This is a genomic window from Paraburkholderia nemoris (assembly GCF_905221015.1).
GTDB classification, from domain to species: Bacteria; Pseudomonadota; Gammaproteobacteria; order Burkholderiales; family Burkholderiaceae; genus Paraburkholderia; species Paraburkholderia nemoris.
On the sequence record NZ_CAJNBO010000022.1, the window covers coordinates 55766 to 113436 of the forward strand.

Here is a 57671-nt window from a genome sequence, read left to right on the forward strand (position 1 = left end):
CTCGGATACGGACAGGGATCGACTGATCGGCCATCAACACGTCAAGCGTGTCGCTGGACAGCTTCTTCATGTAGCGATAGGTGGCCCGCTCAACGAGAGCGAACGCCCAAATCGCTTCGCCAAGTTTCTGCGCAAGCTCACGGTTCTGCGCCATCCAACCATCGTAGCGAACGCTCTCGTCATCCATCTCGTCTTTTCCGATTCGTTAGTTGGCAGACGCTGCGCGCCCAGCCAACTCGGCTAGCTTCTCGATGACCTTCGCCCGCGGCTGGCCAAGAACGACCGTTCCAGCGCAATCGGCGCGGCCACCTGAAAGCCTCATGATGTATGAATCACGGCGCGAGAACAGCGCCAAAGGGTCACGCTCGATGGTCGCCGACGAGCCATCAACGAAAGTCACGATAATTCGCTCACCCTCACTGTCAGGCGTCACGTCGCGCACCCCTGGCATAGCAGTCAGGTCGGTGCCAACCTCAATCATGCGCATATCTGCTTTTTCCGTCGTCAGGGGTTACGCCCCACCGCGTAAGCGGCCCGTCCTTCATCGCGACATGCGTTGTAGTAATCCGACAAGTCATCCGGAAGATTCGCCAAGTGTGCCGTCGCGAATATCTCCGCCGGTGAACTCAATCGAACATCCGCATACAGAAAGAATACGCTCTCCAATGCAGTCCCCAGTGACGGAATCCGCATCACATTCTGTTCGTCCAGATGGGCAACGAACTTGTCACGGTACACCCGCATTTCATCCAGATACCGCTTCCATTCGTTAAGACTGAGTCCCGTGGTCCCCAGCAGCTCTCCGAGGAACCGCTTCTGATCGTCCTCGCTACGAATGAAACGCTTCCAGTGGTGCCGCGCCTTGTGATCTGCAAAGAGCTTGCACCATTCGAGCACTGCGATATCGAGCATATTGGAGTTGACCGTAGCACCGAACTGCGTCGGCTCCTTCAGGCCGCCGGCCCCGTTCTCGTTCGCGAACCCAACACGGTAATATGCGATGTTGCGAGCGCAGTGGCAACACAGCAAACACAACTTCCGTACAAACTGAGGATCTAGTGGTGTCGGCGGCATGAGATTCACTCTATTCCCTGTCAAACGATCTTGATCGTACCTCGCTCCACCAGTCTGTCGAAGTCGGCCTCTGTGAAACCAGCGTTCGGTGAAGTCGGAGATATAGAAGCCGTCATCAATTCGCAGGCGGTCGCGGAGCTTCTTCTGTTCATCACGGTCTCCCCTACGTTCCGCAGGAGTTTACGGACGCGCTCTGCTTCGGCTGGCGAAAAAATGCTCTTTCCCTTGCCGGCTCCAGTCGTGCTTTTCCTCGGTATGCTAGGCCGCCGCTGATTACTCTGCGCCTGGCGCTTCCTTGACCAGTTCGTTGTAGCCCTCGGCGGGGTCATCGCCGATCACATCCTCAAATTCGAGCGATTCGGGGAAGACGTCGAGCGCCGCCTCGGTTAATTCCTCGGCCAACGCGCTGATCGAATCGATCCATTCCTTCGTCGCGATTCCCTTGTCGCCGTTCTGCCAGTTCGCCGACCTATCATCGAATTCATCTTCAAGCTCACGATGCACGTCATCGAGCATGCCCCGCGCCGCATCGACCTTTTCGTTATACGCGTCCACGTCTAGTTCCAGCTTCGCACGTGCAGCCGCAACCGCCTCATTGAACACACGCACAGACTCTTCCAACGTGCTCCGCTGCGCCGTCAGTTCGCCGAACGCTGCATCGATGCGCTTCTGATCGGCGGCTTTGATCTTAAATGCCATGCTTGTCCTCTTTCGTGATACCCGAGTCCTGCTGCTGGGCCGCGTCATTTAACTCACGATCGCCAAGGCTTTTCCATGCTCCAGATTCACGCTCTACTGCTTCTGCCAGCCCATGCGCCCATGAACTGCTGCGCAATCGTCAATCTCATGTTGAGCGATGATTGGAAAAATTCCCGGCGTCGTTGCATTGCATTGAGCCACTTTGACCCGTCTTGGGGGCACGAAAAACCGCCGGTGATGCACATCCGGCAAGCATCACCGCGACAACGATGATCGATCGATTCATGTTTTCCCTGTCCATGATAAGTTTTGCGCTGCTACGACGATTCTGCCTGGCGTTTTCTTGCGTTAGGCGCGCGGGGATCGCGTCACTCCTGAGTCGCGGTATAGCAACTCGGTGCCGTTTTTGCTGGAGGGGTGCCTTGCCAACAACGCTTCATTTCGCCTGTGTTCGTATCTAATCTCCACGCATTGCCGCCGCTATCCACAGCCAGCTGGTAGTGGCCTGCTGCCGTGGGCGAAGTATCACGCGATGCTTGGCCGCAGCCAAGGAGGATCAGGGATAGCGCAATCGGGATGAGTTTCATATGGCCTTTCCGTTGTCTGATCAACTGTTAGACCTTCATGCTGCCTTGAGCATGAAATCGACGTGCACGGCGTCATATGGAAACTCAATCGCGCCGTCCGCGTTGCGCTCCAGAACACCAACGCTCAGCAACGCATGCACGTCCCGGTGTACGGCTTTGACATCCCGATCAACGCGTCGCGAGATTTCCCTGATGGAAAGCGGTCCTGCTCCGGTAATCGCTTGAATGATGTTCCAGCGCAATTGCGTGAGTGTTTGAAACAGCAGTTCCGGTGAATCGAAGGTTATGAACGCTCCTTGTGCCTTGCCATTCATGGCGGCAAGGAAACGCTTCGTGACAGCATCGCGAGAAGCAACGCCAAGAGTGACTGTTTTCACTGCGACCTCCAGCTATCTATGTCTGCCCAAAAATCAGCGATTAGCTGCTCGGGCGATGAAAACTCATAGGGCGTTTCAGACTTTCCGACGTGCCGGTGATCACCCTTGCCTTGTTCGTTGTCGTATCGCAAGACACAAAGTCCGCTCACGACAAACGCGAGACTGTACTTGAAAGAATGCGTGCTTCCGCGTACCGGTGCAGGCACCTTCCAAACCAGCAATTCAGCAAACGCTTCCCGGTCTACGGTGTGACGCTCTTTGAGCAAAAGAGTTGCTTTCATGTTGGACAGTATGACAACACTCTTTTGTGTTGTCAATCGATCCAACACAGAGGTGTGCCCCTGCGCATTGGCAACACGCCGGCCTGCGGCGCGATGGATGTGCGGACTGTCAGCCCAGCCTATTAATCAGCCCGCGAGAAGCCCAAGAAAGTTGCGTTAATGCAAATCCATTTCTATCGCCGGATAGGCTTGCGCCGGTTTTGCGACCCCACGCGCCGCTGGCCTCCACGAGTTGGACACTCACAACAGGCCGATCTCCGAGTGCGAAAGCTCTTTGCGTACCGAAGAGGACGGCAGCAATGCCTACCGTCCCCGGGCTGCGGGCGTACCGATCCTTTCAACGATTCGTCCCGGTTCAGGCCGCCATTCGATGCTCGTAGTACGGTCGCTCCCGATCATCGAGAATCGCGTACTGTGCCGCAAGATTGCGTGGATCGGGATTGAGCCACGCGTCGATATGCTCCGGCTTGATGGGAATGATGCAGCGATCGTGGCCGGCGGCGGCAACCTCAGGGGGCGGCTCATCAGTGATGGCCGCGAAGGAGAGTAGATCAGGCTCGCCAGGGCTTTGCCAGTGCGACCACAGGCAGGCGACGAGCATGTCCTGAGCGGGCTGCGGCTTGAACTCCAGGATCACGTTTTCCTCCAGTTCGCCTTCAGCGAGATCGCGCCCTTCAAGGCGATGTCGTTTCACGTTTTCATAGAACGTATTCGCGATGATAAGTCCGTGCGAATACCCAAAAACGCCCTTCCAGAAGCCTTCGAGGTTGTCAAGCCTGGCATTGTAGAGTCCGGGATATTTCTTGTCGTAGAACGCAGGCTTGCCAGCCGGGCGACAGTGATATCGCATCGGCTTGATGACGCGCTTGCCGTCTTCCATGACCATCACCGGAGCATAGTTACCGGGGAAAATTCGCGAATCGCGGTCCTTCAGGTCGGTGCGCCGGAGATCGTCGAGCCCGCGCAGCGCCGACTCGATCTTGCTGGTTGCGATCCGTTTGCTTTCGGAGGCCGCCTTCGTCGTCTTGCTTTGCAGGGCGCGTTCCGCGTCGGCGAGCCGCGCGCGCTGTTTGAACAGTTCCTGCTCCAGCCTGGTTGCCTGCTCGCCGTTGAACCGGTCGATCGCTTCCCTGATCCGGCGTTCGTCGTCCGTCGCGGGAACCGAGAACGCGGCGTCCATCGCCTTCGGAATCTTGATGTTGCTGCCCTCGGCGCGTTCCCAGTACAGCTGTGCGAACTCCCGGATGCTCATGTGCGCGCCAAACATCCTGACGTACTTGCGGTAGTCCGCCTGGATCTGGGCTGAATAGCACATGGTGGCTCTCCTTGAAGGAAGGTGCGCCAATATGGTACGCCGGTTCCTAGTGGAAATTTCGCGTGGACGTGACGAGAGAGCCGAGCAGCGGGGACACGTCGACCAGTCGGTGCGCGACGAGGTGGCGCACTTCACCCTCCCGCTGCCATACACCGTACACGGCAAGTAGTGACGAGCCGAGCGCTTCGCGCCGCTGCTTTTCGAGCAGGGACGGCCAGATGATGACGTTGACCTGCCCGGTCTCATCCTCCAGCGTGACAAACATCACACCCTTGGCCGTGCCCGGCCGCTGCCGGACCGTCACGATGCCGCAGGCACGTGCGAGCTGCCCGTTCCGGAATCCGGCCAGCGTCGACGCCGGCAGCAGGCGCTGGGCAAGCAGGCGAGGGCGCAGCAGTTCCAGCGGGTGCCGGCCGAGTGTCAGACCGAGGGTCCGGTAATCGCTCACGATCTGCTGGCCTTCGGTCATCGGCGCGAGGACCGGCGTCGCGTCGTCATCAGTCGCGCCGCGCAGCAGATCCCGGTCCGGTACCGCAGCCACCGCGTGCCACAGAGCTGCGCGCCGGTCGCCGGCGAGCGAGCGTAACGCGTCGGCCGCAGCGAGCGCCTGCAGGTCCTTGCGATCGAGTTGCGCGCGTCGTGCCAGATCGGAGACATCGTCAAAGGGCCGAACAGCCCGCGCGAGCTCGATGCGCGCGGCGGCTTCTCCTTTCAGGCCGCGTACCAGCGACATGCCAAGGCGGACCGGCGCGCGAGTCGATCTGCCCTCGACTGCCGAGTCCCAGTCGCTGAGCGTCACGTCGACGGGCAGCACCTTTACGCCGTGGCGCCTTGCATCCTGGACGAGCTGCGAGGGCGAATAGAATCCCATCGGCTGGCTGTTGAGCATGGCGACGAGGAACGCGACCGGCTCATGACACTTCAGCCATGCACTCGCATAGACCAGCAGCGCGAAGCTCGCCGCGTGACTCTCCGGAAAGCCATATTCGCCGAAGCCCTGGATCTGCGCAAAGATCGCTTCGGCAAACTCGCGGTCGTAGCCGCGCTCGAGCATCCCGTTCACGATGCGGTCGTAGTAGGCTTCGAGTCCGCCCTTGCGGCGCCATGCGGCCATCGCGCGACGCAGCTGGTCGGCCTCGCCGGCGGTGAAGCCTGCCGCGAGCATCGCGACCTGCATCACCTGCTCCTGGAAGATCGGCACGCCGAGCGTGCGCGAGAGCGCCTGCTCCATCTGCGGGCTCGGATAGGTGACGGGCTCCAGCCCCTGCCGCCGGCGCAGGTAGGGATGCACCATGCCGCCCTGCACCGGGCCCGGGCGTACGATCGCCACCTCGATTACGAGATCGTAAAAGCAGCGCGGCAGCAGGCGCGGCAGCATGCTCATCTGCGCGCGCGATTCGATCTGGAACACGCCGACCGTATCTGCGCGACAGATCATCGTGTAGGTGCCGGGATCTTCGGCCGGAATGTCCTGCAGTTCGAACGGCTCGCCACTCTTGTCCGAAATGATGTCGAGCGCGCGGCGGATCGCTGACAGCATGCCGAGTGCGAGCACGTCGATCTTGAGCAGGCCGAGCGCCTCGATATCGTCCTTGTCCCACTGGATGATCGAGCGGTCGGCCATCGCGGCGTTCTCGATCGGCACCAGCCTCGACAGCTTGCCGCGGCTGATCACGAAGCCACCGCTGTGCTGCGACAGATGTCGTGGAAAGCCCACCAGCAGAGCTGCAAAATTTGCCCACTGCACGATCAGCGGCGACGCGGGATCGAGCCCGGTTTCGGCGAAACGGTTCAGCAGATCGCCGCTCGAATCGAACCACTGATGAGCCTTCGCGACGCGATCAACGATGGCCGGATCCACGCCGAGTGCCTTGCCCGATTCGCGCAGCGCGCTGCGTGGGCGGTATGTTGTCACCGCAGCCGTCAGCGCGGCGCGATCGCGCCCGTACTTGCGATAGATGTACTGCACGACTTCCTCGCGGCGCTGGTGCTCGAAGTCCACATCGATGTCAGGCGGCTCACCGCGCTCCTTGCTGATGAACCGCTCGAACAGCATCGACGAGCGCGCGGGATCCACCTCGGTCACGCCAAGCGCAAAGCAGACGGCCGAGTTGGCCGCCGAGCCGCGGCCCTGACACAGGATGCCTTCGCTGCGCGCGAACCGGACGATGTCGTAGACCGTCAGAAAGTACGGCTCGTAGCGCAGATCCCCGATCAGCGCGAGCTCGTGTTCGATCTGCTGCTGTACCGGATGCGGGATGCCGGCTGGCCAGCGGCGATGTGCGCCGATGTAGGTCTCCTGTCTCAGGTAGCTGGTCGGCGTATGGCCGGCCGGCACCAGCTCGTCGGGATACTCATAGCGCAGCTCGTCGAGTGAAAACGTACACAGGCGCGCGATCCGCAGCGTCTCCTCGAGTGTGCGCTGCGGATAGAGGTTCGCGAGCCGCAGGCGCGATCGCAGATGCTGCTCGGCGTTGGGCGCGAGATCATAACCGCATTCCCCGACGGGCCTTCCGATCCGGATCGCCGTGAGGACATCCTGCAGCGGTTTGCGCGAACGCACGTGCATGACGGGCGCACCCGTGGCGACGACCGGAATGCCGTGGCGTGCCGCGACGTGTTCGATGGTGCCGCAGTGGATGTCGTCCATCGCGCGCGCGTGCAGTGTGAGGGCAACCCATGCGCGATCGCCGAAGGTCCGGACGAACCACTCCACCTGCGTATCCAGTCTGTTTTCATCGGCGGGGTAGTCCGGTGACAGGATCGCGACGCAGTCCGGCAGTCCCCGCAGGTGTCCAAAGGGCTTCTCCGGGTGCGCGAGATCCGGGGGAGCAATCCGATAGCTGCCCTTGTGGGCGCGCATGCGGCCGAGCGATATCAGCTCGGACAGGTTGCCATAGCCTTCGCGCGTCATCGCCAGTGCGGTGAATGACAGCGCTGGCGAGCCGTCGGCGTTGGTCAGGTGGAAGTGCGACCCGACGATGAACGGCAGCCCGGCCTTCTTCGCCTCGACGTGCGCGCGCACGACGCCGGCCAGCGAACATTCGTCCGTGACAGCCAGTGCGGCATAGCCCAGCTGCGCGGCACGGGCAGCGAGATCCTCGGCGTGCGATGCGCCGTGCAGAAAGGAAAAGTTGGACGCGCACTGAAGCTCCGCATAGTCGGGCAGTGCGCCGTAGGTCGGCGCCATGGGCGATCACCCGAACAGGCCGTGCAGGAACCAGCGCGGCTCGCGTTCCTCGACGGCGCTTACGCGCTCCCGGAAGACCCAGTAGTGCAGCGCGTCTTCGGACTCCGCGACAAAATAGTCTCGCGTCACCGGGTGCCCATCCTGCCAGCCGACCTCGATCCGTTCGCCTGGCGAGACCATGCGCAGGGGCGTACCGTAGAACGGGCGGTGGCCGCGCATGATGAGCTGCACCGGGTTGTCCAGAAGCCAGGTGGGTCGCGGAAGATTGGGCGGCGGTAACATGGGCCTGGCGGTCTCGCCGATGGGAAGCCAGCGTGCGGCGACTTCCGGGCGGTGGTCGGCAACCGGAGCCGCCTTGAGCACGTTCTGCGCGCCGAGCCGGGCGACGAGCAGCTCCATCAGGCGCGCGTGATCCTGCGGCGAGCCGCCGGGCTCCGGGAACAGCGATTCGCTCGGCGTGTCCGCTTCGCGGACGTCCTTCGCGTCGAGACGAACGGCGATGACCGGCGCGGCCAGTTCGACGCGGCCCAGCCGTTCTTTCAGAAGACGCACGAGGTGGTCCTCGCGCGACGTCGGTTCCGCGAGGGCAACTTCGATTGCCGTCGGCGGCACCGCCGCGCGGCCGCGCTCATGCTCGAGCTCAAGCACAAACCGCGCGATCGCCAGCTGTCGTGCCGACAGCCAGCCGGTCATCTGAAGGATCAGGCGCCGCGCTGCGAACAGCACGGCCTCTGCGTGCTCGATCCGGTCGGGCAGCTCGAGCCGCGCACTGAAGGCGGGAGGCACCTCGAGCCATTCATACACTTCCGGTGCCGCGCCCGTCGCGCGATCGAGCGCATCCAGCAGCGCCGTGCCGCAGCGTTTCTTGAGGCCTGCGCGGGGCAGGCGCCGGACGTCGTCCACCGTTTCGCATCCCAGCCCGTCGAACCATTCGGCGTAGGGGCGCGCAGGCGGCAGGGCAGGTAACGGCACGCGACGCAGTGCGCGGTCGACGGATTGCAACGTGAGGGCAATACCACCCGAGGACCGGGCGAAAAGCCACGCGGCCTGTCCTGTTGGCGCAACAGCAAGCGTTGCCGTTACGCCGAACGCGATCACCGTTTCGCGCGCGAGTCGACGCAGCGGGCGAATACCGCCAAAGAGCCGCAGGCTCGCCGAGACGTCGGCAAGTACGACGGCTTCTTCGGCCAGCACCACGTGGGGGGTGAAATGCAGCAGGGCGAACGCCACGCCGCGAACCAGCTCCGCTTCACGGGTGAGGTCACGCTCCCGGATGACCGCGTCGGGTGCGAGCGTCAGCACGCCACCGCGACGCATGCCGGCCACGATCCCGGTGGAATGCGCCGCGCGGTCGAGCGCGACAACGCGGTCCTTCTCCAGCACGACAAACCCGGCCTCATGGCGTGGCGTCGACCAGCGCGGGAGAAACGACTCGAGGGCGAGGTGCGGCAGATGTACGCCGATCCAGAGTTGCATATCGGCTCAACAGGGCAGGTGAAGGCGTGAGAGGAACGAAAACGGGTTCGTCGCGCTGCGGTCCGCGGCGCTTGACGAAGGTCACTTCAATACCGCCCCTGGCCGCTCGCAGCGCAAGCCGCAGCGGTGCTGGCGACGTTACGTGGGCGGCCGCGAGTGGGCGAAACAGGAACAGCAGCGTGTCCGAGGCCTGCGCGGCCAGATGCAGGCGCCGGAGCGCCTCCTGCCGCACTTCGGCCTGCCAGAAGAGCAGGGCGCCGCAGGTGCCGGCACGCAGGATCTGCTCGGCGGCCCACAGCGCATCAGCCGTGCGTGGTGCGCGTAGCACGCAGGCCCGTCCTGCGGGAACGCCCAGCCACGCCAGTCCGGCGGGTTGTAGCCGATGCGGCGGCTGCAGCAGGAGCAAGGGGCGGGATCCGACGGTCGCCAGTGCGGGCTGCAGCAGACGCAGTTCACCGCAGCCAGGCTGCGGTGTGAGCAGTTCGGTGAGCGCGCCCGCAGGCCAGCCGCCGCCCGGCAGCTCGGCGGCCAGCGCGGCGTGGCCGCACGACACCACCCGATCGAAGCCAGCGGCCAGTTGCGAAGCTCGCCAGAGGCCAGGGTGGATATCTTCGGGGTGACGCGGCAGGGCGCTCATGGGGCAATGGCACTGTATGGATATACAGTATCTAGTGTAGCGCTTATCCCGGGGAAATGTAAAAGGAGGTCTGGAGACTACGACCGGGCGGTTCCTGGCGAGCCGTTCCAGACGGACGCAAGACCACCTTTCACAACCGGCTCGGCCACTACGGCCGCCAGATACAGAGATGCCAGCCCCCGCCGCTGCAGGCACCGGTTTTCCGCCCGGGACGGGCGGGCACAGTGGTGTTGGGAGAATCAGACGGTTAGTTGCATTCGATAATTTCAGGAATGAGCCGCCGGATTTGGAAGACCAGGCGGCCGGCGCGGTGCTTCCCAGGCGCACGTCAGGGGGAGCAGACAGCGGACGCGTGACTGTTACGGGGAGCTTTCCGCTCGAAGACATTTGGACCGTCAATTTTCGCGAGGCCGGGCCGTTAACTGCCTCAAGTACTCGCGAGGATTTTGTTTGCATGACTATCGTTTTCCGCAGACTCGAAGCCATCTTTCTGGATTCGACAGCTCGATTCATTTCTGTCGATCCACGAATGAGCAATCAGGATCGGCTATTTCTCAGCGGGCACGGCCTGGACACGATCCGCGAGATCGCCCAACAATTCCCGCGCGACGGGCAGCTGGGTGTCCGCATGGCGGAACTGCAACGGAGCAGGGAGTTCGCCCGTGCCCTGATGGACTTTGTCGATCCGGAGATGTCGTTTGGAGACTTCATTCGCGGTGTGAATCAAGCCTTCGCATCGTGGCATTCGGAGCTTGACAGGACGCAGCCGTGCCGCGCTGAGCTCGCTGCTGCGATGCGCCGGGAGCTTTTTGCCGGCAACGATGCGGGATGGAGGGCGTACGCGGCACACATGCGCACGCATCTGTCGTGGTTCGCCGGTGACGAGGCGCTACGCATTCCGGATAAAACACGTAAGACGAGCGGGAAAGTTGTCAGCGATGCTGTTGCCGGGCGCAAACACTGACGATCAGAGCGGGCGAGCACTAGCCAGGATCCGGAAGATCGATGTCGTTTGCCGACGGCAGTTGAAGCTTTCCCATGTATTAATCGCTCAGTTCCAATTTGCACGATGTGCGGGCTTCCAATAGCGGCGGTGTACGAGCAATACCCCACGCCTGAAGCAACACATCGAACGACGGTGCTGCGACAGTCTTTAGGACCGGCAATTCCGGAACGAGCGACTTCGGACTGGCCTAGCCGTCGTCAGGCACAATGGGTTATCTAAGCCGACATTCCGATGCTATGGGCCATTGTGCTATTTGCGACGAAGAGATTACGCCTCTGAATGACTCGAAGGAACACGTCGTTCCCAATGCGGTTGGTGGAAGACTCAAAGTACGAGGTTTTATCTGCCGAAAATGCAACAACGGCAGCGGGTGCGAATGGGATGCCGAACTCGCTGACCAGTTCAACTGGTTTTCCGTCACATTGAACGTAAAACGCGAGGCAGGCGTAGCACCTAGCCATCCGGTAAAGACGGTAGGCGGCCAAGGGCTGCTTCTGCATGCTGACGGCACGATGTCGCCAGACAAACCCGTTATTTCAACAACCGAAATTCCGTCGGGGCGCCAGATCTCCATCAAAGCGCGAACTAGGTTGGAGGCTCGCAAAATCCTTAAAGGCTTGCAGCGAAAGTATCCTGAGAGTGACTTCAGCATGGCGTTTGCCAGTTTGACAGAAGAAACATCAATGCCTGACGGACCAATCATGACGTCCTTCCAGTTCGGCGGCCCTCTCGCTGGGAGATCGATAGTCAAAACAGCGGTGGCGATGGCTTTCAGGATGTCGATTCCCCCCGCCGGGTGCGAACTGGCAATGCGTTACATCAAAGGTGTCGCCGCCACGCCCCCGTTTGCGGAGTTCCTGTCACGCGACCTCGTCCGCATTCGTCCGGACAAACACGTTTTCCATGTTGTTTCCGTTCGCGGCGATCCCGAAACGAAGCGGCTCATGGGTTACGTCGAATACTTCGGCCTTGGGCGCTTCTTGGTGTTGCTGAGTACGGAGTACGACGGCTGTCCCGTTCAACGTACGTACTCGATTAACCCAGCAACGGCAGAAGAAATAAAGATTGCCGTGGACCTGGTGCTTTCCGAGGACGAATTTAATCGCTGGCTCGCCAACGACGCCGTTCCGGATGGATCTCGCGAAGCCGCTTTCAACTATGCGATGCCCGTCATCTTGCGTCAAATGTACGCGCGCGCGGATGCGAACGCGTTTGACCGCGCGTACGAGGAAGCCTGTCGTGACATGGGTATCGAGTCGTCAGAAGCGCTCGACAACGACCAAATCATGGAGTTTTCACGTCGTATGGCTCACAAGCTAATGCCCCATCTCTTGCGCATCCTCCGACACCGGCCGCGCGTATAGTGCCAAAGTCAACGGACCAAGCCTAGTCTCCTATGACAATGCTTCTGACCTGCAGGGCATTGTGTTATGACTTGCGCAGAATGAACGACCTCGGCCTAACCTGAACTTCCGAGATGGCTCGACTGCGGCCCGACGTGGACGCATGAACGACGGAACGTTACGTCGGCGCATCGTTGGACCGAGTTCGGCCCAGACCGTGTCAAAACGCGTACCCGACCTTAATGGCACGCTCGCTGAGCGCACCTGTAACTGGCGTCGTTCTCCCCAAGCTAGTCGCAATCCTCACGATGACCCGCTTGCGAGCCGGCGCCACAGGCCGGGTCCGACCTGCTGGGCCATTCAAAGTTGAACTGCGAACGTCGGGAGCTCGGCCTACCTCTGACTTTCGAACGGCCAATTGGCGCCCGCTAATTTCCATATCAGCTACATACTGGCTGTTGAGTCGGCGTGCGTCCGCTTCCGAACATCTACGAGTTTCTACGATTGCCGAAGAATTTCCCTGAAAACCAGTACTGGCGCTCTCCTTAGCACCCCACCAGCATGGTTTTCTGTCCAGCGCACGGGGTTCGCTTCAGCGAAGAGCCGCAGATTCAGGAACGGCACGTTGGGTCCCACGAGCGCCAACCGCACGATGAACCAACCTGCTGCCGACATCAGAGAGGCAGTGTGTGCGAGATAGCCTGCAGGCAGACCGTCATCAGCGGACCGGGAACGATGCCGAGCACAAGCACTGCCACGCCGTTCAGCGCAAGCAGCGTTCGGTTGGAGGTGTCGGCCACGATCGGCGTGGCGTCCTGAGGATCGTCGAAGTACATCAGCTTGACGATGCGCAGGTAGTAGAACGCCCCGACCAGCGACGTGATCACGGCCAGCACGGCGAGCCATGTGAGGCCGGCATTTATCGTCGCTTCGAGCACGGCGAGCTTCGCGTAGAAGCCGACCGTCGGCGGAATGCCTGCGAGCGAGAACATCATCACCATCATCACGAACGCGAAGATCGGGCTGCGCTGGTTGAGACCTTTGAAGTCGTCGAGCGCTTCGGCTTCGAAATCGCGGCGTGCGAGCAGCATGATCACGCCGAAAGTGCCTGTCGTCGTAACCAGATACACGATGCTGTAGAACATCGCCGAACCGTACGCGCTGGCTGCGCCACTGGCCTTGCCGTCGACAACTCCAGCCAGCAGACCGAGCAGCACGAAGCCCATGTTCGAAATTGCCGAGTACGCGAGCATCCGCTTGATATTGCGCTGGACGATACCCGTGACGTTGCCGACGATCATCGACAGCGCCGCCAGAATCACGAGCATTTCCTGCCAGTTAACGGCGAGCGGCAGCAGACCCATCACGAGGAAGCGCAAGCCCCACGCGAACGCCGCGACCTTCGGACCGCCGCCGACGAAGAGCGTCATCGCGGTCGGCGCGCCCTGATAGACGTCCGGCACCCACATATGGAACGGCGCCGCGCCCATCTTGAATGCAACGCCTGCGACGATGAAAACCACGCCAAACAGCAGCACGGCATCGTTGATGCGACCCGAAGCAACCGCCTTCAGTACCTCGTTCAGTTCGAGCGAGCCCGTCGCGCCGTAGATCATCGAGATGCCGTACAGCAGGAAACCCGTAGCCAGTGCTCCAAGCACGTAGTACTTCATCGCCGCCTCGCTCGATTGTGCGACGTCGCGGCGCAACGCGACCATTGCGTAAAGCGACAGCGACATCAGTTCGAGACCGAGGTACAGCATCAGGAAGTGATTGCCCGAAATCATGATTAGCTGGCCGAGCAGAGAGAACATGCCGAGCAGGAACACGTGGTCGCGAAACATGTCTCGATCTTCGAGATATCTGCGCGAATAGACGAGCGCGATAGCGAAACCAAGCGACACGGTCGCCTTCATCACGCTGGCGAATGAATCGATCACGATCATCCAAGAGAAGAAATAGTACTGGTGCGAATCGAACGATTGGATCGCGAACCACACGCCCGCGGCGGTCGACGACAGGAGCGCGACGAGGTAAGTAAGACGCCGGTTCATTGCTTCGGAGCAGAAGTCTCCCAACCGGGAGGCGATCACGATCGCGAGTACTACCAGCGCGTCGGGCAACAGCACATGTGCGTCTTGCATGATCTTTACGGCCCCTATGAAATCAGGTGAGTTAAGCCGCATGCGAATTGATCGAGGAGAAGCCGAGATACTGTTGATCCAGGCATTCTCCCTCCATGTGCCCCGGCTTTGGCCTGAAATCTCCAGCTGTGGCCTTGGCTTGCAGCCACTCCAGGCCATCCCATCCCTCCGGGCCGATCGAGATTGACACATAACGGCGCGCACAACTTCAATCTAGAACGATCCCGCGACCGACCCGATTGCGATCACTATAACGAGCGCCAGGAGCGCGCCAACTATACCCACCATCACAATGTCGCGATAGCTTTCGCGATGTGTCGAGCCACACACCGCAAGCAGCGTGACGACCGCGCCGTTGTGCGGCAGGCTGTCCAGCGTACCGGAAGAAATCACCGCCACACGGTGCAGTAACGCCGGATCGATGTGATGCTGTGCAGCCAGTTGCAGGTACGTGCTGCCGAGCGCATCGAGTGCAATCGTCATACCGCCGGACGCCGAACCTGTCAGTGCAGCCAGCAGGTTAGTCGCTACCGCTAGCGACACCAGCGGGCCGCCGCCGATGCCAAGTACCCATTCGCGGACGAGCGCGAACGCAGGCAGCGCTGCGATCACCGCGCCATAACCGACCAGGCTGCTCACGCTGAGCACCGGCAACACCGCTGCGTTCGCTCCCGCGTCGATACTTTCACGCAACGCAGTGAGCCTCGCCCGATTAAGCAGTACAAGCGTGACGGTTGCCACCCCGAGTGCAACGCAAACACCCCACACCCCGCCGACAGCTCCGAGCGACGTCGCTCCCCAGCGGACTTCAGCCAGATATGACGCGTCGAGCCGCGGTAATACGACGACGTTCATGATGAAGTTCACGCCCACGACAATCACCAGCGGAGCGATGGCGATGCCGAACGACGGCATGATCGAGGAGACGTGGCCGTGGCCGATCTCGATGGGATCAAAGGTCTGCGAGACGGTCGCACGCTCACGCACGAGGCTAGTGTCGCGTGCAGCCCCAATTTCCGGCATGGGGTGTTTAGCCGCCTGGGTTGTGAAGCCTTCGCCGAGAGCGTGTGCCTGAGCTTCCTGTCTGCCCAGCCACCATAGTCCGAATCCGGCCATCACGAGGCTCGCGATCACCCCGAGGCCGGGCGCGGCGAACGGCGTCGTACCGAAAAACGGCATCGGAATCGCATTCTGGATCGCCGGCGTGCCCGGCAACGCGGACATCGTGAAGGTCGAAGTACCGAGCGCTATGGCTGGAGGCATCAACCGGCGCGGAATGTTTGCTTCCTGAAAGAGCGCCTGCGCCATCGGTGCCAGTACAAAAAAGGCAACAAATAGACTGACGCCACCGTAGGTAACGAGCGCACCGCCGATCACTACCGCTAGCATCGCGCGGCGTGCGCCTAGCCGGCGCGTCATAAAGCTCGCGATGGCCTGCACTGAACCGCTATCCTCCATCAGCTTGCCGAACAGTGCACCAAGCAGGAACAGTGGAAAGAACTGCCCGACAAAACGCGCCGCGCTACCCATGAAGGTCTGCGTCCAATGCGCGAGGACCGGTTCGCCGGAGATGCCTGCTGCCAGCATCGCAGCAAGCGGCGCGAGCAGCAGCACGCTCCAGCCACGATAAGCAAGCCAGATCAGCAGGCCGAGACTGACGAGCATGCCGGTCAGTCCGAGGCCGAGCGCGAGAGGAGTAAGTGCAACTGCGTCCATAGTCGTACTCCAGCGAGGGGCTCTCGCGTTGAATGGTGGTAGGCATGCAAGCACAGCGAGCGAACCCGTTACCATCCAGATCAACCTCCCTCTACGTGCCGAATGACGGCCAGTCGACCGGCAGCCGCCACGTTTCGCAGCACGGCGTCACAAACAGTTCATCGAGATTCAAAGCGATGCCACGCTCGCGACGGGGACTGACCGAGAAGCCAGACATTTCATACCTGCTCAAGAACCGTATCGAGTAGGGAGTCAAGATCGAAAGTCGATCGATTGCCAAGATCCGCCGCATGATCCTTCAGGAAGAGATCCATACACTTGCGCCCTTCTTCTCGCAACATGCAGAGAAACTCCCACTCTGCGTTGAGCTTGGATGACACGCCAAGTTCAACCATGCGTGGGCTTGCGATTCGGTGAACGCGCGCGTCGGCCCATTGTTCCGCCCATGCCGCGTGCCCGGGACCTTCGTCGACAAACAAGCGCTGGAACATGGCAATACCACGCAATTCCTTCTTGAGGCTTGAATTGAATGAAATCTCGTTCAGCCGATTAAGAATCTCCGACGCCGTTCTGGGCACGCCGGGCCGCTCAATCGGATTGATCTGGACAAGCAGAATATCGCGCGCCTTGCTTTCGCGAATAACCGGCGTTAGCAACGGATTGCCGGAAAAACCGCCATCCCAATAAGGGTCGCCGTCTATCTCGATGGCCTGATGTACCAATGGCAGGCATGCCGAAGCAAGAACTGCCTCGACACTTATATTCGCATTTCGGAAAACGCGCGGCAGACCCGTGCGGACATTGGTGGCGGTGACGAACAGCTTGATCGGCGATTGCTTCAACCCTTCGAAATCAATGCTTTCCTCCAGAATGGTCCGTAGTGGATCGAAGTTCGTCGGGTTGGTTTGATAGGGGGAAAACAGGCGACTGAAGAGATCGTAGAAGACATAGGCAGGAGAATTATCGAGCGACCAGTTACCCATCATCACGTCAACGGGCGTCCGCTGGAATGGGCTGTACCGCGCCGCATCGCTGACCCGTCGCCAGAACTTCTCAAGGGCCGCTTTTGCACCTTCTGGCCCTTCCAGCGTATATCCATGCAGCAGCACAACAGCGTTCATCGCTCCGGCAGAGGTACCTGTGATGCTTTCGATCTGCAGCCAGGGTATTTCGAGCACCCGCTCAAGCACGCCCCACGTAAAGGCACCGTGAGCACCGCCGCCCTGCAAGGCAAGATCGATCGACAGAGGATCGTGGTTCTCGACAGAGGCCTTAGGGTCGTCGTGATGTTGCGTGACCATTGTCTTCCCCTTATCGGTCTTGATCCGAACATTGCCGAAGATGCGCCGCCGGTTGCCTGTCTACTACAAGACCAGCGCCATCGCCATTAGACGTGCCGTGTGTTTCAACCGTCCCGGCCAGATGCGCGATCGCACCCTCGAGCTGCAGCGTCATCGCGCCTGCGGCATGAAGCTCGTCGTCACGGCCATCCTGTTGCTGGCGGCGCACCGTGTCGAGCGCCTTGGACGCGTGCGCGACGACGTGAAACTTCTCGGACGTTAGCCGTGTGTCGGGCAGATGTTCGCCCACGTCCTTGACGAAGGCGGGCGACATGTCGATGCTGACCGAGGCAATCTGATCGGGTGTGCCGTGGTGTTGGCTCAGATGGGCCGCGAACCCCTTAGTCGTCTTCGCATCGCGCCCGGCCTTGACGCCTCACGTCATCCAATCGGAATTCAAAAAGGGAAGAAAATGACATGACGGTATGAAGCGCATTCCCGCCTGGAATTCTTCCCGGGTTCACGTCAATTGTGGTGTTGGCGTCCCGTTAAAACAATTGGACTTTGGTCCAATAGTCGCCTCGCAGCCGCTTGACGCCGCGGCCGCTCCATGTGCTGGGCGCCGGACAGCGCGCCGTACGCATCTGTTTAAAAATTTCGACTCCGACCATGTGCTGGTGAGCGAGGGCGCCAGGCGTTTCGGAGCCCGACGTCAGCGAGAACGTGATGCTCAAGGAGACCGTCGATGATGAGTTCACGACAGTACAGGATCGGGCACTGCGCTCTTGCCGGGTTCGACCGGCATTGAAGATAGGTGTCAATAATCGCGCTCGTGCACTATCATCATTTGCAAAAGGACCAATGTGCCCGACTCAATACGGCCGCTGGCGCCGGCTGAGCCCTTCCAGGGTGGATGCGCAGACAACGGAGCGGACGTCGTGATCGGCAACACGATTCGCAAGTCAACCGACGGTATCTCCGACTTCCTCAAACTGGAATCGGCGGGCGGGTTGCTGCTCATGGCCGCAGCAGTACTCGCGCTGATCTTCAGCAATTCACCGCTTCGACACGCGTACGAGGATCTGCTGAAGATCCCTGTGGAGGTGCGCTTTGGATCGCTAATCGTCGCGAAGCCGCTTCTACTGTGGATCAACGACGGTTTGATGGCTATTTTTTTCCTCCTCGTCGGACTGGAGGTCAAGCGTGAGGTTCTTGAAGGTGAACTATCCACTCCCGCACAGATCGTGCTGCCTGTCGTCGCCGGCGTGGGCGGAATGGTGGTGCCCGCACTCATCTACCTCATTATCAACCGTGGAAATGGCGCGGCCTTGAATGGCTGGGCCATTCCCACGGCCACTGACATTGCATTTGCGCTCGGCATTCTTTCCCTGCTCGGCGACCGCGTGCCGGTGTCGCTGAAAATATTTCTGACTGCAGTGGCGATTGCCGATGACCTGGGCGCAATCGTCATCATCGCGCTGTTTTATACCGCCGATCTTTCGATCACAATGCTTCTTTTCGCGGTGGGGGCGATTGCGGTGCTGATTGCCTTGAACCTCCTGAAAATCACGCGCATCGCACCTTACGTTATTGTCGGCGTGATCTTGTGGGTATTCGTTCTGAAGTCCGGCGTTCACGCAACGCTCGCAGGCGTTGCGATCGCTTTCGCCGTGCCGTTGAGGACGAAGGACGCTCATGGCCATGCTCCCCTGCATCAGCTTGAGCACAGCCTCCATCCCTGGGTGGCCTTCGGCGTTTTACCGATCTTCGCTTTCGCCAATGCCGGGGTATCGTTCGCTGGCGTTACGCTTGCAGCGCTAGCTGCGCCGCTGCCGCTCGGCATTGCTGCAGGTCTTTTCGTCGGGAAGCTCGTCGGCGTTTGCGGGGCGAGTGCCGCGCTGGTTCGACTCGGACTGGCGAGGCTTCCCGAGGGCGTCAGTTGGCCCCAGCTGGTTGGCGTCGCCGCACTGTGTGGCGTCGGCTTCACCATGAGTCTGTTCATCGGCTCCCTCGCTTTCGAAGGCCCCGAATATTTCACACCGCTCCGGTTGGGCGTAATCGCGGGTTCAACGCTATCGGGCGTTACTGGTTATCTGTTTCTCAGGTTCGCGTCGGGTCATTCCAGCACAACCCCATCGCACGGGGCTAACTGATCGATCTCTCAACTGGAGAAGAACATGGTGCGCCTCGACACGCTCGAAACGCTGATGGCCGCATCCCTGGTTCTTCTGCTCGGGCGGCAGATTCTTGCCCGGACACCCATTCTGCGAACTTACACCATCCCCGAACCGGTAGTGGGCGGCCTGCTTGTCGCGCTGCTGGTTTTTGCGTTACGCAGTACCTTGCAGATCGACGTGCGTTTCGATACAGCGCTTCAAGCGCCACTGATGCTCTCTTTCTTTGCCACCATCGGTCTTAACGCAGATATGGCAAGCCTGAAAGCTGGGGGGCGTTCGTTGATTGTCTTTCTCGGTGCGGTGGTCGGCCTGCTCGTGATGCAGGATGCGCTCGGCATCGGCCTCGCCTGGGCGTTGGGACAGGAGCGCATTCTCGGCCTGCTCGGGGCGTCGGTGACCCTTTCAGGCGGCCACGGCACCGGTGCAGCGTGGGCCAAGGTGTTCGCAGAGCATCACGGGCTTCAGGCGGCGACGGAGATTGCAATTGCCTGCGCAACGTTCGGCTTGATACTCGGCGGATTGATCGGCGGCCCGGTCGCGCGTTTCCTCATCACACACTACGGCCTTGTTCCCAACCCGGAACCCGATGTCGCAGGAACCACCGGTTTCGAGCAACCCAAAGCGGTTCGGCCGATCACGGCCGACGCCGTGATCGAAACGGTGGCGCTGATTGCGGTTTGTCTCGCTGTCGGCTCGGCGCTCGCATCCTTGCTGACCGGCACGGCGTTCGAGCTACCCGCATTCGTGTGTGTACTGTTCGTCGGCGTCGTTCTGCGCAATGGGCTTGCCGTGACCGGCTGGTATCAGATCTCCGAACTCGCAGTGTCGTTGCTCGGCAATGTGAGCCTCGGGCTCTTTCTCGCGATTGCGCTGATGAGCCTGCGCTTGGGGGACCTGGCCTCGCTTGCGTTGCCGCTTCTCGCAATCCTGGTCGTGCAGGCGATCGCTATGGCGGGCTACGCCATTTTCGTCACCTTCCGGGTCATGGGTCGCAACTATGATGCGGCGGTGCTAGCCGCTGGCCACTGCGGTTTCGGCCTCGGGGCCACGCCGACCGCAATCGCCAACATGCAAGCCATCACGGAGCGGTTCGGCCCCTCCCATCTGGCCTTTCTGGTGGTGCCGATGGTGGGCGCATTTTTCATCGACATCGCGAACGCGATCGTCATCAAGTTGTTCCTGTTGCTGCCAATATATGGGTAAATAAGACCTCGGGCCTTATCGGGGGCGGCACATCACAGCAGACCCGGGCACGACTATTTCTGTCCGGGCCATCCAAAGCGCTCGCCACGGCCGAGATGTATCCTGCAGATAGGGCGCTGCGGCCGCACTGTTCGACCACAACCCCTATCGCGTTGTTCAAGCGAGAAAGCGCGTTCGGCGATTTCGGTCGCAGTCCGTGAAGTAGTGGAAATGCCATGAAGCGTATTTATGGAGTGATTGCGCTGTGCAGTGCGTTGGCCGCCTGCATATCGGCGGGCGTCGACGTCAGACCAGAGCAACTTTCGGGCTTCAGGCGAGGTGTGACCAGCCTTGAAGAGGTTGTCGCCGTGCTCGGGTCTCCGACGGCACAGACCACGCTAAGCGATGGATCGACCGTGCTGATCTACTCATTCGTCACATCCAGGCCTCGTCCCGAAAGCTTTATCCCGCTCATCGGTCCGCTCTTCGGTGGGGCAGACACGCAATCTTCGACAGTTGTGTTCGAGTTCGACGAATACGGCGTTCTCACGAGTCAACGCAGGACGACATCGAGCGGCGCGTCGGGATTGAGTGCGAAGACTCCCGGCACGCTGCCGCAGACGGATGAGCCTGGTCAAACGAAGTAGCTCGAGCCGGCCCGCCCTCGATCGCGGGCGGTCAGGCGTGCGACTGGACTCGTACTGAACGACGCCATCGATGTGCCTTTTGCTGCATGCAGTCAAATTTATTGACGCAGCAAGATCAGAAGGCTCGCTATGGTTTGTGATCTATTGACTTGCGAGCGGCTGTAGCACCCGCGGCAGCTCCGTCCTCCGTGCGCTGTACCGCGTCGTGCGCCGGCAGCGCCGGGTGTCCGGACTTGAGATGAACATCGTGCTGCGGGAACGGGATTTCAACTCCCGCCTGCCGCAACCCACGTTCGATCGCCGTAAGCACATCGTGGGTGGCGGGAATTCGTTGATTCACGCCCTCGACAAAGAACCGCGCCTCAAAATTGAGTGAACTGTCACCGAAAGCGAGGAAGAATACGCTGGGGGCGGGATTCGTGAGGACATTTGGTACTGAGCGCACTGCTTTCAGGATCGATTCGCACGTAGCCTCAGTGTCGGATCCGTAGGCGACGCCGACCTTCAGCACCACCCGCGTGATGTGATCACTCAGCGTCCAGTTGATGACCCGCTCCGTGATGACGGTCTTGTTCGGTATCACCACTTCCTTGCGATCGAAGTCGGTCACTGTCGTGGCGCGCGCCTGCACACGGGTCACGACGCCGGTCACGTCTGCGACGGTCACGGTATCGCCGATGCGGATGGGCCGCTCGAACAATATGATCAAACCGGAGACGAAATTTGCGAAGATCTCCTGCAGGCCGAAGCCGAGGCCCACGCCCATGGCCGCGACCAGCCATTGAATCCGGGACCAGTTGCCGCCCAGCACACTAAACACCGTCATCACCGCCCCACCGACAATGACGTAGCGGGCCACGGTTCTGATGGCATAGCGGCTGCCGCCTGAGAGCCGTGCCCGATCTGGGAGCGCGATATCAAGGAAGCCTCCGATGTTTTTGACCGCAACGATTGCGACAAATCCTGTCGTCAGGGCGAGCATCACGCCCCCGAGGGTGACGGCGCGCTCAACCGTTTGACCCTCCTCGACATCGGTATAGGTCCAGAGAGAAATCTCGTTGAGCCGGCTCAGACCCGGCAATGCTCCGTGCCAGACCACCAGCACGGCAGCCACGAGCAGTATCGCGGATAACGCGCGCAACAATCGCGTCGCCTGGGCTCCGATCGATGCCAGGTCGGGGCGATCCAGGTTCTTGCGCGCCCCGTCGATGAGGACTTCTACCTCCCGATCCATGCCCTGCGTCCGCGCGCGCTCAAGCTCGTCGCGCTGGTCGCCCAACCAGCGCGCGGTCAGCGTATGGAACAGCGCGATCGCTGCAGCAGCGAGGCAACTGATCAGCGTGAGCCGACCGAAGACCTGCGCAGCGTTGTAAAAGCCAACCGCTGACAGTACCGCAAGGGATAGCGGCACCACACAGGCGAACACGTAGACAGCATATTTCATGACCACATTCCGGTCCTCCGCGCCTGGACCGAAATACCGCGAGAGAACCCGGCCACCCGGCCGGAAGGTCACGCCGATTACTCCGGCGAACACGATGAGCGCCAGCATATGGGTTAGGCGCCCCAGTGAGGCCCGCACGATGAGATCGTCATACTGGGATGCGGCCCGGTTGACGAAGCCTAGCGGCACCACGAGGAACGTGAACACGCGTGACGCGCGGCGCAACGCGCGCACTGACTGGGCCTCGAGTCCGAAATGCAGTTGGGCAATGCCATCAGGACGAAACAGCCTTGAGAAGAACAGTCCTATGAATACCCCCCACGCCGTTGGGTCGAGCCCCTCGCCGATAGCATTGGCAAATTCTGAAGCCGTCGGGGAGGCAACGATCAGGTTGCCGACCGTCCAGATCGCCAGCGGCAGCGGCGCGACGACGAGCAGGGTTGTGCCAAGGGCCTGCACGGTGGCGGCAACGTTGCGATCGCCCGCCGCATCCTTGCACTCGTCCAGGCGCTGCAGCCGCGCAAGCAGCCGTTTTCGCGCGGCAAGGATGGCGAGCACGGCGCCAGCCAGAACCAGCACTTGCAGCGAGCGTTGCTGCGCCTGGGCCTCGATGGTTTCGCCCACCTCGCGCCAGCCCTCTGGCGAGGCCAGCAGCAGCAGCGCCTGCGGCAGATCACTGAAGGACCGTTCGGACAGGGGGGTCACAGGCACCCAGAACAACGCCTTGTCGATCAGGCGGCGATAGTCTTGCGCGGTGCCCAGGAGCTGGTCCTCGGCGGCGACGAGTTCGTCCAGCGTGTTCAGGTAGGTTCGCTGCGAAGTCGATAGCCGATCGAGCAGTTCCTTGCGGTCAGCAATCAGGACACCAGCCTCGTCGCGCAGGGCCGCCACTTCGGCCGGCTGTGTGCGCGCAGCCGCGTTGCGCATGATGGTGTCGAGCTCCTGGTCCGGGTTTGCGAGGTGACGTTGCTCACGCTCGACCTGGAAGGCAGCCGCAGCGATTGACTCAGCGGCGCGCGCCCGTTCGCCGCGCGCGCGACGGAACTGCTCCGCTTCAGGCAGCGCGGCAGCACGCTCCGCGAGCACCCGGGCCAGTGATTCCGTGAGCTTGCTGCGCTCCAGACGCAGGCGCGCGCGCTGAAAATCGACCGCCAGGTGCTCCGCCTCTGCAGCGCGCTGATCGCGAGCTTGCCGTAATGACTCGATTTCCTTGGCCGTCCCGGCAAGCTGTGCAGAGCTTTGCACATTGGCTGCCGCCAATCGACTCAAGGAGGGACTGCGGCTCACCAACTGCCGTTGGCGCTCGGCCGCGTCCTCCTCGGCCCGCCGTGCGTCATCTACTCGACGTTGATCGACCAGCGCCACCAACTGCTTCAGGTCAGTGTCGCCGCGCTGCAATTGCGCCCGGACCACTTCCCGCCGCAGCTGCGTCAAACGGGCCAATAGGGGTTGCGCATCGATGCGGTCGCGCAAGACTTCAGACTCAGCCTGGCGAACCAGCAGCGCGGCCCGCTTCGCCTGCAACTCAGTCTGTGCGAGCAAGGTCTGACGTGATGCACCTGAGGCCGTCTGGATCTCTTCGCGCAACCGCTCCAGACCGGCTTGCGCCTCGCGCTGCGTGTTGCGCAGCTCCGCGGGCTCCGTGTCGACACGTTCGGTTTCGAGGTCGAGCATCGCGAGTTCGGCGCGCGCGGCGGCCTGACGAGCCCCGGCCTGGGCTAGCGCCTGCTCCATTTCATTGAGTGTGCTGCCGGCACTCGAAGGGCCGGCAACCGCCTGGTCTGATTCAGCGCGCAGTTGTTCCAGTGTCCGCTCCAGGTCACGAATCTGGTCCGGCGCATCGTGCATTAACTGACGATAGTTCTGCGCCTGGGCACGGAGCTCGGGAACACGCTCCAGATCCGCGAGCGTTGCGCGGGACAGTTCCGCTATGCGTGCCTTGGTGGGCACGTCGATGTCCCTGCGGGCCTCCGCTTCCCGGGCCGTCCGCCGCACCTGTTCGACGCTCAGGTCAGCGTTCGAGCGAACCTCGGGAGGTTCCGCCTGCGCGACTACAGCCGTCATGGTTGCGCCGACCAGCAACAGTCGCGCTATGGTCAGGGGACCAACCAGACGGGCTTTGTCGGGGACGGACTGCCCGCAGCACGCCATCGCTTTGTCCAGCAGGGCGTCGAAGGCCAAGGCTAGCCGGCGCGTCGGGCTACTCATCGATGTTCGCCTCCTGGGTCAGAAAGCGCCGCTGCCCCACGGCCATTGACGCCCGACGACATCTGCGCAGCGTCGCATCTCTGTCTTTCGAAAAGCCGGGGCGACGACCGGCAAGCGTACCCCCAGACAATAGCCAAAGAGGCAGTGGGAATGCCGATATCAGTTGAGACGCACTGCAGTGAACCAGGCCAGGGTTTAAATGGCGCCGTGCTACTGCCGACGGAAACCACCGCCACCCCTTGCGCCGCCGGCGCCGTTGGCTCTCCGCTCGATACCTCCTCCCGGTTGCGCGTAGCGTTGACTCTGGGTCGCACCTCTCTGACGATTCTGCATGTCGTTGTTCAGGTCTCCAAAGGAGGGCTGTGCGCTGGTCCGGTTGATTCCACCCGCAGCATTCTGGGGCTGGGCTGCGGCCCTGCTCGGCGGTGCTGGCGTGGTGCGCTGCTGCTGATAGGTCTGGGCTCCTTGCGGAGCGGGCCGCGGATTTGCCGGCTGGGCTCCCGCCGGGCGTTGCTGCTGATAGCTCTGCGCGCTTTGCTGAGTGGTTCCGGCGTTACCGGGCCGGGCCGCTGCGAGGCGTTGCTGCTGAGAGTTCTGCGCGTTTTGCCGGGTCGCGCCGGTGTTCGTCGTAGTGGGCGTTCGCTGGGGCTGCCCGGTTTGCGTTCTTTGCGGCGACGACTGCGGTGTCGGTTTGTTCACATTGGACCAGGAACCGTTATCGTACTTCTGCCAGCTCCCCCCCGTGTTCTTGTACACATTGCCATCACGCCCGGCGTAAAGGTCGCCGTTTGCGGTCTTACCAGCTACGGCACGGCCGTTGGCCGTGCTTCCAGCAACCGCCTTGCCGCCTGCCGAATTCTGATAAGTCCCGACCGTGCCCTTCGCTGTGGTCTGGTGCTGCGTCGCCGCCCACTGGTTTCCCTTTGTCACGACAGAGCTTCCCCACTGGCCGTACGCGTTCGATCCCTGACGGGTAGCGCCATAAGCGCCGGTGTAGGGGTTATAGGCCTGCGCGACAGTCGCGCTGCCATACTTCCCGGAAACCGTGGCGCCGCGCGCGTACGTACCGGTATTAGGATTGTACGAAGCGCCCCACTGCGCGCTACCCGCCGGGCCATAGGCGCTGCCGCGCACGCCGCGCGCGCCTGTATAGGGGTTATAGGTCGGGTATCCGTACGGCGCCGGACGCGGATAGTAGACTGGGTACGGCCCGGAGCCCACGCGGACATAGGGCGGATAGTAGTAGCCGTTGCCTTGGGCAACGATCGCGCCGACGGCGGCACCTGCGATAAACATGCCGAGATATCCGGCGGTATAGCTGGCCTGGACGGACCCGCCTGGCACGACCTGTTGCGTCACGTAAGTGACGTTATAAACGGGCGAGGCCGGCGGGATCGTGTAGATCACCTGAGGTACTGAACTGCTGGTTTGCCAGGGTCCGGCCGGCGACGGCGAATCGAACCATACGCCCCGCGAACAGAGGTAATAGTGATTCTGTACCTTGATGATCTTGTCGGGGGTGTTGGTTGCGTAGGCGAGTGGGGTGCCTTCGATCGGGGCGAAATTCGGCTCGCCGCTGTATGCGACCTTGATCTCGGCCGCGGCTGCGGCAGGGTTCACCTCAACGGTCGTCGGAATCTGCGCGAGCAGCACCGCATCCTCGGCTTCCGGCGTGCCCGGCACGGAAGCGAGGACTCGCGAGGCCGGGCTGTCGCGAGGGATTCTGGCGAAATCGGCCGGTAGCTGGTTCGTTGCGAACGTCCATGGCCCACTGGGGCTGGGCGACGAAAACCAGCGCCCTGCGGTCAGATAGTAGTAGGTCTTGGTCGGCCCGTAGACGAACACGTCGCTATCGGTATTCTTCGCGAATACCAGTCCTGTGCCGGGGATCGCGGTGTAAACCGGTTGGCCGTCGAACATGATCAGCTCGGCCGGCGTACTGCTGAAGAAGACCGCCGGCGGCTTTGCAGCCTGCTTCGCAGACGGCGGAATGAAGGGCTTCAGGTCCGTCCAGGTGGGGTCGGCCGGAACTTTCGTCATCTTGGCAGGGAGCGTCTTCGTTTCCGTCCAGCCGGTTTTCAGGTCGGTCGACGTCATCCATGACTGGCCGGTGAACAGGTAGTACTGGTGGGCCGCGTTGTCGACGAACAGCGGCCAGCTGGCGTTGACGACGAATGAGACATCTGAATTCTGGATCGGCGCCGGTACCGGGTCGCCATCCACAAACAGCAGGACCGCCGGCCCGAAACTGACAAAGATGGTCGGTGGATCGCTCTTGATGGCTACGACCGGTGCTGCCTTCTTTTTGTCGACGCTCGCTGCCAGCCGATCCATCGACAAGGTCAGCGACGCCTGCGGATTGAGAAATTTCCGCACCAGCTGATCCAGCTTCTGGCTCGTTGCCTGGTCCGCACCGGGGAAAGCGGTACCGGTAATTTGCGGACTACTCAGAAGTACGTTGCGACTGTCGATATCCACGTCAGTGTGCATTTGCAACGTGATCACGCCCACCTGTGGCTTGCCACCGCGCGGGATGATGCTAACCGCTATTCGGCCGGTCAGTTCCTTGAAGTCTTTCCAGTCGTCGATCTGGGGCTGGTAATAGGTGAGGGTCGCGTCCTCCTGGACCATTTCACGCGGCCAGCCAGGGTCTTGAGTCGCGGCGCGGATCGGCTGGATGGCCGACAACGCCAGTGCCAGCGCCAACATTCGCAAGGGCAGTCGGGAAGTCACGATGCTTTGCTCCTGTCCGCCTCACGGCACTTCCGCGGCGCGACCCGTGCCAGGGACGGAAGGCGAATGAGCAGACACGGGTACAGAGGTTGGCGGCCGGGTCGCTGTTGCCGTCAGTGGTGCAGCTAAAAAGATAGGTTCACTACAGCGCACATGCAATTGGACCTTGGTCCAATTGCATGCAGCCGCGCGGCGAGCAAGATGCGGAACAGTAAGAGGGAATCACCAGATTTCGTCAATCGTGCGATTGGGGGAAACAGGGGCAACGTCGGCGCCGCGAAGACGCGCGCGGGCAAGCGCCCGGGCGCTATGCGCAATACCAGAACCAGAGACGGAGGATTGCAGGGTGAACCACCTCGTCGTTGCGTTGATTGTGTTCGTATGCATTGTCGGCAGCGCGCTGCTTGGCTCGTATCTGCGCGTCGTGCTGCCGCAACACCACCTTAGCGATGAGTCGACCAATGTCGTCAAACTGGCGACCGGCCTGATCGCTACCATGGCCGCCCTCGTGCTTGGCCTGCTGATCTCGTCGGCGAAAGGCTCGTTCGACACGACCAATAGCGAGATTCTGCATAGTGCCGCCGACATTGTGCGCCTTGATCGCGTGCTGGCCAGATATGGACCGGAAACGCAGGAGATACGCGGCTTGCTTAAACGTAACACCGCCGCGTCGATCCAGGTGCTCGCTTCCGGCGATCGGTCGCAGTTGGCGGGAATGAGCGGGCCCGAGGCAGTGGGAAGGGGAGAGGACTTCCAGCGCAAGGTGGAGGAACTCTCGCCGCACAACGCGGTGCAAAGTCAATTGCAGGCACACGCCCTCCAGATCGTCGATGAAGTGTCTGCCGCGCGCTGGCTGGCGCTACTCCAGCAGAAGGGCTCGATCCCCGTGCCGCTGCTGGTGGTTCTGGTGTCCTGGCTAGCCATTCTCTTCGGCACGTTTGGTTTGTTCGCGCCTCGCAACGGTACGACCATGACAGTGTTAGCCATGGGGGCACTGTCGACTGCCGGCGCGATTTTTCTGATCATGGAAATGAATTCACCGCTCGATGGGGTGGTCAGAATCTCGCTTGAGCCCATGCGCGCAGCGCTCGCCATTCTTGGCGAGTAGCCGCTCGATTGCGCGGGCGTTGGCTCTGCTGGCCACGCGCTCAGGCCGGTTCAGTGATTGAACCAGTGGTATTGGAGAGCGACCGAGACGGTTTGGAAATTGCCGCCGACGCGAGTTATCAGCCCACGCGACCACGCGAGCTTTGCGGACCACTTCTCGGTAAGCGGCACCGAGAGCGTGACGCCGTAGCGGACACTGCGCTGGAGGTCCTGATCCTGGACGCTGTTCACGCTTGTCCGGCCGCCTGTGAAATACGTCGCGTCCGCGGCGAGCCAAAGCCCGGGGCGCCAGGTGTAGCCGCCGTGCAACTGGAACTCGGGGATCGGATCCTGGCTGCGCTTGCGTCCGCCAAAAAAATCGTTGTTGTCCGTGAAGAACCACACGCCCGCTGCGCCGTCCACGAACCAGTTGCCAATCGGCTGGGACAGTCCGATTTCTGGTTTGAACGACCATCGGTTCGATCCCACGTTGATCAGTCGGGACGGCACGTACTGACCCGTTGGCGCAACCATGCTCAGACTGACACCAAGAACCGTGGAGGGTCTGCGCCGCGCGAACTCCTCCGGTGTCAGCGCCGGGTCGCCCAGCAGATTCACGGCGACCCTGAACAGCACGTCGCCCATTCCTGATCGGTATGCATGCTGCGGGACACCCTCGACGTCGCCAGTGACATTCGCGCTCGCGTACGGGACAGACACCGCAACGCTCGTGGTATGGCCAGCGACGCCGAAGCTGTGGGAATAGCCGAACGCATACGTGTTGATTCTGGCCTGCACATTGGCAATCGGCAACGAAGGATCGACTGAGAACCCGCCGCTCGATCGTCCATAGCCGACCACCACGAAATTCGTGCCGACCGGCGTAGCCGAATAGGCGTGGGGTTCCATGTCCTGGGCACTCGCCAACGCGGACCAGAGCAAGGCAACACCGACACGTGCCGGCCGAAAGCGCCGGACAGAGCGCGTCGCCGACTGGATCCCAGCCTTGCAACCCGACTTGACTGTGTGATTCGAGTCGACCGATGGTTTCGGCATTGTCGTGACGTTCGTCTCTGATTGAGGTATGAGACGGCTGGATGATCCGTGTTCGCAATAGGACCAAAGTCCAATGTGCGTATGACTGCATCCGGCTAATCTGGAAGATGCGAGAGTCCGCTCGCGTCGTTCCTTGGAGAGAGTCATGACGAGTTCTGTACGCACATTCACGGTTCTGCTGGTGTTGCTGAAAATCAGTTCCGTGAGCGCGCAAGGACAGTATCCGATGCTCGATAAGTTGGCCGGAAAGGTCGTCGAAAGGTATCAAAACTCGTCCTGTCAGTAACTCGCAGAGGAAAAGAGCCGTCCAGCGATAGCGCAAAAAGCGCAGATGGAGCAAGGAGCGGTTGAGATGCTTCGTAATGACGCTGGCACGCGTGCGGGATTTCTCAACCGTGTCGCGGCGCCTGTCGCCAACAAACTGTTCGAGTGCGGAATGATTCCTTGACCGTCTTGTACCGGCCACATCAGGAGTTGACTATGAAATTTCTGCTTATGTTGGCATGCGTCGTGTTGTCTTCGAACGCATTCGCGAACTGCGCTACTAACGCGCGCGGCGAGACCGTTTGCGGCAACGGACAGACGGCCGGCGGCTATAACCCGAATACGGGTAACGCGTGGAAGGCCCAAAAGAATCAGAACGGCGTCACGACGACCCAGACAAGCAGGGGCGGAGAGGCCAAGACAAAGAACGGTAAGGGTGTGTATAAAAGCCCCAGTGGGAAGACATGCTATCGGAGCGCCAACAGTCAGGGATGCAATTGAATATATGAGGCTGCGCTTTGGATGTTCAGGCTGCCAGGCTCGACGAGCGGGCGTTGTGCCGGTTGGTGAAATCGGCAAGGGGGACGGCGCCTCGAGTGCTGCTGGCGCCAAACTTCTGGACGTCGGGGTCCGTTGGGACCGCGAGTGGCAATGACGTCGCTAATGCCGAATACAATGGAGCCCAAGATGGCGGAGGGCGAGGCCAGCTTCCTCTGCGCCTCGCCCGGTCGTGTGCTACTCGCCGCAAGCGGCTCTCAACTTTGACAGACGTGTCGCCAGCGTCGCATCTTCGCCGTCCCGAAGCCGAGTCGAAGCGGTCTATATTTGCAGCCTCGTATTATTTATGCGTTGATTGAGGATTGCTTAAGAAATGCTTAAGAATTATTTGAAACTGGTCGATCCTGTAACGAGCTGGTATTGGCACGGCAAGGGTTCGTCAGAGCTCACCCATGCATTATTCAACTACATGCACTTCAGAGCAGTGGACAATCCGACTTCGGTTCAAAGCAATGGTGGTTCAGTGCAGAGGCATCGGATTGGGATGTAGAAGAATATATGTGCATGTCATTGCTATTTTCTCACTTCGTACTAGGATTAATTTGCTGTTCGGTCTGATCCGGTCGCGGAAGTTTTTACTGGGATTTTAATCCGGCTGGCGGTGTGCAAGTCCAGCCCTGCCATCTGCCACGCCGGCAAATCGACGGACGAGCCACGATTCTGAGCTTCCGGCCGGCTTCGGAACATCGAGCAGCGGAAACCAGCCTCCGGGTCAAGGGGCCTTGCCTCTTATGGAATTCCAGAGCGAGTTCTTGTTAGCCCATCTCGCGGTGCCGACCTTTGAGAGGCAGTTCGGCCATGAGCATCGTCATGCCAGTCACCGTCGTGCTGGAAACGGCAGCCATCCTGTGGTTGCTGACGGTGCTGGTGCGACGCCAGCGGTCGACGACATCGATCGCTAGTCATAATTCGCCACATCTGTCAGCGTTTTACGCCGCGCGCGCCATGCTCGGCCTGCGTGTGATGCGGGCACGCTTGTCGAAGATAGCCAGGAGAGCCGGTCCTTTCGACTCGTTGGCTAAAGCCGGTTCGTCAGGAGAGGCATGCGAGACACGCGCGGAGAACCTTCACGTCGCGGAGGCTGCCAACGCGCGGGACGCGGGTCAACGTGGGACTCGCGCCGAGCATCCATTTGCGGAGCGACTCCGTGTCATGGCTTCCGCGCGAGTCGTTCACCAGGAGCCTGCTGAGAGTGGCGCTCGGTCGGTGGGCCTGGCGGGTTCACGCGCCGGCGCGATCGAGCGAGGGAGCGGTGAGCGCTACTTTCGCGAGGCATTGGCGCAATTGCCGTTTGCGATTCTGATGCTGGGCGAGCATGGCCTCATGGTGATGGTCAACCCGCAAACTGCGAACCTGTTCGGATACGAATGCGATGAAATCATCGGGAAACCTGTCGGACTACTGGTGCCTGACCTGCATTTCGACAGCAATACCCGCTTCTGGGCCGGTCTGCGCGCGTTACGGCAATCCCGTGGCATCGCGCCTTCGCACGAACTGTCTGCACGGCGCAAGGACGGCACGGAATTTCCCGTAGAAATCGGGCTTGGTGCATTTCGCTTCGACGACGACAACGTAACGCTCGGATTCATCATTGATCGGACGGATCGCTACGAGTTACATCGCAACCGCCAGGAACTCGCGCATCTGACGCGGGTGTCCACCATGGGCCAGTTGGCCTCATCGCTAGCCCATGAGCTGAACCAGCCGCTTACCGCGATCCTGAGCAACGTGCAGGCGGCGCAGCGGTTTATGGCTGCCGATCCGATCGATCTGGGTGAGGTTCGGGAGATCCTGAATGACATCGTTCAGGATGACTACCGCGCAAGCGAAGTGATTCGACGCATTCGTGCAGTCGTCAAGAAAGGCGATCTGGAGGTCGCGCCACTCCACCTCGCAGGCGTGATCCGTGACGTGATCCTTCTGGTGCACAGCGATGCGATTGTGCGCGGAACGCGCGTGACGCTCGACATCGACGGCGATCTGCCGCTGGTGCGAGGCGACAAGGTGCAGCTGCAGCAGGTCATCCTCAATCTCCTGCTTAATGCATTCGACGCGATGAACAATGTGCCGCCGCTCGATCGCGTGGTCTCCGTGACGCTCCGGCCCGAGAAAGACGGCATGGTCTGCATCGCCGTTCGTGATCGGGGCCATGGACTGACTTCCGACAAGCTTGACAAGATCTTCAAGCCATTTTTTACATCAAAACCCCAAGGGCTCGGTTTGGGATTGTCGATTAGCCGTTCCATCATCGACATGCACCGCGGGCGACTCTGGGCCGAAAACAACACCGATCGAGGCGCGACGTTCTATGTCACTCTGCCCGCAGAGGATATGACTACGACGAGGCAGGACGAGTCGCGACACAGGCCATGACATATTCAGATTTGCTCGTGTTCGTCGTCGACGACGACGATTCTGTGCGCCGTGCGCTGGCGCGTCTGCTCCAGTCCGCCGGCTATCGGGTAGAGACATTCGGTTCGGCACACGCATTTCTCGACAGGATGCGAGCCAATACCTGTCCTGCGTGCCTTGTACTGGATATCCAGTTGCCGGATCTCAGCGGTCTGGAACTGCAGCGCGAGCTCAATGCGGCCCTGCCGATCATTTTCATTACCGGGTACGGGGACATCCCCACGACAGTAGGAGCAATAAAGGCGGGGGCAATCGATTTCCTGCCGAAGCCGGTGCGTGATACCGATCTGCTTCGCGCGATCGGACAGGCGTTCGAGCTTCTTGCGCAAACGCACGCAGTCCACCGCGAACTGGATGCGATCCGTGTGCGTCTCGGACGGCTGACACCTCGCGAGCGGGAGGTGATGGCGCTCGTCGTGACCGGCCGAATGAACAAGCAGGTCGCCGGCGAACTGGGTACGGTCGAAAAAACGATCAAGGCCCATCGCGCGCGTGTGATGGCGAAGATGGAAGTCACGTCGCTGGCCGAGCTTGTCCGGGTCGCAGACAAGGCCGGTATGGGCGGTGCTGCTGAACCGCACGCATCGCACTAAACGGCAACAATCTGGCGCGAACGGCAGTCTGTGCTGGCGCGCTTTTCGATCTCGGGTGTCCACCCTGGACCAAGGTCCAATATCGGCAAACCTGTCTGACTCGTAAGCTGTCATATGGGAGAGTGCACTTGCGCGTGCATGCGCGGACACCGGACTACTCACAATGGGAAAACTCAAACCATTCGTTGTCGTCGTCGATGACGATGAATCGGTGAGCCGGGCGATCAGGAGACTGTTGCGCTCAATCGGAATCGCCGCCGAAACCTTCGCAAGCGGCGACGCGTTTCTCGACGTCCTGTCGTCCATGCCATCGTATCGCCCTGACTGCGTGATTCTCGATGTGCAGATGCCGGGGCTGAACGGGCTGGAAGTCCAGCGACGTCTATCCGGCAGCGGCATACCTGTCGTTTTTATCACCGCCCACGACGACATTGGCGTGCGCGAGCGAGCACTCGCGGCCGGCGCGGTCGCTTATTTGCGCAAGCCGTTCAACGATGAACTGTTCGTCAGGACGGTACGCGCTGCCCTTGAAGACGATCAGCCGCCGTAGCGCAGGCCCGTGCGCTTGTGTATTCAGGCGATATAGGACCAAAGGCCAATTGTTTTAACGGATCGAAAATACCACTATTCACGTTGCCAGCGAAGCATTTGAGGCGGAAACGCTTTTCATACCGTGGTGTCAATTTCTGAATGGAGCACGCATCATGATCAAGTACCTTCGGCTGATTCTCGCGGTTCCCCTCTTTCTGTTTGCCGTGGCGTGCTCGACGAACCCGACTGTTGCCAACGGTGGGGACCCCGAGTTAGACGCGCAGGCACGTGAGGCACTGCAGCAACTCTTTAACAGCACCCCGAAGGCGAAGGATCTCCAATACCAGGCGAAAGCCGTCGTCGTGTTTCCGAGCATCGTCAAGGCTGGGTTGCTGGTCGGTGCGCAAGGGGGAAAGGGCGTGGCGTTCAGTCCGGATGGCAGGATCATCGGATACTACAGAGCACGCGGACTTTCGTACGGGATGCAGGCAGGCGCACAAACCTTTTCGGAGGCGATGTTCTTTATGACCGACTCGGCACTCACCGAGCTCACGAGCGGCACTGGAATGTCCGTCGGCGTGGGACCGAGCGTCGTAGTGGTGGATGCAGGAATGGCCAAATCGATGACAACGACGACATTGAAATCAGATGTCTACGCGTTCATTTTTGGCCAGCAGGGCCTGATGGCCGGTCTGGGCGTGCAGGGACAGAGAATTGTCAAGTTTGACCAGTGAAGTGCGCAATCTCCTCGCGCAGTCATAGCGGCCGATGCTCTTACGCGAATCGCCCTGGTCATGCACGCCGCGCCGGGGGCGCGATCGGGAAACCTGCCCGGGGGAGCCGGGAAATCGTTCGCGCGTTGCGCGGACATTGCCCGCCAGTAGCCATTCGATAGGTCAACCCTAGAACATGGAGGACCCCAAGCCATGCAACGAATGCAGCGAGTCGCAATGGGTTTGGTGGTATGGATGCTGAGCTTCGCAACCGCCGCGCAGCAGCCCATCATCTATCCAGCCAACGGGCAGAGTCTCCAGAAGCAGAACACGGACACCTCCGAATGTCAGCTATGGGCGAAGCAGACGACGGGCGTGGATCCGGTCGCGATTGCACAGCAATCCGGGCAATCGGGTGCTCCGCAGCAACAAGGTGGAGCGCTCAAGGGTGCAGCCGGCGGCGCCGCGTTAGGCGCGGCAGTCGGTGCGATCGCAGGCAATGCCGGGAAGGGCGCGGCGATCGGCGCGGTCACGGGGACAGCGGGCGGCGGCCTGCGGCAGCACCGCATGAACCAGGCCGCGGCCGGACAGCAGCAAAGCGGCCAGCAACAGGTCGCCCAGCAGATGGCAACGTTCAACCGCGCAGTCGCCGCATGCATGACCGGCCGTGGATACACGGTTGAGTAGACGTGATAGAGACGGGAGAGACAGCCGTGAAAAAGAAATGCCTGAGTCTCGGGTTCACCGCGCTCTGCTGGCTCGGATCGGCCTCGGTGTGGGCGGCCGACTTCGACGGCAGTAAGCCCCTGCTGTGCGCGACAGTAGATGCACACGGGTGTGATGCCGGGGAGACTTGTCTGCGAGGCCTGCCTGCCGAACTCGGCGTGCCGCAATTCCTGCACATCGATTTCACAAGGAAGACGATAGTCGGGCCGCAGCGCGCAACCTCCATCCGCTTTATCGAAACAAGCGAGAGCCAGATTTTCCTGCAAGGCACGGAGCGTGGCTTTGCGTGGACGATTGCGCTCGACAGGACGGACGGGACGATGACCGGCTCGCTCGTCAACAGTGAAGATGCCTATGTGCTGTTCGGCGCCTGCACGCCTGATAAGCCATGACGGGTGATGTCATGGAATGCACGCCGCTGATCATCTGTCCTCGACCACGGTCGTCGGGCGATTTGAGACTCCTGCTCGCCGGTACGTTGCTCGCGCTTTGCGCTGGCTGCAACAAGCCGGCGACTCTGCCGCCTGCCGCAGCCACCGAGGTGACCCTGATGCAGGTCGAGCCACACGACACGCCGGTCGACTTCGAATTCACTGCGCAGACGCAGAGTTCACGCGAAGTCGAGATCCGGGCACGCGTCGACGGCTTTCTCGAGAAGCGGGTCTACACCGAGGGACAACTGGTCCATGCGGGGCAAACGCTTTTCCTGATGGACCCCAAGCCGTTCGAAGCAACGCTCAAGACTGCAAAGGGCGAACTCGCGCAACAACAGGCGAGGCTCTACGTAACGAAAGCCAATCTTACCCGCGTGATACCCCTTGCCAAACAGAACGCCTTGAGTCAGAAGGATCTTGACGATGCGACCGGCAACGAAAAGCAGGCGGAGGCCGCGGTCATCGCAGCACAGGGTCAGGTGCAGACCGCGCAGCTTAACCTCGGTTATACGACGATCAAATCTCCGCTTGCCGGGTTGTCCAGCTTCGCCAGGCAGCAGGACGGCAGTTACGTGACCGCCGCCGCATCGGGTTTGCTCACCTATGTCTACCAGCTCGATCCGATGTGGGTTAACTTCAGCATCTCCGAAAACGAGTTGCTCCGCTATCGTGACCAGATCGAGAAAAAGCAGTTGGTGTTTCCTGCAAGCAACGATTTCGAGGTCACAGTCGTGCTGGCCGATGGCACGGTGTTTCCCGCCCGCGGGCACATCAACTTCACGAATCCGGCTTTCAGCACGGAAACCGGCACGTTCCTCGTTCGTGCGTCGTTCGCGAATCCTGACGGCAGTCTACGCCCGGGGCAATTCGTCCGTGCGCGGGTCTCGGGCGCCGTGCGTCCGAATGCGATCCTTGTGCCGCAGCGCGCGGTGTTGCAGGGCGCGAAGAGCCACTTCGTATGGGTGGTCGACAACGACTCGAAAGCGCATCAACGCGTGGTCGAAGTCGGCGAATGGCACGGTGATGACTGGTTCATCACCGAAGGGCTGCAAGCAGGGGAGCGCATCGTGGTCGATGGCGCCATCCGGGTCATCGCGGACGCGCCGCTGAAGATCACCGGGACGCCCAGTCCGCATGCCGGCGCCGGTGCGTCGCAGAGCGAAGCGCAGCATCTCGCCACGCGCCAGTCCGAACGTACCATGACGAAGTAACCGGGCGCGCGAAATGAACATCTCTCATTTCTGCATCGACCGGCCGATCTTCGCGTCCGTCATCTCGATCGTCATCACGCTCGGGGGCGCGCTGGCGATGCTGGCGCTGCCGATTGCGCAGTACCCCGACATCACGCCACCGCAGATCACGATTTCCGCCGCCTACCCGGGTGCGAGCGCGGACGTGGTCGCCAACAATGTGGCCGCGCCGATCGAGCAACAGGTCAACGGCGCGGACAACATGATCTATATGAGCTCGTCGAGTTCATCGACCGGCAGTCTGACGATCAACGCCTTCTTCCAGATCGGCACCAACCCCGAACTTGCGCAGGTCGATGTGCAGAACCGCGTGAATCTGGCCTTGCCGCAATTGCCTTCTTCGGTGCAGTCGCAGGGCATCCAGGTGCAGAAGAAGTCGTCGGCGTTCATGATGGTCATCGCCATCTATTCCCCGGGCAACCGCTACGACGCCACCTACATCGCCAACTACGCGAACATCTATGTGCTCGACGCGCTCAAGCGCATACCCGGTGCCAACCAGTCGAGCATCTTCGGTACGCCCGACTACGCGATGCGGATCTGGCTGAAACCGGATCGCATGGCGCAACTGGGCATCACCGCGAGCGACGTGCAGAAGGCGGTGGCCAACCAGAATCAGCAGTTCGCGGTCGGCCGCCTCGGTCAGTCGCCGACCGGTACGCCGGTCGAGCAGTCGTTTGCGGTCACCACCACCGGCCGGCTCAGCGATCCGGCGGAGTTTGAAAACATCATTATCCGCGCGGCCAGCGGTGCCGCGGCGATCGTGCGGCTCAAGGACATCGGCCGCGCAGAACTCGGCCAGAAGGACTATTCGATTCGCAGCAAGTTTCAGGGCAAGCCGGCCACGGTCATTGCGGTTTACCAGCAGCCGGGCGCTAACGCCCTTGACGTATCGAAGCAGGTGCGCGCGACGCTTGCCACGATGAAGAAGTCGTTCCCCGAAGGCATCGACTACAGCATCGCGATGGATACGACTGACTTCACCCGTGCGTCGATCACGGATGTCGTCCACACGTTCTTCGAGGCACTCGTGCTGGTGGTGATCGTTGTGTTCGTGTTTCTGCAGAGCTGGCGCGCCACCGTGATTCCGGTGCTCGCGGTGCCGGTGTCGATTGTCGGCACCTTCATGGGAATGCTGGCAATGGGTTTCTCGATCAACATGCTGACGCTGTTCGGCATGGTGCTGGCGATCGGCATCGTGGTGGACGACGCCATTGTGGTGATTGAAATCGTCGAACGGAACATGAACGTGCAGAAGCTGAGTCCGAGGGACGCCGCGAAACGGGCGATGGAGGAAATCTCTGGTCCGATCGTGGCGATTACGCTCGTGCTATGCGCGGTGTTCGTGCCGGTGGCGTTTCTCGGCGGGATTACCGGGCAGCTATACAAGCAGTTCGCGATCACCATTGCGATTTCGGTTGTGTTCTCCACCGTCGTCGCACTCACGCTGTCGCCTGCGCTTGCCGCATTGCTGCTCAAACCCGGGCACCACGAAAAGCGCGGTTTCTTCAGGTGGTTCGACAATGCGTTCGCGAGGATCACGACCGGCTACTCGAATCTGGTGAAGCTGGTCATCAAGCGGTTCGTGGTCGCGCTATTACTGTTTGCCGGGATGATCGCGCTTGCGGTCGTCATGTTGAAGACGATTCCCACGTCGTTCCTGCCGCCCGAGGATCAGGGCTACCTGCTCGGCGCGGTCATCATGCCGGATGCAGCGAGCCTCGATCGCACCGAGGAGGTGTCGCAGCACGTCACCGACTACTTCATGAAGCAGGACGCGGTGAGCAGCGTGACGATTGTCGACGGTTTCAGCCTGCTCGACAGCCAGAACAAGAACAATGCAGGCGCGTTTTTTATCGGCTTCAAGAGCTTCGATGAACGCTACAAATTCGCCAACATCAAGACGCAGAATGCGCGGGCCGTGCTGATCAATGCTTACGAAAATCTCTCGAAAGTGAAGGAGGGGATCATCCTGCCGGTCAACCCGCCGTCCATTCCGGGACTTGGAACCACCGGCGGTACCGAGATTTGGATTCAGGCGCAGGGCGACGCCACCACCGCGCAACTGGCCCAGGTGGTGGACGATTTTGTCGCCAAAGCCAAAGCGCGGCCCGAACTGGCACGCTTGACGTCGACCTTCAACGCGTCGTCCCAGCAGTTGCTGGTCGATGTGGATCGGGACAAGTCGGAAACGCTCGGTGTGCCCGTCGAGGAGGTGTACAGCGCGATGCAGACGATGTTCGGCTCGCTGTACGTGTCGCAGTTCAACCGTTCGAGCCGGCTGTGGCAGGTGATCCTGCAGGCCGAGCCGTCGTATCGGCTCACGCCGCGGGATCTCGACCAGATCTTCGTGCGCAGCAAGACCGGCAGCATGGTGCCGCTTAAGGCGGTGGTGACGTCCCGTTTTGTCACCGGCCCCGATCTGGTGACGCGGTTCAACAATTTCCCGGCGGTGAAGGTCACCGCCAATGCTGCGCCCGGTTACAGCTCGGGGCAGGTGATCGCCACGCTCGATGAAGTCGCCAAACAGGTGCTGCCCGACGGCTATGGGGTGGGGTGGAGCGGCGAGGCCTACGAAGCAAGACAGGCCGGCGGTACCTCCGGGCTGGTGTTCGTGTTCGGTCTGGTGATGGTGTTCCTGATCCTTGCCGCGCAATACGAGAAGTGGAGTTTGCCGCTTGGCGTGCTGATGGCGGTGCCTTTCGCGCTGACCGGTGCGCTGCTCGCCATCCTGCTGCGCGGCCTCCAGAACGATGTCTACTTCCAGATCGGGTTGACGATGCTGGTCGCGCTAGCGGCGAAGAATGCGATCCTTATTTTTGAGTTCGCGGTGCTCAATCGCGAAGCGGGGTCGTCGGTGTACGACGCCGCGGTCACGGCGGCGACCGAACGGCTGCGCCCGATCGTGATGACGTCGTTCTCGTTCATTCTTGGATGCGTCCCGCTCGCCATCGCGCTCGGCGCGTCGGCGAACAGCCGGCATTCGATTGGCACGGGTGTGATCGGCGGGATGCTCGGCGCGACGGTGATCGCGGTGTTCTTCATCCCGATGTTCTTCTACGTGCTCGAGTCGATGTCGGAAAGAGGCGGCAAGAAGACCCCGGGGATGAGCGGCGGAGCAGAGGGACAGGGGCCCGGTACTCCACCTGGTTCCGGCGGCCCGGCGATAACGCCGTCCGCACGGCGTGAGGACGATTGACATGCGCAGCCGAGCGTTCCTGCTGCGTCTGATGCCTGCATTGCCCGTGGTGCTGGCACTGGGCGGCTGTCTGCTCGGCCCCGATTACGTGCGGCCCAACGTGGCGACGCCCGCAACCTACCGCTTCGAAACCGGCGAAGCAGTCGACGTCGCCAATACGCGCTGGTGGGAGCAGTTCCAGGATCCGGTGTTGAACGATCTGATATTGGCCGCGCTGACGGACAACAAGGATGTGAAGATCGCCGCCGCTCGCGTCGACCAGTTCCTCGGGCAGTTCGTCACGACCCGCTCGGCACTCTTTCCCCAGCTCAGCGCCGGCTTCGACGCCTCTCGCCAGCGTGCTTCGCAGGCTGGGCCCACACCGCTGCCGGCCGGCGTCGGGCCGGTGTTCAACGAATTTCAGGCGCCGTTGATGGTCGCGTGGGAAATCGACCTGTTCGGCCGGGTGCGGCGGGAGACCGAATCGGCGCGCGCGAGTCTGCTGGCGAGCGAGGAGGGCCGCCGCGCGACGATCCTGTCGCTGGTCGCCTCGGTTGCGACCGCCTACATCAATCTGCGCGATCTCGATGCGCAACTGGCGATCGCCAGGGCGACGACAGACAGCCGCGCCGGCTCGGTGAAAGTGTTCGAGGCAAGGTTTTCAGGCGGCGACGTCTCGCAGATGGAGCTCGCGCAAAGCCAGTCGGAATACGAGGCGTCGCTCGCGACGATTCCGCAGATCGAGACGCAGATTGCCCAGCAGGAGGACGCCCTCTCGGTCCTGCTCGGCCGCAATCCCGGCCCGATCCTGCGTGGGCGCGAACTGACCGAACTGGCCGTGCCCGCTGTACCCGCGGGTTTGCCGTCCGATCTGCTCGAGCGCCGCCCCGATCTGCTGCAGGCGGAGCAGAACCTGATTGCCGCCAATGCATTGATCGGCGCCGCGCGCGCGCTGTACTTTCCGTCAATTTCGCTGACCGGACTGTTTGGATCGGTCAGCGGGCAGTTCTCGAAACTGTTCACCAGTCCCGCTCGCGTCTGGTCGTATGCCGGTTCGCTGACGGTGCCGATCTTTACCGCGGGCAATATTAGCGGTCAGGTCAAGCAGGCGGAAGCGCAGCAGCAACAGGCGCTGTTCCAGTATCAGCAGTCGATCCAGGTAGCGTTCCAGGAAGTCGATGATGCGCTGATCGCCCTGCAAAAGTCACGCGAGCAGCTCGTCGTGCAAGGACGTCAGGTGAATGCATTGCGCACCTATTCGCGGCTCGCGCGGCTGCGCTACGAAGGCGGCTACACGAGTTATATCGAGGTGCTGGACGCCGAGCGCAGTCTGTTCAACGCGCAACTCAGCTATACGCAAACCAATGGCGTGGTGTTCAGCTCGCTGATTGGTCTCTACAAGGCAATGGGCGGCGGCTGGGTCGTACAGGCCGAGGGCATGACGGGCCGGGCAATGCAGCAGGGCGCTGCGGCTGAGATGCGTGAAAAGAACGAAGCCGCGACGGAGCAACTGCAATGACAACCCAAGCGACAATCCCACCGACCACGCCAGCGACAGGCACACGTCTCATTGCCTGCCACGAATGCGATCTGCTGCAACGCGAAACGCCATTGACAGGCGAGAGCGTGCTGCGCTGCTGCCGCTGTGGCGCGGAGCTGTACCGCAACCATCCAGACAGTCTCGATCGGGCGCTGGCCTTTACGCTCACGTCGGTCGTGCTGTTCGTGATCAGCAACGTGTATCCGATCGTCGGCCTGGCGGTCAACGGCCAACTCGTGGAGACGACTTTGCTGGGTGCCGTTCGGATCCTGTACGACGACGGCATGTGGCCGATCGCGGCACTGGTGTTCGCGACGACCTTCCTGATGCCGCTGCTGCAAATCGCGACGATGACGTATTTACTGACGCCGCTACGGCTGCATCGCCGGCCGTATCATGCGGACGTCGTGTTTCGCCTCATGCAGCTGGCGCGGCCGTGGGGCATGACGGAGGTCCTGATCCTCGGCATGCTGGTGGCGCTGGTCAAGCTGGCGCATATCGCCAGTGTCGTGCCGGGTGTGGCGCTCTGGTCGTTTGGCACGCTCATGCTGCTGCTCGCGGCCGCCAGCTCCGCGTTCGATCCCCACCAGCTCTGGCAGCGCATGGGCGACCGTTATAGCGGCGCGCCGGATCCGGACCAGACCGCGGTCCCGTCCGCGCGCACGGCACTGGCCAACGGTCTGATGACTTGCCACACTTGCGGGTTGTTGACGAAATCGGACGCGCATCCGCACGACGCCGGTTGTCCGCGCTGCGGCGCGCATCTTCACCCGCGCAAACCGGCGAGCTACTCGCGCACGTGGGCGTTCCTGATCGCAGCGATGGTGCTGTACATCCCGGCAAACGTGTTACCCGTCATGAACACCAGTTCGCTGTTCGGCTCGCAGAAAGATACGATTCTGAGCGGTGTGGCCTACCTCTGGACCTCCGGTTCGTGGCCGCTCGCCCTCGTGGTGTTTATCGCGAGCATCGCCGTGCCGATGCTCAAGATCATCGCGATCATGTACCTCGTGATTTCCGCGCAATGGCGCTCGACCACGCTGTTGCAGCAGCGAACCCGCATCTACCGGCTGGTGGAACTCGTCGGCCGCTGGTCGATGCTCGATATCTACGTCATCACCATTCTCGTTGCGCTGGTGCAGTTCAGCGCGCTCGCGACGATCCAGGCCGGGCCGGCCGCCGTTGCGTTCGGCGCGGTGGTCGTGCTGACGATGTTCGCGGCCATGTCGTTCGACCCGCGTCTGACCTGGGACGCGACGGAGGCTCATCATGGCTAATCCTCCCGAGCGGCCGGAGTCGCCCGATCTCCCCGAAGCGGTGGCCACGCCCCGCTCGCGCTGGCGCATGCAGATCGTCTGGCTGGTGCCAATCGTCGCGGTGCTGATCGGCGGCTGGCTGGCCGTGAAGGCCGTGCTCGAGCAAGGGCCGACGATCACCATCAGCTTCGCGACCGGCGAAGGTCTCGAAGCCGGCAAGACCAAGATCAAGTTCAAGAACGTGGACGTCGGCGTGGTCAAGAGCGTGACCTTGTCGAGGGACCACCGCAGCGTCGTCGCGACCGCCGAGCTTGTCAAGGATGCTTCAGGCATGCTGGTCGACGATACGCGCTTCTGGGTCGTGCGCCCGCGCATTTCCGGCGGCACGGTATCGGGCATCAGCACGCTGCTGTCCGGTTCCTTCATCGGCATGGATCTGGGCGCCTCGACGAAGTCGCGGCGCGACTATGTTGGACTCGAGTCGCCGCCGGTTTTTGCCAGCGGCGTACCGGGGCGGGAATTCGTGCTGAAGAGCGAGGATATGGGCTCGCTCGACATCGGCTCTCCAATCTTCTACAGACGGCTGCAGGTCGGACAGGTCACGTCGTATCAGCTCGACGCGGACGGCAAGGGCGTTACGCTGCGGGTCTTCATCAACGCACCCTACGACAAGTACGTGCAGGGCGATACGCGCTTCTGGCATGCAAGCGGTGTCGATGTGTCGCTGGGTACCGAAGGCGTCAAGATCAACACGCAATCGGTGGTTGCGATCCTGATCGGCGGCCTTGCGTTCCAGACGCCGGATGAGACCGCCGATCAGCCCGAGGCCGTCGTTCGTACGGAATTCACGCTGTTCCACGATCGTGCGGAGGCGATGAAGCGCCATGATCGGATTGTCGATACCTATGTTTTCAATTTTAGCGACTCGGTGCGGGGGCTGACGGTCGGCGCGCCGGTCGATTTCCGCGGCATCGTGGTGGGCGAGGTGACGGCAATCTATACGCGCTTCGATCCAGCCACGAAGCAGTTCAGCATCCCGGTCGAGGTGCATTACTATCCGGAGCGTTTCACGTCACGCTACAAATCGGACGGAGCCGGAGGCCGACTTGCTCAGAATCCCCGGCAAATGGCGGATTGGATGGTTGCCCATGGCATGCGTGCGCAACTGCGAACCGGCAACCTGTTGACCGGACAGCTGTATATCGCGCTCGATTTCTTCCCCGCTGCGCCCAAAGCCGAGGTGAACTGGAACGCGAACCCGCCGGAAATACCGACCGTGCCTGGCGGACTGCAATCGCTGCAGGATTCGGTGACCAGTCTGGTGGCCAAGCTGAACAAGATCCCGTTTGAAGGGCTCGGCAAGGACGCGCAAAAGACCCTGGCGGATGCGGACTCGCTTCTCAAACAGCTGCGCACCGAGGTGATGCCGCAGGCCCGGGACACGCTCGCCGCCGCGCAGACGGCGCTGGACTCGGCGAACGGGGCGTTGCAGCCGAACTCGCAGTTGCAGCAGGGCACCACCGATGCGATGCGTGAACTCGCGCGCACTGCGGCGGCGTTCCGCACGCTGGCGGACTACCTCGAACGTCATCCTGAGGCACTGATTCGCGGCAAACAGGGGGATAACAAGTGATGCGCCTATCCTTACCCTTCGCCATTGCGCTGACTGTCGCCGCGCTGGCCGGTTGTGCCTCTCCGAAGGCCACCTTCTACACACTGAGCCCGCAAGCGCCAGGCGAAAGTACTGCGCCTGCTATGCCGGTCACCGTCCTGATCGGTTCGGTCACCGTGCCCGACCTCGTCGACCGGCCGCAGATCGTGGTTCGCGCCAGCGCCAATCAGGTGACGATCGACGAATTCGCCCGCTGGGCGGACTCATTGAAGAGCCAGATCCCGCGTGTGATTGCCGCTGATCTCTCACAGGAACTGAACAGCCCGCACGTGTCGGCCTACCCGATGGCTGGCGATCCGACTGCGGTTTATCGCGTGCAGATCGACGTCCAGCGCCTTGACGCCACGCTCGGCGACGCGGTCATGGTCGATGCGTTGTGGTCGGTGTCGCCGCCCGGTAAACATGCGCCGCTCAGCGGTCGCAGCACCGTGCGCGAGCCCTGTGGCGGCGCCGGCTACGATGCGATGGTGGCTGCCTACAGCCGGGCCTTCGCCACAATCAGCCGCGATATCTCCGCTTCGATCCGTGCGGCGGCATCGTCCTGAAACGTGGCGCTGTTGCCGACGAAATGCGAATTGCGCCCCATGGATACCGGGGAAATGCAGTGTTCATTGATGGGATTAATCTGTTTTCAGAGCGGCTGAACGAGCTGCGGCGAGGTTTCCGAAGTCAACCGATATGGGGGCGATATGGAATCGACGAAGGAGTGCTGTACGCTAGATCATGCAAAGGACAACAGACGGCGCGCGTGGCTGAAAGGAGGGACGGGCGTCTGCGCCATGGCGTGGTTGGCCGGACTCGGATTTGGGCCGGATCCTGTCGAAGCTGCCTCACTGACCAGGTCTCAACGGGACGCGCTGACGCCTGATCAGGTTATCGAAATGATGAAAAAAGGGAATGAGCGGTTTCGGTCCGGCAAGATGAAGGCGCAGAATTTTCTTGCGCAGAAGCGCTCCAGTGCATCAGGCCAGTATCCCGCTGCCATTATCCTGGGCTGCATTGACTCGCGGGCACCCGCTGAGATCATTCTGGACATGGGCATTGGCGATACTTTCAACGCACGGGTAGCGGGAAATATCGCCAACCAGGACATGCTTGGAAGTATGGAGTTCGCCTGCGCGGTCGCGGGGGCGAAGGTCATCCTGGTGATGGGACATACTGCCTGCGGGGCGATCAAGGGCGCCATTGACAACGTGCAGCTGGGAAATCTCACGGGGCTGCTCGAAACCATCAAGCCATCTATCGAGACAACGCAATTTCAGGGTGAACGTACCGGCAAGAGCGCCGAATTTGTCGATGCCGTGGCACAGTCGAACGTACGGCACACAATCGATGCGATACGTGGCAATAGTACGATCCTCGCGGACCTGGAGAAGAAACAGCAAATCAGGATCGTCGGATCCATGTATGACTTGCGCAACGGGATGGTGACTTTCATGAGCTAATTGGCTTAGGTGAATGTGCGCCGCTTATATTGAAATTATGTTGAATTGCTAGTCGTCGATCTGTTGAGATGCCATCCGCGGGTTGAAGGTGGGAGCGTTGAATTGAACGGCCCCGGTTTTTCCTTTCCCAATGCTGCATTCTGTCGAAAGATGGAGTCTCCAGGAGAGCCGAGTGGTTCACTATTGAGACGTCTGGAGACCGTTGGCGGTCCACTGGCAAAGCGCCCATTGATTTCACAGAGCCACGGATCTCCAGCGCTAACAGTCGTCGGGGCCGACAACCCACAGACAAGGAGTCTGCGATGACGCCACTCCAGGGATTTTGCGTCGCAATCTTCGCGTTGATTCTTTTCTTATACAGGCTTCAAAGGTACAGCCGGGAGCTGACCTTCACCACAGGAAGGCGGAGGCGGAGATTGATGCTGCTTCGCGCATTACTAACTGCCGTACCCGTTCTGAGTTCGAACCTTTCGTCCGCCGCAGCACCGGTGGACGCAATGTTCGCCACAGAGGAAATCTGCATGCCTGAGGGGACGTATCCAATGATCGGCGGTGGGACGACTGTCTTCTCTCTCAAAACCTGCTTTAGCCGCCCCGTAACCGACACCGATCCGCGGGAGAAAAGAGTCCCGCGCGCGAAGAAGAGCTCCCGAGATACTTTCAATGGAGCCCGGGTGGTCCGGTACGACTACCACGACGCGCTGTACCACTGCGCGAACCGGCATAGGCGGCTACCGACAGTCGACGAACTGAAGGCGCTGTTCGTCTACGCGAACGCTGGTAGCAGTAGCGCTACGGAGCGCAAATACGCGATCGTCGCGCCAAAGAACGATTCGCGTTATCCCGGTGGTCTTCATGGCTGGGGCGGCAGCAGCCTATATTGGTCACACACCTTCGCGGGGAGGCGTGTCCACAAGGTTGTCAATCTTAGTGACGGCCGAGTGAGTATTTATCACGACCCGCAACGGGGCTACGTGTCGTGTGTACGCTGAAGGGTCTTGCCACGCTGGCGGTTCACCTGCGCATCCGGGACAAGATCGAGGGAAGCCCTGGTTAGGATGGGCCCAGGCGATCTCTGGTAGAGACCGACGAGGCGGAGCTCGAATCAGCAATTCGCGCTCATGTCGCGCACAGAGACCGTCGCTGCCCTCAGGGAGGCACTTTGTGTACCTGACCTACCCGTTCGTCTTGTCGTGGTCGATGCTCGAGGCGATGGCGTCGGGTGCGATAGTGGTTGGCTCAAAAACTGAGCCTGCGCAGGTTGTCATTGAGGATGGTCGGAATGGATTCCTGGTTGATTTCTTTTCGCAGGCGGAACTCGTTGAGTCGACAGCGAACGTCTGTGACAGCGGCGCCAGGATGGAAGCAATACGTCACGCTTCGATGGGAACGATTCGGGATCGCTTCAGCCTTCATGGTGATTCTCTTTTCGCGTCGTCTGGATACCCTCGGAGCCTCAACCGTTCCCTTCCGGGAGGCGGCTATCGCAGCACCGGTTGCTTCGATTTTGCCGTAACTGGTTGCTCAGGCGACTACCTGTCCGATCAAGTCCAGGCTAATACATTTAATGCGGTCTACGATAAGGCACACCAGCATCAGGCCAGTAGTCGCGTGCGAACAGGGCGCGTCCGCTCCGGGATATGACCGCGTCACGCAATGCGTGCCCGTACGCACGCGACCGAGTGAAGACGTTCGCCGCGGACGCGACTCTGGAGTAGCCCGATCGAATGGCAGAAACATGTCCGTTGACATCTTCGTTTTCCACTGAGTGGGCGAGACGTTACCCACAAGGCGTTTAACGCATCCCTGATGCCGGTGACAGATTTAATTCGCATCGTCCTAAAGCTTGTCCAGCAACGCTGGTCCGCTACACGAACGCCGCGTCGCCGCGAGTTGACAGAATTACTGTCGCAACGGTGACAAATTTAATGCGGTCTACGGCAACTGTCCGGCCTTCCCCCGTTGCCGGGCCCTTATGAGCATGCGGCGCTGATTCTCGGGATCAAGGGCGGCTCGCTGCGCAATTCGGGGCTGTACGACAAAGTGAAAGCGATCTTCGCGGCGGCGGCCGATCATCTCGCGAAGACCAGTCATGCAGATGCATCCTCACGTGCCAGCGTCCATCGCATTCCGCCCAACATCGCCGAACGGACGTGCGTTACGGCTACTGCTTGCCGGAAGATGGTCCGTGCCGTCGAACGTGTCGTGGACTCTCACCAAACCAACGTCTGCAGGCGCGGATAAAGGCCGCCTGATCGCTGTAGCCCAGCAGGGCGGCGACGTTCATCAGCGGAATGGAGGACTGCGAGAGATATTCGATGGCGCGTTCGCGTCGCAGCCCATCAACGATATCTTCAAACTGCAGGTCCTGTTCACCCAGCCTGCGCTGAAGCGTGCGCTTGTGCAGCCCGAGTTGTCTCGCGATCAGCTCCAGGCTGCATTGCCCTCCTGCCAGCTGGCGCCCAACGAGGGCGGCTGTCTGCCTTCCGATGTCCAGCGGGTGGCGGCGCATCACATTGGCGATATAGCGCTCGGCGCTCCGGCGCAACTCGTCATCGGCCTGGTCTATCACCACGTCAAGCAGCCGCGAAGGAAACATGAGCGCGTCGACCGGCTGATCGAACCGGACGGTGCATCCAAAAGCCTTGCGATAACGTGCCAGACTGGTTCCGCGGCCATGCGGAAAGCTGACTATCCAGTCAGCGCCCGCATCACGTGTGACCATGCGCAGAAACTTGCATGCAAGCACATACGCCAGCTCAACGACCTGTCTGGCGGGCAAACCCTCGGACCCCGGCAACGCGCAACGCAGACAGGTCGTGCCGGACGCCGTGCTATCCAGGCTCAGTTCGGTGCCGGGCGTATGGTAGGGCATCAGGCGGCCGACAACCTGGAGCGCGTCGCGCACGTTGGCGGCGTACCGGGCGGCAAGCGCGATTGGACCCAGGATGGAAACATCCTGATATTCGGACAGACGAAGACCAAAATCCGGCAGTCCGAGCATCTCCGCAGCGAGGTCGACGAGGGCTGCAGCGCGGACAAAGGGAATCATCGCATCCGGCGTACCCAATACCTGGGGATGCAGTCCAACCGAAACCATCATTGCTTCCGGGTCGCCGCCATGGCGGTTCACCAGTTCCGCAAATCCGGTCAGGGTGCGCGCGCGGACATGGACGGGCAGGGAAATGTGCATGTCGTCGAATATAAACTTCTTGTCGTCAAATGCAAATACCTGGAGCTAGCGGCGGCGTTACCCTTTGCTGGTCATGTGCAAGACCATCAAGGGAGGTAAACCATGAACCACAGCGTCATCACGCCGACCGGAACCACGCCGCTCAAGCGTGCCATCACCGACGACGAACTCAGGCAATACCGGCGCGACGGCGTCGTCTGCCTGCGGGGCATTCTCACCCCTGAGTGGATCGAAACGATACGCTTGGGTGTCGAGGAACAACGTGAGCAACCCGGCCCGTATGCCACCATCTTCAAAGGCGAGAACAGCTTCAGCATTGCCGAGCAGATTCCGTCCCATGTCAACGAGAGGCTACACCGCGCCGCGCTTCAATGCGGCGCCGGCCAGATTGCGCAAAGGATGCTTGAGGTGCCGCAAGCGCGTTTCCTTCACGACAATATCTTTTATAAGGACTCTGGCGACATCATCGAGACGCCGTGGCACCAGGATACGGCCAATGGCTGCTTCGATGGCATGAACATGATCCGCGTCTGGATTCCGGTCGATCCGGTAGCCCGCCAGACCACGCTCGAAGTCGTACGGGCTTCGCATCTCTGGAATGCCTTCTATGTGTCGGGTGATCTCGATGTCTATAAGGCCGACGCGGTCAACGCCGCGGCCAATGCGTACTATTTTGATCACAAGCCAGAACCCTACGCAAAGACGCCGGACATCGAGGCACACCGGGATTCGTTCGACATCATCGGCTACCAGATGGAGCCCGGCGATGTGGTCGTGTTCAATTTCCATCTCCTGCATCACGCTGGCGCGGGCCAGAACAGCAAGACCAAGCGGCGCGTCCTGTCGCTGATCTATGGCGACGACAGCCTGAGCTTGCGCCATCGGCCCAACATGGTGCCGACCCTGCTGGATGTCGCGGGGCGCTCGTTCACCGACGGGCAATCCGTCACGGAATTCGGGGACCTGTTCCCCGCAATCTGAGCATCGCCCGGTTCCCCGACTTTGAGGGAAAAATGCGCCGCACAACACAAGGAGCAACAGAATGATACTTGGAGCCAATCACGTCGCCGTTTCCGTTCCGGATATGGAAAAGGCGCTCGATTTTTACTGCAATGTCCTCGGTTTCGAGAAAGTCTCGGAATATAGCTGGCCAGTCGGTCTGGAGATAGCGGACCGGATTCTGGCCGTGAAGGGCACGTCCGCGCGTTGCTGTCACGTACGAACGGCCAATCTGATGATTGAGCTGTTCCAGTTCGCCGGCGTGACCCCTGCGACGCAGGATCCCGATCGCCCGGTGGTCGATCACGGGTACACCCATCTCTCCCTGGCCGTGACGGATCTGGAGGCTGAATACACGAGGCTGTCCGCTGCCGGAATGCGCTTTCACAGTGCGCCGGTCGACGTGGGTCCGGGGCTGCGCACCGTCTATGGTCGCGACCCCTTCGGCAACGTTATTGAACTGGAAGAGAGCGAGGGGCGGGTCGTGCCGAACGATCCGGTGCCGGCCACCCAGGCACCGGACGGTAGCGTGATTTCCTGAGCAGGGTTCGCGAGGGGTGGACTATCCGTACCTCGATCAAGGCAGATAAAGCCGCCACCCCCGGCACCAACCGGGATCAGAGTCGGCGCTCAAGGAGACGAAGTATGAAGATGTTCACACCTCGCAGCATGTTTGCCTCGCTCGGCGTGGCGCTCTGTGCGGCCTCCGGCCCATCACCGGCAGCCGCGCCCGCACAGGTAACGCTGCCGGATCCCGGTCAGATGCCGGCCGGGCAGAAACAGGCCAGCCGCGCAAATCATCCCAATATCCTGATCATCCTTCTTGACGATGCCGGCTATGCCCAGGCGGACACCGTCGGCGGCGAGATACACACGCCGACACTGAGCCGGATCGCCAACAGCGGCATCATGTATAACGCGTTTCACGCGACCGCCATCAGCTCGGCCACTCGCGCGTCATTGCTGACCGGTCGCAACAATCACCGGGTCGGCAACGGTACCATCGTCGAGATGTCCTCAAAAAATGATGGGTACACCGGCGTCATTCCGACATCGGCGGCGACCGTGGCGGACATCCTTCGGGCTAATGGCTATAGCACGGTGGCCTTTGGCAAATGGCACAATACGCCCCCTGACGAAAACACCCCGGTCGGTCCCTTCAAGCACTGGCCGACCGCTTACGGATTCGATCATTTTTATGGCTTTATAGGGGGCGACACTGACGAATACAGCCCCAGCCTGGTCAATGACACGACGGTGATGGACCCGCCCCATCGGCCGGGTTACCACCTGACAGAAGACCTGACCCGGCACGCCGTCGACTGGCTGGACCAGCATCAGGCAAGCTCGCCGGACAAGCCGTTCTTCATGTACTGGGCACCCGGCGCCGTTCATGCGCCGCATCAGGTCTTCCAGCAATGGACCGACAAATATAAGGGCAAGTTCGACAGCGGTTGGGATGCCTACCGGCAGCGTGTGTTCGAGCGGCAAAAGAAAATCGGGTGGATTCCCCAGAATACCGAAAACAATCCGCGCCCGGCCGAAATGGCCGCCTGGGATAGCCTGAGCCCGCAACAGAAGCAGTTCCAGGCCCGCCTGATGGAGGTCTACGCGGGCTATCTGGAGCATACCGATACGCAGGCCGGCAAGATCGTCGACGAACTGGACCGGCTTGGACTGCGCGATAACACGTTGATATTCTATGTCTTCTCCGATAACGGAGCGTCCGCGGAAGGAACGCAGGGCACCATTACCGACGCGATGGGCGTGAACGGCGTGACGGTCAGCCCGGAGAAGCAGCTCGACGTGCTGAACAGGACCTATGGCGGCCTGTCTGCCCTGGGCGGGCCGCGGGTGCATGAGCACTACAACGCGGCGTGGGCCTGGGCAGGCGAAAGCCCCTTTATTGGTACCAAACTGGTGGCCGGCTATCTCGGCGGGACGCGCGTGGTGCTGGGGGTATCCTGGCCCAGGGGCATCGTCCATGACAACAAGGTCCGCCCCCAGTTCCACCATGTCAACGATATTGCGCCGACGATCTACGATGTGGTGGGGGTCCAGCCGCCCGCGGTGTTCAACGGCGTGAAGCAACTGCCGCTGGACGGCGTCAGCATGGTTTATTCCTTTAACGACGCGAGCGCCCCGCCCCGGAAGACGCGGCAATATTTCGAGACCCTGGGCAGCCGGGCGGAATACGCCGACGGCTGGATGGCTTCCGTTTTTGGCCCGCGCAAGCCATGGGTGGCCGATCAGTCGGGGTTGATCAGCTGGGCCGGGAAGCTGGCTTTCCTGACCCATCAGCCGTGGATCGGCGATACGTTCGGCTGGATGAAGTGGAAACCCAAAAATGACGTCTGGTCCCTGTATGACCTGAAAACCGATTTCAGCCAGGCCCACGATCTGGCTGGTCAGTTTCCCGCCAAGGTCGCCGAACTGAAAAAAATGTTCGAAGAGGACGCCGTTGAGAACCATGTCAATCCGGTCGGAGCCAGTTTCAACGTTCTGTTCAAGGGCGTGATGCAACAGGGTCCCGCTACCGGCAACTGGCATTTTCCGGGCAATGCCGTGCCGATGTCCGAGTTCGCCGCGCCCAACATCAAGTCCCGCGATAACCGCGTTACGGTCGAGGCCGAGTTTCCGGCCAATCCACACGGTGTGCTGTTCGCCATTGGCGGTATTTCAGGCGGAATCTCGCTTTATGTGGACAAGGGCGTGCTGACGTATGAATACAATTCGTTCGGCCTGACGAGGACCCACATCAGCGCGCCATGGACGCTGGGCCCGGGTCACGCGACAGTGGAAGCCCAACTGGACATGCAATCGTCGCGGCGAGGTGGTCCGGCTAAAGTTATTTTACGTGTCAACGGCGCCCAGGTCGCCGAAGGCATCGTGCCCGTGACGATTGCCCTGGCGGGATCGGCAGGCGACCTGTTCGGTGTCGGCAAGGATACCGGCACCGGGGTCTCACTCGACTATGTAGACCGTGTGCCCTTCGCCTTTAACGGCAAGATCCGCGATGTTCACGTTGTCTATCAATAGCCGTGCATGGCGCAGGACGAGGGAAGGTCGGCCGTCCCTTGTCCGGTCGATGCGAGCGAGTACACGGGATGCCGCCCTGGCGACATCCTGTCGACGGGTGGCTATGCAAGGCTCGCATGGCCTGACGGTCATAGCGATGCCAGAATTCGCCACCCCTTACCCATACACAGGATTCCTATGAAAAATTCCGTTGCCATTACCGGTGTGTCGAGCGGCATCGGCTTCGACGCCGCCCGCACCCTGATCAGTCGCGGCTACCATGTATTCGGCAGCGTGCGCAAGGCAGCCGATGCCGAGCGTGTCCGCACGGCTTTGGGCAGCGACTTTACGCCGTTGCTGTTCGATGTGACTGACCAGAGCGCGATCGATGCGGCGGTAGATCAGGTGCGTGCGCAACTGGACGGTCGTGGCCTGACGGCCCTGGTGAACAATTCCGGGATCGCGCCGTCAGGCCCGCTGATGCACGCGCCACTCGATGAGGTGCGCAACGTATTCGAAGTAAACGTGTTTGGCGTCGTCGCGGTGACGCAGGGGTTCCTGCCCCTGCTCGGAGCAAGCAGGGAGGCTCCGTTCGCTCCCGGTCGCATCATCAACGTGAGTTCAATCAGTGGCCGTCTGACTTTCCCGTTCACGGGCGCGTACTCCGCCTCCAAGCATGCGCTGGAGTCGGTCACTGATGCGTTCCGGCGTGAACTGTCGATTTACGGAATCGAGGTGATCGCCATCGAGCCGGGTCCGATCCGGACCAGCATCTGGGACAAATTCGATGATTCCAGGATCGACATGCGCTACGCAGACACCGATTACGCCGCCGTCCTTGCGACGCTGCCCGCCCTGATGGCCGAAGAGGCGCGCAAGGCGGACCCGGTGGAAAGGGTCAGCCGGACAATATGCGAGGCGATCGAGACGCCGCGTCCGAAGACCCGTTATCCCCTGGAGCAGCCACTATGGCTGCTGAAGACCTGGCTGTCAGACCGTGTGATGGATCGCGTCATCAGCAGGAAAATGGGCTTGCAGGCAGCGTTTCGCCGTCCGTAATGCCGCCGCGGACCGCTACGTATCGTAGTCAGCGCTCTGCCGTGGCAGGCGGGCTAGGTAATGGGCGAGACGCCTGGACGATACGCTTTTTATTGACCGAACCGCGCAACAATATTGCATATGAAAACCAGGATCACCGAACTCCTCGGCATTGAACACCCGATCATCCAGGGTGGCATGCACTTCGTCGGTTTTGCCGAGCTCGCGGCCGCCGTATCCAATGCTGGCGGACTGGGCATCATCACGGGCCTGTCGCAACGCAGTCCGGCAGACCTCGCGAGAGAAATAGCCCGTTGCCGCGCGATGACGGACAAGCCGTTTGGCGTGAACCTGACCTTCCTGCCGGTGGTCGATGCGCCCGACTACCCAGGATACATTCGCTCCATCGTTGAAGGCGGCGTCAAGGTAGTGGAAACCGCCGGCAATAACCCGCAGGCCTACCTGCCGGCGCTTCGTGAAGCGGGAGTCAGGGTGATCCATAAATGCACTTCAGTGCGTCATGCCCTGAAGGCCCAGAGCATTGGCTGCGACGCCGTCAGCGTTGACGGGTTCGAGTGTGGTGGTCACCCCGGCGAGGACGATGTGCCCAACTTCATTCTCCTGCCCCGTGCGGCCAATGAACTCACGATTCCCTTTGTGGCGTCCGGCGGCATGGCCGACGGCCGGTCTCTCGCCGCGGCCCTGTGCCTTGGCGCCGATGGCATCAATATGGGTACACGATTTGTCGCAACCCGGGAAGCACCGGTGCACGACAATGTGAAACAGGCCATTGTGGCAGCTGGGGAACGCGATACCCGGCTCGTCATGCGCCCGTTGCGCAACACCGAGCGCGTGCTGCGCAATGCAGCCGTCGATCGCCTGCTGGAAAAGGAGCGCAGCCTGGGTGACAGGTTGACGTTTGATGACATCCGGGATGAGGTCGCGGGCGTCTATCCGCGCATCATGAGAGACGGCGCCATGGACGCTGGTGTCTGGTCCTGCGGCATGGTGGCCGGACTGATTCACGATGTACCTTCAGTGCGCGAATTGATTGACCGCATCATGACTGAAGCGACCGCGATCATCACCCGACGTCTGGGTGGCATGTTGAGCGCATAATTGAACCTTGATGCTCGCCGCGAATGGAACCCGGCGCTCACGCGCACCGATAGACCGCTGTCGATGCAACTCCCGGTTCTCTTTTATCGGTGCGTCGATGACGAAATCGGGCCACGCGATTCTCGACCTGCACAGTGAACCATGGTGGTGTTTCAGGGCTATCACCTCGGGCAATGAGGACGCCTTGGCCCGTATGCTGCTTCGGTCGCCTGCGTCACCCTGCATTCCTGTTGGTGCGGTGACGCAGTAAGGTCCAGATTCAGGCATGCCCGTTGTTTCCGGACGGGCGCAACGCTTGGCATAAAGTTGTGGAGGCAAGTGGTGGGCAGTCCTGTACACCGTGTTCCCAGCCGCTACTACGCGGTACTCGGGGAGATCCTGCGTGCGCAAACCCCAGACTATGAACGTCTACTTGCGAGCTTCAATATCGACATCCAGTCTCTTCAGGATCCCAACGGAACCCTGACGATTGCAGAGCTGGAAGCGCTCATCGATGTTTCATCGCGCATGACCGGGCGTGGCGACCTCGGCTTCGAACTCGGGCAGCAGGTCCGGCTCAATTCCCACGGCCCGCTAGGCTACGCGTTTCTCAGCAGCAGCAGTCTCGACAAGGCGTTACGCCTCTGTGTGCGTTACTTTCACCTGATCGCGCCCATCTTCAGGGTGCACTACGAACGGCACAGCCAGTATGGCGAGATCACAGTCACGCCGTGTGCGGTGATGCAGCAGCGAACGCTACAGTTTTTTCTCGAAGCGCACGCCATATCGTTTCATGCGCAGGCACAGATGCTCCTGGGTCCGGACAACGAGGGGTACGATATCTATCTTTCGATGGAAGCCCCCCCGCATGTGCAACGCTATCACAGCAACGCGCCGGCGCGCTTTCACTTCAGCAACAGCCAGAAGCCTGGCGTCACGATCCGGATCGCGACCAGCCTGCTCGACAGGCCTCTGCCGATGGCCGATGAGTCGGTAGTTCGACAGGCCGAAGCGCAGTGCCAGGCGTTATCCCGTAACCCCCCGCCCACAGGGGGATGGGGTGACTTCATCGCCATGATGCTGCGGGAAAGCAAGGGCTTTCAACTCACACTTGAGGATGTGGCGCGCTCGTTGAACATTACCCGGCGTACGATTCACCGGTATCTGGCCAGCGAGAACCTGAATTTTCGTGACATCTCCCAGCGTGTACGGTTCGAGCGCGCGTGCGAGCTGCTGGACGCACGCGAGCTGAATGTTTCACAGATTGCTTTACTCCTGGGGTTTACGGATGTCGCCAGCTTCAGCCGCGGGTTCCGCCGTTACACGGGTGTCAGTCCGAGCGACTACGCGATTCGCCGTCTCAGGACGGAAGCCTGATCATCAACGGCCCCTTGTATGCGTCCATGATGGTTTCGGCGGGAAGGTCGTGGCTGAGCAGTTGGGCCATGGCGTTCATCGCGGGCGTGATATGGGAGAAAAAGCGTTTGTAGCCGGGGCACAGGTAGTTCAGGCCAGGCTCGCCGTCCGGTGAGGTGGCGAACCGATTCTTCGGGCATTCGCCGTGACACGCGAAACGGTAGGAGCAGCGCACGCAATAGTCGGGCAGCGCTGTCTCCTTGGCCGCACCAAATGCGAGCTGCGCATCGGATGCGAGTAGCGCGGCCGGATCATCCTCGAGTACGTTTCCGAGGCGGTATTCCGGGTACATGAAGTGGTCGCATGAATAGACATTGCCATCATGCTCGACAATCGCCGCCTTGCCGCATCGCGCCGAAAACAGGCACACCGTCGCGGGCAACTGGCACCACGCGGCAAGCGCCCATTCGAAGTTCATCACGTGGATGCGACCGACATCGTGCCGTACCCATTCATCGAAGATCGCATTCAGGAAATCACCGTAGGCGTCTGGCTCAACGGTATGTGGAGTAACCATGCCGGCCTCACTGGTCCTGCGAATGCCGGATGACAATCTGGGCGGCCGCGCGAAATGCAGGCCAATGCGACTCTCGCCTGGCTGCGTGACCCGTTCGACGACCGGGTTAAACTGGATGAATTGCACACCCTCGGCACGCAGGAAGCGGTATATCTCGAGAGG

General features: G+C 61.1%; 46 protein-coding genes and 1 pseudogene (2 of these 47 running past the window's edge). 26 read left to right on the forward strand and 21 right to left on the reverse strand.

Annotated features, from left to right (window positions below; translation table 11 throughout):
* The 10 genes from KHO33_RS29270 to imuA form a co-directional block, all read right to left on the reverse strand.
* A protein-coding gene (locus tag KHO33_RS29270; RefSeq protein ID WP_200567554.1) for a hypothetical protein crosses the window boundary here: on the reverse strand, positions 1–187 show its start. Its footprint begins 296 nt before the window's first position; 187 of the gene's 483 nt are visible here — the first part of the coding sequence; it begins with the start codon at positions 185–187; the stop codon falls past the left edge of the window.
* Between the two features lie 18 nt (positions 188–205).
* On the reverse strand, positions 206–487 hold the full coding sequence (locus KHO33_RS29275) for a hypothetical protein (protein WP_200567555.1): 282 nt from the start codon (positions 485–487) through the stop codon (positions 206–208).
* 17 nt (positions 488–504) lie between these two features.
* Positions 505–1083, reverse strand: a complete 579-nt coding sequence (locus KHO33_RS29280) for a hypothetical protein (protein ID WP_200567556.1) — start codon at positions 1081–1083, stop codon at positions 505–507.
* Between the two features lie 264 nt (positions 1084–1347).
* Positions 1348–1773, reverse strand: coding sequence for a hypothetical protein (locus KHO33_RS29285; protein WP_200567557.1), 426 nt, complete (start codon positions 1771–1773; stop codon positions 1348–1350).
* Positions 1774–2395: 622 nt separating this feature from the next.
* The gene (locus tag KHO33_RS29290) at positions 2396–2737 is read right to left on the reverse strand and encodes an HVO_A0114 family putative DNA-binding protein (RefSeq protein ID WP_171928089.1); all 342 of its coding nucleotides are present in this window, start codon (positions 2735–2737) and stop codon (positions 2396–2398) included.
* Entirely contained in the window at positions 2734–3018 is a 285-nt protein-coding gene (locus tag KHO33_RS42235) for a toxin-antitoxin system TumE family protein (RefSeq protein ID WP_172178779.1), read from the reverse strand. Before KHO33_RS42235 ends, KHO33_RS29290 begins: the two co-directional genes overlap by 4 nt.
* Positions 3019–3373: 355 nt before the next feature.
* Positions 3374–4333, reverse strand: coding sequence for an SOS response-associated peptidase family protein (locus KHO33_RS29295; protein WP_200567558.1), 960 nt, complete (start codon positions 4331–4333; stop codon positions 3374–3376).
* A gap of 46 nt (positions 4334–4379) precedes the next feature.
* The gene (locus tag KHO33_RS29300) at positions 4380–7523 is read right to left on the reverse strand and encodes an error-prone DNA polymerase (RefSeq protein ID WP_200567559.1); all 3144 of its coding nucleotides are present in this window, start codon (positions 7521–7523) and stop codon (positions 4380–4382) included.
* A gap of 6 nt (positions 7524–7529) precedes the next feature.
* A complete protein-coding gene (locus KHO33_RS29305) occupies positions 7530–8999 on the reverse strand; it encodes a Y-family DNA polymerase (RefSeq protein ID WP_211629241.1) in 1470 nt (489 codons plus the stop codon).
* Positions 8920–9636, reverse strand: a complete 717-nt coding sequence (imuA, locus tag KHO33_RS29310; RefSeq protein WP_211629242.1) for a translesion DNA synthesis-associated protein ImuA — start codon at positions 9634–9636, stop codon at positions 8920–8922. Before imuA ends, KHO33_RS29305 begins: the two co-directional genes overlap by 80 nt.
* Positions 9637–10090: 454 nt before the next feature.
* Between imuA and KHO33_RS29315 the strand changes: the two genes are divergently transcribed.
* The gene (locus KHO33_RS29315; protein WP_211629243.1) at positions 10091–10600 is read left to right on the forward strand and encodes a hypothetical protein; all 510 of its coding nucleotides are present in this window, start codon (positions 10091–10093) and stop codon (positions 10598–10600) included.
* Between the two features lie 248 nt (positions 10601–10848).
* A complete protein-coding gene (locus KHO33_RS29320) occupies positions 10849–12006 on the forward strand; it encodes an HNH endonuclease (protein WP_200567179.1) in 1158 nt (385 codons plus the stop codon).
* A gap of 573 nt (positions 12007–12579) precedes the next feature.
* On the opposite strand, the pseudogene KHO33_RS29325 reads toward KHO33_RS29320, so the two are convergent.
* The 6 genes and pseudogenes from KHO33_RS29325 to KHO33_RS43015 form a co-directional block, all read right to left on the reverse strand.
* Positions 12580–12660, reverse strand: a pseudogene (locus tag KHO33_RS29325) (DUF2818 family protein); the annotation flags it as partial.
* Positions 12660–14129, reverse strand: a complete 1470-nt coding sequence (nuoN, locus tag KHO33_RS29330; RefSeq protein ID WP_200567180.1) for an NADH-quinone oxidoreductase subunit NuoN — start codon at positions 14127–14129, stop codon at positions 12660–12662. The pseudogene KHO33_RS29325 and the gene nuoN, both read right to left, overlap by 1 nt.
* A gap of 213 nt (positions 14130–14342) precedes the next feature.
* Positions 14343–15845 carry a GntP family permease gene (locus KHO33_RS29335; protein WP_200567181.1) on the reverse strand — a complete coding sequence of 501 codons (1503 nt, stop codon included), beginning with the start codon at positions 15843–15845 and terminating at the stop codon, positions 14343–14345.
* A gap of 91 nt (positions 15846–15936) precedes the next feature.
* Positions 15937–16062, reverse strand: a complete 126-nt coding sequence (locus KHO33_RS42655) for a hypothetical protein (RefSeq protein WP_267915679.1) — start codon at positions 16060–16062, stop codon at positions 15937–15939.
* A 1-nt stretch (position 16063) separates the two neighbouring features.
* Complete coding sequence (locus tag KHO33_RS29340) at positions 16064–17146, reverse strand: patatin-like phospholipase family protein (protein WP_200567182.1); 1083 nt, start codon at positions 17144–17146, stop codon at positions 16064–16066.
* Positions 17147–17156: 10 nt separating this feature from the next.
* Positions 17157–17510 carry a transposase gene (locus KHO33_RS43015; protein WP_200567236.1) on the reverse strand — a complete coding sequence of 118 codons (354 nt, stop codon included), beginning with the start codon at positions 17508–17510 and terminating at the stop codon, positions 17157–17159.
* Positions 17511–18066: 556 nt separating this feature from the next.
* Here KHO33_RS43015 and nhaA point away from each other — a divergent pair.
* From nhaA to KHO33_RS29360, 3 genes are all read left to right on the forward strand, one after another.
* The gene (nhaA, locus tag KHO33_RS29350) at positions 18067–19278 is read left to right on the forward strand and encodes a Na+/H+ antiporter NhaA (RefSeq protein ID WP_200567237.1); all 1212 of its coding nucleotides are present in this window, start codon (positions 18067–18069) and stop codon (positions 19276–19278) included.
* A gap of 24 nt (positions 19279–19302) precedes the next feature.
* Positions 19303–20505 carry a sodium/glutamate symporter gene (gene gltS, locus KHO33_RS29355; RefSeq protein ID WP_200567183.1) on the forward strand — a complete coding sequence of 401 codons (1203 nt, stop codon included), beginning with the start codon at positions 19303–19305 and terminating at the stop codon, positions 20503–20505.
* Between the two features lie 215 nt (positions 20506–20720).
* Entirely contained in the window at positions 20721–21131 is a 411-nt protein-coding gene (locus KHO33_RS29360) for a hypothetical protein (RefSeq protein ID WP_200567184.1), read from the forward strand.
* A 127-nt stretch (positions 21132–21258) separates the two neighbouring features.
* On the opposite strand, the gene KHO33_RS29365 is transcribed toward KHO33_RS29360, so the two are convergent.
* Both KHO33_RS29365 and KHO33_RS29370 read right to left on the reverse strand, forming a co-directional pair.
* Positions 21259–24783 carry a mechanosensitive ion channel domain-containing protein gene (locus KHO33_RS29365; RefSeq protein WP_200567185.1) on the reverse strand — a complete coding sequence of 1175 codons (3525 nt, stop codon included), beginning with the start codon at positions 24781–24783 and terminating at the stop codon, positions 21259–21261.
* A 210-nt stretch (positions 24784–24993) separates the two neighbouring features.
* Entirely contained in the window at positions 24994–27471 is a 2478-nt protein-coding gene (locus KHO33_RS29370; protein ID WP_211629244.1) for a hypothetical protein, read from the reverse strand.
* A gap of 391 nt (positions 27472–27862) precedes the next feature.
* Here KHO33_RS29370 and KHO33_RS29375 point away from each other — a divergent pair, with 391 nt between their 5' ends.
* A complete protein-coding gene (locus KHO33_RS29375) occupies positions 27863–28624 on the forward strand; it encodes a bestrophin-like domain (protein ID WP_200567187.1) in 762 nt (253 codons plus the stop codon).
* 50 nt (positions 28625–28674) lie between these two features.
* Here the strand turns inward: KHO33_RS29375 and KHO33_RS29380 are convergent, their stop codons facing one another.
* A complete protein-coding gene (locus KHO33_RS29380) occupies positions 28675–29511 on the reverse strand; it encodes a transporter (RefSeq protein WP_234480761.1) in 837 nt (278 codons plus the stop codon).
* 1830 nt (positions 29512–31341) lie between these two features.
* Between KHO33_RS29380 and KHO33_RS29385 the strand changes: the two genes are divergently transcribed.
* From KHO33_RS29385 to KHO33_RS29450, 14 genes are all read left to right on the forward strand, one after another.
* Positions 31342–32853 carry a PAS domain-containing sensor histidine kinase gene (locus KHO33_RS29385; protein WP_236074716.1) on the forward strand — a complete coding sequence of 504 codons (1512 nt, stop codon included), beginning with the start codon at positions 31342–31344 and terminating at the stop codon, positions 32851–32853.
* The gene (locus KHO33_RS29390) at positions 32850–33485 is read left to right on the forward strand and encodes a response regulator transcription factor (protein ID WP_200567188.1); all 636 of its coding nucleotides are present in this window, start codon (positions 32850–32852) and stop codon (positions 33483–33485) included. The genes KHO33_RS29385 and KHO33_RS29390 overlap by 4 nt, the downstream gene beginning before the upstream one ends.
* Before the next feature lie 163 nt (positions 33486–33648).
* Entirely contained in the window at positions 33649–34035 is a 387-nt protein-coding gene (locus KHO33_RS29395) for a response regulator transcription factor (RefSeq protein ID WP_200567189.1), read from the forward strand.
* Between the two features lie 154 nt (positions 34036–34189).
* On the forward strand, positions 34190–34750 hold the full coding sequence (locus KHO33_RS29400; RefSeq protein ID WP_200567190.1) for a lipid-binding SYLF domain-containing protein: 561 nt from the start codon (positions 34190–34192) through the stop codon (positions 34748–34750).
* 192 nt (positions 34751–34942) lie between these two features.
* Positions 34943–35416, forward strand: coding sequence for a YMGG-like glycine zipper-containing protein (locus KHO33_RS29405; protein ID WP_200567191.1), 474 nt, complete (start codon positions 34943–34945; stop codon positions 35414–35416).
* A 26-nt stretch (positions 35417–35442) separates the two neighbouring features.
* Complete coding sequence (locus KHO33_RS29410; RefSeq protein WP_236074710.1) at positions 35443–35847, forward strand: hypothetical protein; 405 nt, start codon at positions 35443–35445, stop codon at positions 35845–35847.
* The gene (locus KHO33_RS29415; RefSeq protein ID WP_234480764.1) at positions 35844–37100 is read left to right on the forward strand and encodes an efflux RND transporter periplasmic adaptor subunit; all 1257 of its coding nucleotides are present in this window, start codon (positions 35844–35846) and stop codon (positions 37098–37100) included. The genes KHO33_RS29410 and KHO33_RS29415 overlap by 4 nt, the downstream gene beginning before the upstream one ends.
* Positions 37101–37113: 13 nt before the next feature.
* Positions 37114–40338, forward strand: a complete 3225-nt coding sequence (locus KHO33_RS29420; protein WP_200567192.1) for an efflux RND transporter permease subunit — start codon at positions 37114–37116, stop codon at positions 40336–40338.
* A gap of 1 nt (position 40339) precedes the next feature.
* The gene (locus KHO33_RS29425; RefSeq protein ID WP_200567193.1) at positions 40340–41836 is read left to right on the forward strand and encodes an efflux transporter outer membrane subunit; all 1497 of its coding nucleotides are present in this window, start codon (positions 40340–40342) and stop codon (positions 41834–41836) included.
* The gene (locus tag KHO33_RS29430; RefSeq protein WP_200567194.1) at positions 41833–43134 is read left to right on the forward strand and encodes a paraquat-inducible protein A; all 1302 of its coding nucleotides are present in this window, start codon (positions 41833–41835) and stop codon (positions 43132–43134) included. Before KHO33_RS29425 ends, KHO33_RS29430 begins: the two co-directional genes overlap by 4 nt.
* Positions 43127–44746, forward strand: coding sequence for a PqiB family protein (locus KHO33_RS29435; RefSeq protein WP_200567195.1), 1620 nt, complete (start codon positions 43127–43129; stop codon positions 44744–44746). Before KHO33_RS29430 ends, KHO33_RS29435 begins: the two co-directional genes overlap by 8 nt.
* Positions 44746–45330, forward strand: a complete 585-nt coding sequence (locus tag KHO33_RS29440; protein ID WP_234480765.1) for a PqiC family protein — start codon at positions 44746–44748, stop codon at positions 45328–45330. Before KHO33_RS29435 ends, KHO33_RS29440 begins: the two co-directional genes overlap by 1 nt.
* A 144-nt stretch (positions 45331–45474) precedes the next feature.
* Entirely contained in the window at positions 45475–46230 is a 756-nt protein-coding gene (locus KHO33_RS29445) for a carbonic anhydrase family protein (RefSeq protein WP_200567197.1), read from the forward strand.
* A 1164-nt stretch (positions 46231–47394) separates the two neighbouring features.
* The gene (locus tag KHO33_RS29450) at positions 47395–47874 is read left to right on the forward strand and encodes a glycosyltransferase (protein ID WP_236074712.1); all 480 of its coding nucleotides are present in this window, start codon (positions 47395–47397) and stop codon (positions 47872–47874) included.
* Positions 47875–48394: 520 nt separating this feature from the next.
* Here the strand turns inward: KHO33_RS29450 and KHO33_RS29455 are convergent.
* Positions 48395–49423 (reverse strand): AraC family transcriptional regulator, encoded by a 1029-nt coding sequence (locus KHO33_RS29455; RefSeq protein WP_200567199.1) that lies wholly within the window; start codon positions 49421–49423, stop codon positions 48395–48397.
* A 102-nt stretch (positions 49424–49525) separates the two neighbouring features.
* On the opposite strand from KHO33_RS29455, the gene KHO33_RS29460 reads away from it, so the two are divergent.
* From KHO33_RS29460 to KHO33_RS29485, 6 genes are all read left to right on the forward strand, one after another.
* Positions 49526–50404 carry a phytanoyl-CoA dioxygenase family protein gene (locus tag KHO33_RS29460; protein WP_200567200.1) on the forward strand — a complete coding sequence of 293 codons (879 nt, stop codon included), beginning with the start codon at positions 49526–49528 and terminating at the stop codon, positions 50402–50404.
* 61 nt (positions 50405–50465) lie between these two features.
* The gene (locus tag KHO33_RS29465; RefSeq protein ID WP_200567201.1) at positions 50466–50963 is read left to right on the forward strand and encodes a VOC family protein; all 498 of its coding nucleotides are present in this window, start codon (positions 50466–50468) and stop codon (positions 50961–50963) included.
* A gap of 104 nt (positions 50964–51067) precedes the next feature.
* Positions 51068–53461, forward strand: a complete 2394-nt coding sequence (locus KHO33_RS29470) for an arylsulfatase (RefSeq protein WP_200567202.1) — start codon at positions 51068–51070, stop codon at positions 53459–53461.
* 6 nt (positions 53462–53467) lie between these two features.
* Positions 53468–54499, forward strand: coding sequence for an SDR family oxidoreductase (locus tag KHO33_RS29475; protein ID WP_200567203.1), 1032 nt, complete (start codon positions 53468–53470; stop codon positions 54497–54499).
* 120 nt (positions 54500–54619) lie between these two features.
* Positions 54620–55597 (forward strand): NAD(P)H-dependent flavin oxidoreductase, encoded by a 978-nt coding sequence (locus KHO33_RS29480; RefSeq protein WP_200567204.1) that lies wholly within the window; start codon positions 54620–54622, stop codon positions 55595–55597.
* A gap of 321 nt (positions 55598–55918) precedes the next feature.
* A complete protein-coding gene (locus tag KHO33_RS29485; protein ID WP_200567205.1) occupies positions 55919–56953 on the forward strand; it encodes an AraC family transcriptional regulator in 1035 nt (344 codons plus the stop codon).
* Here KHO33_RS29485 and KHO33_RS29490 read toward each other — a convergent pair.
* On the reverse strand, positions 56937–57671 hold the 3' portion of the coding sequence (locus KHO33_RS29490; RefSeq protein ID WP_236074714.1) for an anaerobic sulfatase maturase. The gene runs 540 nt beyond the window's last position; only the last 735 of its 1275 coding nucleotides appear in the window; its start codon lies off the right edge, out of view; its stop codon occupies positions 56937–56939. The two genes, KHO33_RS29485 and KHO33_RS29490, sit on opposite strands and share 17 nt — an antisense overlap.

Coding starts and splice junctions, on each gene's coding strand:
- KHO33_RS29275 (WP_200567555.1), bottom strand. CDS start 487: ATGCGCATGATTGAGGTTGGCACCGACCTGACTGCTATGCCAGGGGTG.
- KHO33_RS29285 (WP_200567557.1), bottom strand. CDS start 1,773: ATGGCATTTAAGATCAAAGCCGCCGATCAGAAGCGCATCGATGCAGCG.
- KHO33_RS42235 (WP_172178779.1), bottom strand. CDS start 3,018: ATGAAAGCAACTCTTTTGCTCAAAGAGCGTCACACCGTAGACCGGGAA.
- KHO33_RS29295 (WP_200567558.1), bottom strand. CDS start 4,333: ATGTGCTATTCAGCCCAGATCCAGGCGGACTACCGCAAGTACGTCAGG.
- KHO33_RS29300 (WP_200567559.1), bottom strand. CDS start 7,523: ATGGCGCCGACCTACGGCGCACTGCCCGACTATGCGGAGCTTCAGTGC.
- KHO33_RS29305 (WP_211629241.1), bottom strand. CDS start 8,999: ATGCAACTCTGGATCGGCGTACATCTGCCGCACCTCGCCCTCGAGTCG.
- imuA (WP_211629242.1), bottom strand. CDS start 9,636: ATGAGCGCCCTGCCGCGTCACCCCGAAGATATCCACCCTGGCCTCTGG.
- KHO33_RS29315 (WP_211629243.1), top strand. CDS start 10,091: ATGACTATCGTTTTCCGCAGACTCGAAGCCATCTTTCTGGATTCGACA.
- KHO33_RS29320 (WP_200567179.1), top strand. CDS start 10,849: ATGGGTTATCTAAGCCGACATTCCGATGCTATGGGCCATTGTGCTATT.
- nuoN (WP_200567180.1), bottom strand. CDS start 14,129: ATGCAAGACGCACATGTGCTGTTGCCCGACGCGCTGGTAGTACTCGCG.
- KHO33_RS29335 (WP_200567181.1), bottom strand. CDS start 15,845: ATGGACGCAGTTGCACTTACTCCTCTCGCGCTCGGCCTCGGACTGACC.
- KHO33_RS42655 (WP_267915679.1), bottom strand. CDS start 16,062: ATGTCTGGCTTCTCGGTCAGTCCCCGTCGCGAGCGTGGCATCGCTTTG.
- KHO33_RS29340 (WP_200567182.1), bottom strand. CDS start 17,146: ATGGTCACGCAACATCACGACGACCCTAAGGCCTCTGTCGAGAACCAC.
- gltS (WP_200567183.1), top strand. CDS start 19,303: ATGGTGCGCCTCGACACGCTCGAAACGCTGATGGCCGCATCCCTGGTT.
- KHO33_RS29360 (WP_200567184.1), top strand. CDS start 20,721: ATGAAGCGTATTTATGGAGTGATTGCGCTGTGCAGTGCGTTGGCCGCC.
- KHO33_RS29365 (WP_200567185.1), bottom strand. CDS start 24,783: ATGAGTAGCCCGACGCGCCGGCTAGCCTTGGCCTTCGACGCCCTGCTG.
- KHO33_RS29380 (WP_234480761.1), bottom strand. CDS start 29,511: ATGGAACCCCACGCCTATTCGGCTACGCCGGTCGGCACGAATTTCGTG.
- KHO33_RS29390 (WP_200567188.1), top strand. CDS start 32,850: ATGACATATTCAGATTTGCTCGTGTTCGTCGTCGACGACGACGATTCT.
- KHO33_RS29395 (WP_200567189.1), top strand. CDS start 33,649: ATGGGAAAACTCAAACCATTCGTTGTCGTCGTCGATGACGATGAATCG.
- KHO33_RS29400 (WP_200567190.1), top strand. CDS start 34,190: ATGATCAAGTACCTTCGGCTGATTCTCGCGGTTCCCCTCTTTCTGTTT.
- KHO33_RS29405 (WP_200567191.1), top strand. CDS start 34,943: ATGCAACGAATGCAGCGAGTCGCAATGGGTTTGGTGGTATGGATGCTG.
- KHO33_RS29415 (WP_234480764.1), top strand. CDS start 35,844: ATGACGGGTGATGTCATGGAATGCACGCCGCTGATCATCTGTCCTCGA.
- KHO33_RS29420 (WP_200567192.1), top strand. CDS start 37,114: ATGAACATCTCTCATTTCTGCATCGACCGGCCGATCTTCGCGTCCGTC.
- KHO33_RS29425 (WP_200567193.1), top strand. CDS start 40,340: ATGCGCAGCCGAGCGTTCCTGCTGCGTCTGATGCCTGCATTGCCCGTG.
- KHO33_RS29430 (WP_200567194.1), top strand. CDS start 41,833: ATGACAACCCAAGCGACAATCCCACCGACCACGCCAGCGACAGGCACA.
- KHO33_RS29435 (WP_200567195.1), top strand. CDS start 43,127: ATGGCTAATCCTCCCGAGCGGCCGGAGTCGCCCGATCTCCCCGAAGCG.
- KHO33_RS29440 (WP_234480765.1), top strand. CDS start 44,746: ATGCGCCTATCCTTACCCTTCGCCATTGCGCTGACTGTCGCCGCGCTG.
- KHO33_RS29445 (WP_200567197.1), top strand. CDS start 45,475: ATGGAATCGACGAAGGAGTGCTGTACGCTAGATCATGCAAAGGACAAC.
- KHO33_RS29455 (WP_200567199.1), bottom strand. CDS start 49,423: ATGCACATTTCCCTGCCCGTCCATGTCCGCGCGCGCACCCTGACCGGA.
- KHO33_RS29460 (WP_200567200.1), top strand. CDS start 49,526: ATGAACCACAGCGTCATCACGCCGACCGGAACCACGCCGCTCAAGCGT.
- KHO33_RS29465 (WP_200567201.1), top strand. CDS start 50,466: ATGATACTTGGAGCCAATCACGTCGCCGTTTCCGTTCCGGATATGGAA.
- KHO33_RS29470 (WP_200567202.1), top strand. CDS start 51,068: ATGAAGATGTTCACACCTCGCAGCATGTTTGCCTCGCTCGGCGTGGCG.
- KHO33_RS29475 (WP_200567203.1), top strand. CDS start 53,468: ATGGCGCAGGACGAGGGAAGGTCGGCCGTCCCTTGTCCGGTCGATGCG.
- KHO33_RS29480 (WP_200567204.1), top strand. CDS start 54,620: ATGAAAACCAGGATCACCGAACTCCTCGGCATTGAACACCCGATCATC.